49 protein-coding genes and 3 tRNA genes (1 of these 52 cut by a window edge) are annotated in these 57,205 nt (G+C 67.4%); 27 read left to right on the plus strand and 25 right to left on the minus strand.

Annotated features, from left to right (window positions below; all coding sequences use genetic code 11):
• Positions 1-118 precede the first annotated feature (118 nt).
• The 5 genes from PA01_01120 to wbaP all read right to left on the minus strand — a co-directional run bounded on the left by PA01_01120 (position 119) and on the right by wbaP (position 4,363).
• Positions 119-1,522: an MBL fold metallo-hydrolase gene (locus PA01_01120; GenBank protein KON80440.1), complete on the minus strand. Its 1,404-nt coding sequence runs from the start codon at positions 1,520-1,522 to the stop codon at positions 119-121.
• A gap of 233 nt (positions 1,523-1,755) precedes the next feature.
• Positions 1,756-2,184, minus strand: a complete 429-nt coding sequence (locus PA01_01125) for a hypothetical protein (GenBank protein KON80441.1) — start codon at positions 2,182-2,184, stop codon at positions 1,756-1,758.
• Positions 2,184-2,429, minus strand: coding sequence for a DUF6364 family protein (locus tag PA01_01130; protein KON80442.1), 246 nt, complete (start codon positions 2,427-2,429; stop codon positions 2,184-2,186). Before PA01_01130 ends, PA01_01125 begins: the two co-directional genes overlap by 1 nt.
• 29 nt (positions 2,430-2,458) lie before the next feature.
• Positions 2,459-2,659 carry a hypothetical protein gene (locus tag PA01_01135; protein KON80443.1) on the minus strand — a complete coding sequence of 67 codons (201 nt, stop codon included), beginning with the start codon at positions 2,657-2,659 and terminating at the stop codon, positions 2,459-2,461.
• Positions 2,660-2,731: 72 nt separating this feature from the next.
• Positions 2,732-4,363: an undecaprenyl-phosphate galactose phosphotransferase WbaP gene (gene wbaP / locus PA01_01140; protein KON82215.2), complete on the minus strand. Its 1,632-nt coding sequence runs from the start codon at positions 4,361-4,363 to the stop codon at positions 2,732-2,734.
• A 329-nt stretch (positions 4,364-4,692) separates the two neighbouring features.
• Here wbaP and PA01_01145 point away from each other — a divergent pair, with 329 nt between their 5' ends.
• Complete coding sequence (locus PA01_01145) at positions 4,693-5,964, plus strand: hypothetical protein (protein KON80444.1); 1,272 nt, start codon at positions 4,693-4,695, stop codon at positions 5,962-5,964.
• Positions 5,965-6,039: 75 nt separating this feature from the next.
• The gene (locus PA01_01150; GenBank protein ID KON80445.1) at positions 6,040-6,594 is read left to right on the plus strand and encodes a hypothetical protein; all 555 of its coding nucleotides are present in this window, start codon (positions 6,040-6,042) and stop codon (positions 6,592-6,594) included.
• Between the two features lie 93 nt (positions 6,595-6,687).
• On the opposite strand, the gene PA01_01155 is transcribed toward PA01_01150, so the two are convergent.
• The 8 genes from PA01_01155 to PA01_01190 form a co-directional block, all read right to left on the minus strand.
• A complete protein-coding gene (locus PA01_01155; GenBank protein KON80446.1) occupies positions 6,688-8,265 on the minus strand; it encodes a J domain-containing protein in 1,578 nt (525 codons plus the stop codon).
• Entirely contained in the window at positions 8,262-10,550 is a 2,289-nt protein-coding gene (locus tag PA01_01160; protein ID KON80447.1) for a polysaccharide biosynthesis tyrosine autokinase, read from the minus strand. The genes PA01_01155 and PA01_01160 overlap by 4 nt, the downstream gene beginning before the upstream one ends.
• 43 nt (positions 10,551-10,593) lie before the next feature.
• Entirely contained in the window at positions 10,594-11,298 is a 705-nt protein-coding gene (locus PA01_01165) for a polysaccharide export protein (GenBank protein KON82216.2), read from the minus strand.
• 191 nt (positions 11,299-11,489) lie between these two features.
• Positions 11,490-12,293: a capsular biosynthesis protein gene (locus PA01_01170; GenBank protein ID KON82217.1), complete on the minus strand. Its 804-nt coding sequence runs from the start codon at positions 12,291-12,293 to the stop codon at positions 11,490-11,492.
• A gap of 67 nt (positions 12,294-12,360) precedes the next feature.
• Positions 12,361-12,445 (minus strand) — tRNA-Leu (locus PA01_01175).
• A gap of 61 nt (positions 12,446-12,506) precedes the next feature.
• Positions 12,507-13,613, minus strand: coding sequence for a carotenoid 1,2-hydratase (locus PA01_01180; protein ID KON80448.1), 1,107 nt, complete (start codon positions 13,611-13,613; stop codon positions 12,507-12,509).
• Positions 13,613-16,129: an ABC transporter permease gene (locus tag PA01_01185; protein ID KON80449.1), complete on the minus strand. Its 2,517-nt coding sequence runs from the start codon at positions 16,127-16,129 to the stop codon at positions 13,613-13,615. The genes PA01_01180 and PA01_01185 overlap by 1 nt, the downstream gene beginning before the upstream one ends.
• Positions 16,130-16,160: 31 nt before the next feature.
• Positions 16,161-16,838 carry an ABC transporter ATP-binding protein gene (locus tag PA01_01190; protein ID KON80450.1) on the minus strand — a complete coding sequence of 226 codons (678 nt, stop codon included), beginning with the start codon at positions 16,836-16,838 and terminating at the stop codon, positions 16,161-16,163.
• A 292-nt stretch (positions 16,839-17,130) separates the two neighbouring features.
• Between PA01_01190 and hpnC the strand changes: the two genes are divergently transcribed.
• The 3 genes from hpnC (at position 17,131) to hpnE (ending at position 20,374) form a co-directional block, all read left to right on the plus strand.
• Positions 17,131-17,964 carry a squalene synthase HpnC gene (gene hpnC / locus PA01_01195; protein KON80451.1) on the plus strand — a complete coding sequence of 278 codons (834 nt, stop codon included), beginning with the start codon at positions 17,131-17,133 and terminating at the stop codon, positions 17,962-17,964.
• Between the two features lie 186 nt (positions 17,965-18,150).
• Positions 18,151-18,984 (plus strand): presqualene diphosphate synthase HpnD, encoded by an 834-nt coding sequence (gene hpnD / locus PA01_01200; protein ID KON80452.1) that lies wholly within the window; start codon positions 18,151-18,153, stop codon positions 18,982-18,984.
• A 34-nt stretch (positions 18,985-19,018) separates the two neighbouring features.
• Entirely contained in the window at positions 19,019-20,374 is a 1,356-nt protein-coding gene (hpnE, locus tag PA01_01205) for a hydroxysqualene dehydroxylase HpnE (protein ID KON80453.1), read from the plus strand.
• A 185-nt stretch (positions 20,375-20,559) separates the two neighbouring features.
• Here hpnE and PA01_01210 read toward each other — a convergent pair whose 3' ends face one another.
• The 3 genes from PA01_01210 to PA01_01220 form a co-directional block, all read right to left on the minus strand.
• Positions 20,560-20,988, minus strand: coding sequence for a hypothetical protein (locus tag PA01_01210; GenBank protein KON80454.1), 429 nt, complete (start codon positions 20,986-20,988; stop codon positions 20,560-20,562).
• A complete protein-coding gene (locus PA01_01215) occupies positions 20,969-21,565 on the minus strand; it encodes a nucleotidyltransferase domain-containing protein (GenBank protein KON80455.2) in 597 nt (198 codons plus the stop codon). The genes PA01_01210 and PA01_01215 overlap by 20 nt, the downstream gene beginning before the upstream one ends.
• Before the next feature lie 330 nt (positions 21,566-21,895).
• On the minus strand, positions 21,896-22,624 hold the full coding sequence (locus PA01_01220; protein ID KON80456.1) for an ABC transporter ATP-binding protein: 729 nt from the start codon (positions 22,622-22,624) through the stop codon (positions 21,896-21,898).
• On the opposite strand from PA01_01220, the gene PA01_01225 reads away from it, so the two are divergent.
• Positions 22,608-23,219 carry an arylesterase gene (locus PA01_01225; protein ID KON80457.1) on the plus strand — a complete coding sequence of 204 codons (612 nt, stop codon included), beginning with the start codon at positions 22,608-22,610 and terminating at the stop codon, positions 23,217-23,219. The two genes, PA01_01220 and PA01_01225, sit on opposite strands and share 17 nt — an antisense overlap.
• Before the next feature lie 43 nt (positions 23,220-23,262).
• Here the strand turns inward: PA01_01225 and selD are convergent, their stop codons facing one another.
• Entirely contained in the window at positions 23,263-24,303 is a 1,041-nt protein-coding gene (gene selD, locus PA01_01230; GenBank protein ID KON80458.1) for a selenide, water dikinase SelD, read from the minus strand.
• A gap of 55 nt (positions 24,304-24,358) precedes the next feature.
• On the opposite strand from selD, the gene mnmH reads away from it, so the two are divergent.
• The gene (mnmH, locus tag PA01_01235; GenBank protein ID KON80459.1) at positions 24,359-25,456 is read left to right on the plus strand and encodes a tRNA 2-selenouridine(34) synthase MnmH; all 1,098 of its coding nucleotides are present in this window, start codon (positions 24,359-24,361) and stop codon (positions 25,454-25,456) included.
• On the opposite strand, the gene PA01_01240 is transcribed toward mnmH, so the two are convergent.
• On the minus strand, positions 25,425-25,991 hold the full coding sequence (locus tag PA01_01240) for a class I SAM-dependent methyltransferase (GenBank protein KON80460.1): 567 nt from the start codon (positions 25,989-25,991) through the stop codon (positions 25,425-25,427). The genes mnmH and PA01_01240 overlap by 32 nt on opposite strands.
• Before the next feature lie 330 nt (positions 25,992-26,321).
• Here PA01_01240 and PA01_01245 point away from each other — a divergent pair, with 330 nt between their 5' ends.
• From PA01_01245 to minE, 8 genes are all read left to right on the plus strand, one after another.
• Positions 26,322-27,974, plus strand: a complete 1,653-nt coding sequence (locus PA01_01245; GenBank protein KON82218.2) for a PAS domain S-box protein — start codon at positions 26,322-26,324, stop codon at positions 27,972-27,974.
• Between the two features lie 234 nt (positions 27,975-28,208).
• Positions 28,209-30,896, plus strand: a complete 2,688-nt coding sequence (locus PA01_01250) for a bifunctional acetate--CoA ligase family protein/GNAT family N-acetyltransferase (protein ID KON80461.1) — start codon at positions 28,209-28,211, stop codon at positions 30,894-30,896.
• 45 nt (positions 30,897-30,941) lie between these two features.
• A complete protein-coding gene (locus tag PA01_01255) occupies positions 30,942-31,790 on the plus strand; it encodes a D-hexose-6-phosphate mutarotase (protein KON80462.1) in 849 nt (282 codons plus the stop codon).
• Positions 31,791-31,911: 121 nt separating this feature from the next.
• The gene (locus PA01_01260; GenBank protein ID KON80463.1) at positions 31,912-34,254 is read left to right on the plus strand and encodes an RNA-binding transcriptional accessory protein; all 2,343 of its coding nucleotides are present in this window, start codon (positions 31,912-31,914) and stop codon (positions 34,252-34,254) included.
• 31 nt (positions 34,255-34,285) lie between these two features.
• Complete coding sequence (locus PA01_01265) at positions 34,286-35,170, plus strand: Hsp33 family molecular chaperone HslO (GenBank protein KON80464.1); 885 nt, start codon at positions 34,286-34,288, stop codon at positions 35,168-35,170.
• A 120-nt stretch (positions 35,171-35,290) separates the two neighbouring features.
• Positions 35,291-36,070, plus strand: coding sequence for a septum site-determining protein MinC (minC, locus tag PA01_01270; protein ID KON80465.1), 780 nt, complete (start codon positions 35,291-35,293; stop codon positions 36,068-36,070).
• Between the two features lie 32 nt (positions 36,071-36,102).
• Positions 36,103-36,918, plus strand: a complete 816-nt coding sequence (minD, locus tag PA01_01275) for a septum site-determining protein MinD (protein ID KON80466.2) — start codon at positions 36,103-36,105, stop codon at positions 36,916-36,918.
• Between the two features lies 1 nt (position 36,919).
• Entirely contained in the window at positions 36,920-37,186 is a 267-nt protein-coding gene (gene minE / locus PA01_01280) for a cell division topological specificity factor MinE (protein ID KON80467.1), read from the plus strand.
• A 21-nt stretch (positions 37,187-37,207) separates the two neighbouring features.
• Here minE and PA01_01285 read toward each other — a convergent pair whose 3' ends face one another.
• The gene (locus tag PA01_01285) at positions 37,208-38,998 is read right to left on the minus strand and encodes a methyl-accepting chemotaxis protein (GenBank protein KON80468.1); all 1,791 of its coding nucleotides are present in this window, start codon (positions 38,996-38,998) and stop codon (positions 37,208-37,210) included.
• Between the two features lie 208 nt (positions 38,999-39,206).
• Here PA01_01285 and lysS point away from each other — a divergent pair, with 208 nt between their 5' ends.
• The 6 genes from lysS to PA01_01310 all read left to right on the plus strand — a co-directional run bounded on the left by lysS (position 39,207) and on the right by PA01_01310 (position 47,112).
• Positions 39,207-40,715 carry a lysine--tRNA ligase gene (gene lysS, locus PA01_01290; protein KON80469.1) on the plus strand — a complete coding sequence of 503 codons (1,509 nt, stop codon included), beginning with the start codon at positions 39,207-39,209 and terminating at the stop codon, positions 40,713-40,715.
• Positions 40,716-40,807: 92 nt separating this feature from the next.
• Complete coding sequence (mnmC, locus tag PA01_01295) at positions 40,808-42,712, plus strand: bifunctional tRNA (5-methylaminomethyl-2-thiouridine)(34)-methyltransferase MnmD/FAD-dependent 5-carboxymethylaminomethyl-2-thiouridine(34) oxidoreductase MnmC (protein ID KON82219.1); 1,905 nt, start codon at positions 40,808-40,810, stop codon at positions 42,710-42,712.
• A 210-nt stretch (positions 42,713-42,922) separates the two neighbouring features.
• The gene (locus PA01_18420) at positions 42,923-43,189 is read left to right on the plus strand and encodes a hypothetical protein (protein ID KAI5913003.1); all 267 of its coding nucleotides are present in this window, start codon (positions 42,923-42,925) and stop codon (positions 43,187-43,189) included.
• 28 nt (positions 43,190-43,217) lie between these two features.
• On the plus strand, positions 43,218-45,659 hold the full coding sequence (locus tag PA01_18425; protein KON82220.2) for a PAS domain-containing protein: 2,442 nt from the start codon (positions 43,218-43,220) through the stop codon (positions 45,657-45,659).
• Positions 45,656-46,303, plus strand: coding sequence for a response regulator transcription factor (locus tag PA01_01305; protein KON80470.1), 648 nt, complete (start codon positions 45,656-45,658; stop codon positions 46,301-46,303). The genes PA01_18425 and PA01_01305 overlap by 4 nt, the downstream gene beginning before the upstream one ends.
• Positions 46,304-46,557: 254 nt before the next feature.
• Positions 46,558-47,112 carry a phasin family protein gene (locus PA01_01310; GenBank protein KON80471.1) on the plus strand — a complete coding sequence of 185 codons (555 nt, stop codon included), beginning with the start codon at positions 46,558-46,560 and terminating at the stop codon, positions 47,110-47,112.
• Positions 47,113-47,315: 203 nt separating this feature from the next.
• On the opposite strand, the gene gltX is transcribed toward PA01_01310, so the two are convergent.
• The 6 genes from gltX to PA01_01340 all read right to left on the minus strand — a co-directional run bounded on the left by gltX (position 47,316) and on the right by PA01_01340 (position 51,537).
• Positions 47,316-48,713 carry a glutamate--tRNA ligase gene (gene gltX / locus PA01_01315; GenBank protein KON80472.1) on the minus strand — a complete coding sequence of 466 codons (1,398 nt, stop codon included), beginning with the start codon at positions 48,711-48,713 and terminating at the stop codon, positions 47,316-47,318.
• Between the two features lie 137 nt (positions 48,714-48,850).
• Positions 48,851-48,925, minus strand: a tRNA-Val gene (locus PA01_01320).
• Between the two features lie 29 nt (positions 48,926-48,954).
• Positions 48,955-49,029 (minus strand) — tRNA-Val (locus PA01_01325).
• Between the two features lie 97 nt (positions 49,030-49,126).
• Positions 49,127-49,597, minus strand: coding sequence for a hemerythrin domain-containing protein (locus PA01_01330; protein KON80473.1), 471 nt, complete (start codon positions 49,595-49,597; stop codon positions 49,127-49,129).
• Positions 49,598-49,774: 177 nt separating this feature from the next.
• The gene (locus tag PA01_01335) at positions 49,775-50,248 is read right to left on the minus strand and encodes a DUF2269 domain-containing protein (protein KON80474.1); all 474 of its coding nucleotides are present in this window, start codon (positions 50,246-50,248) and stop codon (positions 49,775-49,777) included.
• Positions 50,230-51,537 carry an SDR family oxidoreductase gene (locus PA01_01340; GenBank protein ID KON80475.1) on the minus strand — a complete coding sequence of 436 codons (1,308 nt, stop codon included), beginning with the start codon at positions 51,535-51,537 and terminating at the stop codon, positions 50,230-50,232. The genes PA01_01335 and PA01_01340 overlap by 19 nt, the downstream gene beginning before the upstream one ends.
• Before the next feature lie 94 nt (positions 51,538-51,631).
• Between PA01_01340 and PA01_01345 the strand changes: the two genes are divergently transcribed.
• The 6 genes from PA01_01345 to PA01_01370 all read left to right on the plus strand — a co-directional run.
• Positions 51,632-52,111, plus strand: a complete 480-nt coding sequence (locus PA01_01345) for a hypothetical protein (protein KON80476.1) — start codon at positions 51,632-51,634, stop codon at positions 52,109-52,111.
• A gap of 98 nt (positions 52,112-52,209) precedes the next feature.
• Entirely contained in the window at positions 52,210-52,713 is a 504-nt protein-coding gene (locus tag PA01_01350) for a CinA family protein (protein KON82221.1), read from the plus strand.
• A 70-nt stretch (positions 52,714-52,783) separates the two neighbouring features.
• Positions 52,784-54,013 carry a phosphoglycerate dehydrogenase gene (gene serA, locus PA01_01355; protein KON80477.1) on the plus strand — a complete coding sequence of 410 codons (1,230 nt, stop codon included), beginning with the start codon at positions 52,784-52,786 and terminating at the stop codon, positions 54,011-54,013.
• An 86-nt stretch (positions 54,014-54,099) separates the two neighbouring features.
• The gene (locus PA01_01360) at positions 54,100-54,660 is read left to right on the plus strand and encodes an NAD(P)H-dependent oxidoreductase (GenBank protein ID KON80478.1); all 561 of its coding nucleotides are present in this window, start codon (positions 54,100-54,102) and stop codon (positions 54,658-54,660) included.
• Between the two features lie 148 nt (positions 54,661-54,808).
• Positions 54,809-55,645, plus strand: coding sequence for an SDR family oxidoreductase (locus PA01_01365; GenBank protein ID KON80479.1), 837 nt, complete (start codon positions 54,809-54,811; stop codon positions 55,643-55,645).
• Positions 55,646-55,648: 3 nt separating this feature from the next.
• Positions 55,649-57,205, plus strand: partial view of a glycoside hydrolase family 15 protein gene (locus PA01_01370; GenBank protein KON80480.1) — the 5' portion only. 264 nt of this gene lie beyond the right edge of the window; only the first 1,557 of its 1,821 coding nucleotides appear in the window; its start codon is at positions 55,649-55,651; the stop codon falls past the right edge of the window.

A 57,205-nucleotide genomic window follows, 5' to 3' on the forward strand; every position in this document is an offset into this window, starting at 1 on the left:
GATCAGCACGAACTTGCTGACCAGCGTGCCCACACGCAGGGCGAGGTTCAACACGCGCCGGAGAGTGGGCACGCCTGCCGATGGGCGGGAGGTCGGTGGAGACACTGCCATGTTCTTGTCAGCCTTCCCCCGCGCCCGGCACGAGCACCTTGCCGGTGCCGTCCTCTTCCAGCTTGCGCTTCAGCACCGCCTTGGCGTCGTCGTCGCCATGCACGATGCGAATCTCCGCCGGCATCCGCGGAATGCCGGCGACAAACCGCAGCAGATCCGCCTGCCCCGCATGGGCGGAATAGCCGCCCACCTGGTGGATCTGCGCGCGGATCGTGTGGCGTTCGCCGTCGAGCATCACCCAGCCGCCGCGCGGACCAAAGGTGACGATGTCGCGGCCCGGGGTGCCGGCGGCCTGGTAGCCGACGAAGAGCACGTCGTTGCGCGCGTCGCCGAGCATGGCCTTGAGGTAGTTCACGACGCGGCCGCCGGCGCACATGCCCGAGCCGGCGATGACGACGGCCGGGCGGCCGGTACGGGTGAGGTAATCGACCGCTTTCAGGTGGTCTGCGTGACGGTCGAGCACGAGCAGCTGGTCGAACGACAGCGGGTGGCGGCCCTCGCGGACGCGGGCGATCGCCTCTTCGTCCCAGTACGGCTTGAGCTTGGCGTAAAGGCGGGTGAATTCGGCCGCGAGCGGCGAATCGACGACGATGTCGAGCTGCTTCCAGCGCGGGTCGTCGCCGGCTTCCCAGATGATGTCTTCGATTTCGTACAGCAGTTCCTGCGTACGGCCGATGGCGAAGGCCGGGATGAGCACGGTGCCGCCGTCGGCCAGCGCGTGCTCGAGCACGGCTTTGAGGCGGTGGCGGCGGGTGGCGCGATCTTCGTGGTCGCGGTCGCCGTAGGTGGCTTCGAGCACGAGGCGGTCGGCGCGCTCGGGCGGGCGCGGTTCGGGCAGCAAGGGCGAATCAGGCGCGCCGAGGTCGCCGGAAAAGACGATGCGTTCTTCGCCGGCCGCGGTGCGGGCGTCGCACTCGACGTAGGCCGAGCCGAGGATGTGGCCGGCGCGCTGCAGGCGGATCGCAAGCGTGCCGGCTCCATCGTTGAACACGGTGTGCCACTGGCCGAACGGCACCGGCACGACGCGATCGCGGATGCGATCGAGCACGCGCTCGATGAGGCGGGCGTCCCGGGTGAAGCCGATCTTCAGCGCGTCTTCGAGGATATCCGGCAGCATCAGCGCGGAAGGCGGCGAGCACAGGATCGGCCCGTCGAAACCGGCCGCGAGCAGGTGCGGGATGCGGCCGACGTGGTCGATATGGACGTGCGTGACGATGAGCGCGCGCAGGTGCGCGAGGGGAAAGTCGATCGCCAGCGCATCCGCCCCGCTGCGCCCGGCGGCTTCGTCGCCCTGGAAAATGCCGCAGTCGACGAGCACGCCCGCCGTCGCCCCGCCCGGGCCGTGCAGGGCGAGTTCGTGGCAGGAGCCGGTGACGCCGTTGACGGCGCCGTGGTGAGTGAGAGTGAGCATGGGGGCGACGAGAATCGGATTGGTATCGTGTTGTGGGTGCGGCTAACCGCCGTACGCTGCGGCGCGCTGCTTCACGCCGTTGAAGTTCGCGCCGTTCACTTCGATGCCGCTCCGGTTGGGCGTCCCGACAGCGGACGCATATCGGCGAAGGCTTGTGTGACATCGGCCTCGATCGCCTGGACTTCCACGTCGGTCAGGGCGGCGAATTCCGCTTGTACTGATGGCGGGCCGCGTCACAGCGTGCGCCAGTGTTTGGGTTGGGCGCCGGTCACGGTGCTCGGGTTGATCGGTGCATCGAAACTGACAAAGCAGCAGTTGTGCCGCACCGCGAGGCCGAGCAGGTAAGTGTCAGTGATCTGCCGGTGACCGAGCAGGTTTTGCCAGGTGATCTGTGCGCCATCGAGCAGGCTGTAGTCGTCGGCGATGAACTGATGAGCCGGGTGTGCAGTGGCTTGGGCTAGACGGGTTGCCACGGCGCCCAGTGGCAAAGCCTGCGGGTACGCAGGCTGAGCCATGATGCGCAGGCAACCGTTTTGGGTCAGCGGGCACGATGCCCAGCCCTGCTCGATTTCACGTGCGAGCCACTGGCTTGCCCGTGCGTGGTGCACGTGGCTGCCGTCGAGCAGGGCGATGAGGACATTCACGTCCAGCAGCGCACGCATCAGATTCCCTCGGCGTCGCGCAGACGGTCGATGAGCTCGTTGGTCACGATGACGTCACGTGCCGGAAAGGGCTCAAAGCCGGGGACTGCGGGTGTCTGGCCGGCAACGGTTGGCGGGACAGCGGCACCGAGCAGGGTTTGGCGAACGAGCTGGGAGATGACTTTGCCGACACTGGTGTGTTGCCGGCGTGCGATTTCCTTCGCAGCGGCAAGGACGTCGCTTTCGATGTCGATCGTAGTGCGCATGTTGATCTCCGTGGCGTGATGATTAAGCATCATGATGCTAGCGCATCACGCATTACCATGCCTGCCCCCCGATGACGTGGGTCGCCGAAGCGGTACAGGTCGGCGGTGTCGTTGAGCACATCGACGTTGCACCGGACGTCGGGCTGCCATTCGATGAAGGGCATCAGCAGGCCGCTGTGCTGGCGCAGTGCGTCGCGGTAGTTGTCGAAGAGAAGCCGGGTGGATGGCATGGCAGTCGAAAAACGAACGTGCTGGTCGAAAATTTGTCGATTAAATCGTGTCAGGTCGATTTTCTGACGGCATCAACATGCCCCCTCGGACCGCAGCACGACGCGCACGGTGCGGATCAGGATCACCAGGTCCGACCACAGCGACCAGTTGCGGATGTACCAGCGGTCCAGCGCGATGCGCTGGTCGAACGTGGTGGCGCTGCGGCCGCTGATCTGCCACAGGCCGGTGATGCCGGGCCGCACGTTGGCATAGAGTTCGATCGATTCGCCGTATTCGGCCAGTTCGCGCGGCAGCAGCGGGCGCGGGCCGACAAGGCTCATGTCGCCACGGACGACGTTCCACAGCTGCGGCAGCTCGTCGATGCTGGTGCGGCGAATCCACGCGCCGACGCGCGTCACGCGCGGATCGTCGACGAGCTTGAAGTTGTTGGCGCGGTAGCGCTGCCACAGCTCGGGATGCGCGACCTGCCATTTTTCCAGCACGCGGTCGGCGTCCACGACCATGCTGCGGTACTTGAGAAAGCGGAAATCCCGCCCACCCCGCCCCACTCTCGGCTGGGAAAACATCGCCGGGCCGTCGTTTTCGCGCTTGATGAAAATCGGGATCGCGATCAGCAGCGGCGCGAGCAGGATCATCAGCAGCGAGGCGCCGACGATGTCGAAGACGCGCTTGACGGCGCGTGTGCCGCGGCGGTTGAGGTTGTTGCGCGCGCGCAGCAGCAGCACTTCGTGGCTGAAGAAATGCGACAACTCCATGCCGTACAGCGGCAGGCCGGCGAGCGGCGGGATCAGGAACACGTCGTCGCGCACAAGCGTGAGGCGCTGGATGAGCCGCTTGAGCAGCTCGTCCTGGCGGCCGAGCGCGATCACGACCTGGTAGGCGCCGGGCGCTTTCAGGAAGTTTTCCACCGCGGCGTCGAGGTGGATGACCGGCAGGACCGCCCCATGCACTGGACAATTCCGCTGCTGGCAGTCCGGGAGCGAAGGGCTGACGACTGCAACGGGACGCATGCCCATCAGCCGTTCGCTCTCGAACGCGGCGACGACTTCACCGGCCTGCTCGCACGAGCCGATGATCAGGTACGGCCGCTGAAACGCGGGGCGCGCGAGCATCCAGCGCTTGACGAGGTAGCGGAACAGCGGCACGAGGACGAGGATCATCGCCCACGACGTGACGAGCCACAGGCGCGAAAACTGCCATTTGCCGAGGAACACCAGCATCGCGTCGAGCACGAAGCCGGCGAGCAGCACCTGCAGCATCTGCCGCACTTCGTCCGACCATGGCCGGCGCCGCGTGTAGTGCCCGAGCGCGCCCCAGAACCACATGACGAGGCCGGCCGCGATCGCCGAGAAAACGACGAGACGCGTCGGGCCGCTCTGCGACCACCACAGCGTGAAGCTGTCGATCAACGAGGCGTCGCCGTATGCCCACGGGGCCGCACGCCCGAGCAAAAAACCGCAGAACAGCGCGACGAGGTCGGAAGCGACGAGCAGGAGCTTTTCGAGCATGTCCTGGCGGCGCGCCGAGAACGGCAACAACGCGTGCCGCAGGGCCTCAACCGGCGAAGACGCGATGCTGGGGGAAGCGACGTGGAAACGCGCTTTGCCTGACTTCGCGCGGCGCTCGACCTTCGCGACGACGTGCGGACAAGGGACCGCGACAGCAGCGAATGGTGCGGAATCCGGGGTCTTGATTTCGTGCATGGGGCGCGATGTTATCAACATACATATGTCGTGCAAGCAAATATTTCACACCACGCCGATAAGGTTTTTACGGTATCAACCGCCGAAGCTTTGATACCGCGAAGGAAGTATCGGATTGTACAGGGAAAATTGACATATTTTGTTACGGTTGAGTGATAGGCGGGTGCTGGAACGGAAGCGTTGATGACACGTAAATGAGCGCCAGACGGGTTATGCTGAACGCATGAACTTGCGGCAGGCGGTGCGCGGCGGGGGATCGATCGGCAGGCGGCGTAGGGTCGGTATGCCCGACACGACTGCCCGACACGTGCCGGGTATACTGCGCCCCCATGCAAAAACGCCCCTACTCCTCCACGAGTTTCCTCACTGTCGTCAGATGGCTCGCTTTCGCGCTGTTCGCGGCCCTTGCGGCGTGGCGAATCGTCACGCTGAACCTCGCTGACCACTACGTCGACGTCGGCGAAACATGGGCCGCGGCGGAACTGCGCGGCGTGGAACAGCCGGTCGCGCTGACGCGCGAGGCGCGCGAGCTGTTCGATGCCGACCCGCAGCAGGCGGTGTCGCTGCTGCAGCGGGCCGTGCGTGCGGATCCGACTTATGGCTTGTCGTACGCGTTGCTCGGGGCGCTGTGGGAGAAGGCCGGTGACGCGCGGCGGGCGAGGAGCGCAATCGACGCGGCGGCGGCTTTTGCGCCGGCGAAAGTGGAGGTGCGGCTGATCGCGGCCGGGTTCGAGCTCGGGCGCAACGATCTCGCCGCGGCGCTGCGGCATACGAGCGTCGTACTGACGCGCCGGAGCAGCCTGCGCGCTTCGATGTTTCCGGAGCTGCTGCGCATCGCCGATGAACCGGCGAACCGCGCGGCGTTCTCTGGGCTGCTTACAGAGCCCGTCGCGTGGTGGCCGGCGTTCGTCGGATTCGCGGCGAACAAGGGCGAGCGGCTCGAAACGGTGATGGCGCTGTATGCGCTGTCGGAAGCGAGCGCGGCGAATGCGCTGCAGGGCCACGGCTTGGCAGCGGTGCTGCGACGCTTGCAGCGCGAAGGACTGTGGCTCGACGCGCGGCTCGCGTGGCTGAATGCGCTGCCGGTCGAGCAGCTCGAAGGAATGGGCAATGTGTTCAACGGTGGCTTCGAACAGCCGCTGTCGGGCGTCGGCTTCGACTGGGTGAGCGCGAAAGCGGGCCACGTGCTGGTCGAGCCGCTGCCGACTTCCGGCGCGACCGGCGCGGCCGCGCTGAACGTCGTGTTTCGCGGCCCGCGCGTGCGCTACCGCCACCTCAGCCAGCAGCTGATGCTCGAACCCGGAAGTTACGCACTGCGCGGCCGCGTGCGCCCCGACGGGCTGGAAGCGGAACCGGGACTGGCGTGGGCGGTTTCGTGCGTTGGCACGCCTGGCGCGCGCGAGCGGCAGATCGCACTCAGCGAGCATTTTTCCGGCCGCTCGGCGTGGCGCAGGTTCGAGACGACGTTCACCGTCCCCGCGGCGGACTGCGCGGCACAGGTGCTGCGGCTGCAGCTCGGCGGGCGCGTCGCGCTGGATTTCGACGCCAGCGGGCCGATCTGGTTTGATGACATCGTGATCGAACGGCTTGACGCTCGCTGACTCGCCGTGTACCTTTCGTCCCAAAGTTTTGTTACATCAAGATTTGTTACATCGTATTCACCACGAGGCCGAAAAATGAAGAAGATCACCGGAGTTGCCGCCGCAATCGCCCTGATCGGCACGATGGGCACTGCCCATGCCGCCGAGCCGCTGCAAGTTGCAGCGCTGACGAACGTCGACGGGAAAGTGCTGATTCACAAGGGCAAGGATTACACCGTTGCGAAGGCTGGTTCGGCGCTCGTCGAAGGCGACCGCATCATCACGCTGAAAGGTTCGAAAGCCGACGTCGCGTTCACCGAAGGTTGCGTGACCAGTCTCAAGGAAAACGCGGTGCTCGCGATCGGCGGCGTGGATGTCTGCGCAACCGGTCCGCTGTCGGCGAACCCCGAACCGGTTAAATATGCCGCAGCGATCGGCGCTCCGGTGAGCGCAGGCGCGACGGGTCTGTCGGGCGCTGGCTTGGCAGGTCTGAGTACCGGCATGGGAGCGCTCGTCGGCGGCGGCGCCGTTCTGGTAGGGGCCACGGCCGGCAGCCGCGCCGACAGGGGCAACAACGGCGTGGGCCACAGCAAGGGTCGCGGCGAGGGCCACGACGGCAGGCACGACGGCGATCCGATCAGCGGGCAATGAGCCCAAGCGGCCGCGCGCCGCACCTGACGAATTTCCGAAAGGCTCCGCGCAATGCGGGGCCTTTTTGTTTTTCGGCCCGCGCTGCGAAGCCGGTCAGTCGGAAGGTTTGTGGAACAGGCCGCTGATCAGCACGTCCTGGCCGCGCCGGATGAGCTCCATGCGAAGCGATCCGGCGAACACTTCCTCGCCGACGCCGTCCCGGCGCCGAATGCGCACGAGGTAGCCGCCTTCGCCGCGCGCCGAAGCGCTGTCCGGCGACCAGCGCATGTCGAGGAGTTCGATGCGCCGCGCCTGGGTCGAGCCGAACAGCTCCTCGTAGTCCTTGCGGATCTGCGCGCGGCGGCCGGTTCCGGAGCGCGCGTCGTCGGAAAACAGCATCATGAAGCGGTCGATGTCGCCGAGCTGATACGACGACGAGAACCGGTCGAGCACGCGCGCAGCGTCCGCTGCCGTCAGGCCGGCAGGAACGGGCGCTTCGACCGGCGGGGGTGACGGGAATTGCGTTGCCGGCTGGGTGAGCGCGTGCGTCGGCGGCGGTGCGACAGGCGCTGCGGCGACTTGAAGCGGTTCGTCGACGACGACCGACGCGCGCTCGTCGGGAATGGCGGGAACGGCGGGAACGGCGGGAACGGCGGGAACGGCGGGAACAACCGGAACGACGGGAATGGCCGGAACGGGCTCGGGCGCTTCGGGCTCGGGCACTTGGACGACGTGTTCGCGAACCGGAGCGAGGGCTGCGACGGGCGGTGTTTTTACCGCTGTCCGATCCGTGGCTGGGCTTGCAGCCGCCGCGGCGGTGTGAGTGGCAGCGAGCGGCACTGGCGACGCCCCAGGCCTAACGCTCGCCGAGGCGGCGTCTGCGACTTTCGCCGGCACGGTTTCCGCGACCTTTGCCGGCCCCGCTTCGGCCGCCTTGGCTGGCGCCGCTGCAAGGGGGGCCCGCGAAGCCGCGGCGGCGAGTTCGGCAGGGGCGACGGCGGGAGCGACGGCGACCGGAGCTTTCGGCGAGGACCGTGACGGGCCGATCGTGCCGGTCGGGGCGCGATTGAGATAGACCGCGAGGACGGCGACGAAGCCGACGAGCGCGACGCTGCCGAGCACGTACTGCGGGAAATTCCGCCGCACCGTCAGCGGCAGTCGTTCGGTCAGCGTCGGCGCGGCGTCGGCGGCGCGCTTGCGTTCGGTCTGCGAGACGATCCGGATCGACACCGACATTTTCGGGCGGGCCTGCATCCGCTCCACGTCGTACGCCGCGCGGCGCCGATCGTCGCGCAGCACGTGGTGCGCGAGGTTGATTCGCGCGGAGAGTTTTTCGCGGTCGCTGTCGGCCCATCCCTGACGGTCCGGATGGAAAATGCCCATCATGACGCGGTAATGCTCGCGGACCTGCTCGGCGGTCGCGTCGCGGTTCAGCCCGAGCACGCGGTAATGGTCCGCCTCGTATGCCAGCAGCACGTGCTCGACGAAGAACAGCGCCGCCCGCCGGTGCTCGTCGAGCCCGTGCTGCCTGCCGTCGCGCACCGCTTCGGCTGCCGAGCGCATGACGACGATCGTGTCCACCGGCAGCGCTGCGCCGCCGCGCACCAGCTCGCCAAAGCGCGTCGGCTCGGCGAACACTGCCAGCGCCAGCGCCGCCGCGCCTCCCCTGCCCGCCTCCCCGGCCGCGCTCATGCCGCGGAACGACTGCCTTCGGCTTCGCCGCCGTACTGGTAGTAGGAGTTGTAGTAATAGCCTTGCGCACCGCTGCGGGACGCGATCTTCGTCAGCACGCCGCCGATGACGTGCGTGCGCGTGCTGCGCAGACGCTTGAGCGCGCCGGCGAGGAAGTCCTTGCGCGTGCCGCCCGCCTCGACGACGACGACGGTCGCGTCGGTGATGCTGCCGAGCAGCGGCGCATCGGCCAGACCGAGCACCGGCGGGCCGTCGACGATGACGCAGTCGAAACGGTCCTTGGCGACGTCGAGCAGCGCGACCATCTTGGCGCTGCCGAGGAGCTCCGCCGGGTTTGGCGGCAGCGGCCCGGACGTGATGACGAAGAGCTTGTTGTACGGCGTCGGCTGCGTGATGTCGACCGGCCTGGAGTCGCCGGCGAGGTAGTTCGTCAGCCCCGCCGTGTTGGCCAGGCCGAGCTTGCGGTGCATCGACGCCTTGCGCAGGTCGGCGTCCACCAGCAGCACTTTGAGGCCCAGCTGCGACAGGTTGATCGCGAGCGCCAGCGCGGTCGTGCTCTTGCCTTCGCCCATCGACGCGCTGGTGACCATCAGGACTTTCGGTATCCCGTCCTGCGTCGAGAACTGCATCGCGGTGCGCAGCGAACGATACGCTTCGGAGAAGCCCGAACGCGAGTCGTCGAGCTGTTCGAGCACCAGCTCGCGCGCCGCGTCGCCGGCGCGCTTGATCAGCGGCACCATGCCGAGCACCGGCAGGCCGAGCAGGCGTTCCATGCTCTCGCCGTCCTTGATCGTGTCGTCGAGGTGTTCGAACAGCAAAGCCAGGCCGATGCCGCCGAACAGCCCGAGCAGCGCCGCGATCAGCGCGTTGAGCAGCGTCTTCGGCTTGAACGGCTGGAGCGGGACTTCGGCCTTGTCGACGACCGACACGTTGTTCACGCCGACGCCGCCGGCGACGCCGACTTCCTTGTAGCGCTGCAGCAGGCCGTCGTACAACTGGCGGTTGGTGTCGACTTCGCGCTTGAGGATGTTGTACTGGATGCTGCGGTCCTGCACGCCGAGCACAGTGCGCTTGCTCTCGTCCATCTTCACCTGCAGCATCGCCTCCTGCGAGCGCGCCGCCTGGTAGGCGCTGCGGATGCCGCTGCGCACGTGGGCGAGCTCTTCGGCGATCTTGGCCTGCATCTCGTCGATCTGGCTTTGCAGCTGGACCATTTTCGGATAGCCGGGCTTGTAGATCTTGAGGTTTTCCTGGTACTCGGTTTCGAGCTTGGCTTTGTGGCCTTTGAATTCCTGGATGACCTTGTTTTCGAGCACCTGCGGGATGCCTTCGACGCTGCCGCTTTCGAGCTGCTGGTACAGCGCTTCGGCGCGGATGCGCTCCTGCTGCGCTTTGGCCAGCGCGGTCGTGAATTCCTGCATCACCTGGGTGTCGACGCTCGCTTCCTGCTCGCCGCCGCGGACGATCTGTTCCTCGCGTGCGAACGCGACGAGCTCCTTCTCGGTTTCGCCGAGCTTCACCTTGAGCTGCTGCAGCCGCTCTTCGAGGAACACTTTGGCGAACGACGACGCGTCCATGCGCCGCTCGAGGTTCACGTTGATGAACGCTTCCGAGATCGCGTTGACGATGCGGCTCGCGAGCACCGGGTCGGGGCTATCGAAATGAATCTTGACGAGGCGCGAATTGCGCACCGGCTCGATCGTCAGGTCTTCCAGGAACGCTTTCGTCAGCTTGAGCTTGCGGATCTGCTCGGCATCGCCTTCAACGAGTTCTTCTTCCCCGCCGGTGAGAAAGGCCTTGAGGCTTGCGAGCGGCGACGCTTCGGGCTCGGCGAACAGCGGGTGGTCGCCGAGGTTGAGCTGGTCGATGACGCGCTGCGCGAGCGTGCGGCTTTTCAGCAGCTCGTACTGCGTCTCGTAAAAATCCTTGGTGTCGCCCTGCATTTCGTTCGGCGTGACGCCCTGGTACTCGAGCACCTTGGCTTCCTGGCGCTCGATCTGCAGCGTGAGGCTCGCGCGGTAGATCGGGGTCATCAGGAAAGTCGCGGTCAGCACCGAAACCATGACGATGGCGAAGAACGTGATCACCGTCCATTTGCGCTTGACGATGGTGTCCCAGATCGCGCGCAGATCGATCGTGTCGTCGTCGTCTTCCTCGACGTGTGACCGCCATTCGGTGGGATGCGCGAGCGGGGTGCTTTCGCGGCGCTCGACGAGCGCGTTGCGGCGCGGGACTTCCTGATGGCGCTCGTCGCCGGCGTCCGGCTTTTCTGTGTTATCGATCATTTCCGGGGATTTTCTGCGAGTTTTTCGAAAAGCGTGCGGAAGGCTAGCGGACGGTGCCGAAGCCGATGAAGCCGCGCAGCGTGTCGGTCACGCCCTTGACCATCGAACGGGTCGTCGAGCTGCCGACGACGACGACGTCGTTGCCCTGGATCAGCGGGTCATCGACTTTGCCGGCGCGCACCGCTTCGAGGTCGAACACCAGCTGCTCCTTGTTGCCGTCGGCGAGCGTGCGAAAGATGCTGACCTGGTTGACGTCGGCGATCTGGCTGACGCCGGCGGCGAGCGCGATCGCCTGCAACAGCGACGTGCGCCCCGACAGCGGGAAGATGCCGGGCTTGGTCACTTCGCCTTCGACAGTGACGCGCTGGCTGACGAACTCCTTGATGAAGATCGTGACCTGCGGGTCCTGCAGGCAGCATTCGGTGAGGCGTCGCGCGATCTCCTCTTCGACGACGCGGGCGCTCAGCCCCGCCGCCTGGACCTGTCCGATCAGCGGCAGCCCGATCAGGCCGCGCGCGTTGACGCGCACCGTGCGCGACAGGTCCTCGACCTGGAAGACGGTGATTTCGAGCAGGTCGTACGGCCCGATGTAGTAGTCGTCGAACAGCGGACCGGGATCGTCGAGCGCAGTGCCGGCCGACGGCAGGACCGACGCGATGGGCGCCGGTGCGGACGTCGCCTGGGCATGAACGGGGGACGACGAAATCATTGCGCAGGACAACATCACGCCTGCAAGGTAAACACGCATTTACAACCACTCCCCGGACGACGGAGCCGAGACTCTAGGGCAAGAGTCTTGCGCCGGCGCGGAAAAATCTGACGTTTTCGACAAGGCAAGCTATTAACCCGGCAGCCAAATACCGTTCGGGCTGAGCCTGTCGAAGCCTTGGCAGCGCCCTTCGACAAGCTCAGGGCGATCGGATGTATTTGATTGCCCCCTTAAAAATGCCGCCGAAACAGCCGGTTGAAGAAGCCGGGACGCGCGCTCGCCGAAGAACGGCGAGTCTGCGGCAACGGCGGCAGTTTCTCGGGCGAAAGGTCGCGGAGTATACCCGCGGGCCTGACCTCGACCAAATTATATGCTTCCTGGGTACCCACCCGGCGTTCGGCCGCTGCCCGGCCTTCGGCAAGCAGCGGCGGGCGGCGGCGCGCACTGTGGGCGTCGGTCGCGAGCACATGCACGAGGCCTTCGTCGAGCATGCGTTCGCCCCAGTATTTCGCGTCCTTGCCGAAACGCCCGGTGAGGCTGCCGGAAGTGACCTGCATCCACGCCCCCGAGCGGACGAGTTCGCCGAACAGCGGGTAGTGGCTTTCGATCCACGTCAGCCGCTCCGGGTGCGTCACGACGGGGACGTAGCCGGACGCGAGGAGGTTGAAGACGAATTCCTCGAAGCGCGGCGGCGCGACGTGGTGCGGCGGCTCGAGAAGAAAATACCGGCTGTCGCCGAGCCGCGGCACGCTGCCCGCATTGAGCCGCGACAGCAGCTCCGGCGTGACGTGCGCGTCCGCGCCGCAGGTCAGCCGCAACGGGATCGCGGCCGCGTCGATCTCCCGCTGCAGCGTCTGAATCGCCGCGGCGATGCCGGCGCTATCGTTGTCGAACATGCCCGGATAGATGTGCGGCGTGCAGGCGACGATGGTGATGCCGTCGGCCGCGGCGATGCGCGCCATGTCGAGCGCAGTCGCCAGATCAGGCGCCCCGTCGTCGATGCCCGGGAGCATGTGGCAATGCAGATCGATCATGCCGCGCGCGAGCCGAAAAGGACGCGGGGAACGACGCGGAAAAAAACGCGGATCGGGAAAAACCGGGTGGTGCGAGGGAAGAGACTCGAACTCTCACGCCTTGCGGCGCTGGAACCTAAATCCAGTGCGTCTACCAATTCCGCCACCCTCGCCCACGGGCATTCGAACGACGCCCGGAGCGCGGATTATACATAGAAGGGGGGATACGCAACGTTACATTCTCAGCCGCTCGCCATAGCCGGTCATCTCCAGGTAGCCGCGACCGATCTCGCGGCCGTCTTCGACGAGGTGCACCGCACCTTCCCAGTAAACGGCGCCGGTCGTGCCGCGGCTGTCGAGCTCCTGGTCGTCCATCAGCGGGTGCAGTGCCAGGCGGCGGCCGTCGATATCGAGCTGCCATTCGACCGGGTATTCGGTGCCGGTGCGCGGCGAGCGCCAGCGCCGCCCGGGGAGGAACGTGACCTGCGCCGGAGCGAGCGCGCGCGCGGGGCCGTCGCCGCGGCGCAGCGTGCCGGCGGTCCACGTCGCTTCACCGGTCGCGGTGCGCATGCGAAACGCCATCAGCGCCCCGCCGTCGGAGAGGTTGATGCCGATCCAGTCCCAGCCGCGCGCTTTTTCCGGCAGGTACGCGCTCGACCATTCGTGGTCGAGCCACGCGCGGCCGGTGACGCGGTGCGTTTTATCGCGCACGCGCAGGCTGCCGCTGACGCCGAGCTGCGGACGGCTGTAGTAATAACTCGCATGCCGCGGGTCGGGCGCTTTCTGGCTGAAGCCGTCCTCGCCGTTCGGCAGCGGCGGACCGGCGGGGTCGAAACGCAGGTCGTACGCGAAGCGGTCGGCGTCGACGGTCGCGCGGTAATGGTCCTGCGACCATTCGAGCGTCCAGTCGCCGATCCACGCGCGAGTGTGCCCGGTGGTGGCGCCGGCAAGCGGGTCAAGCGCGCGTTCGCCGCGTTCGGCGTGCAGCAGCCGGCCTTCGGCGGGATCGGCGATCGCGGCGTGCGCGAGGATCAGCTGGCGCGGCGCGAAGCGGCTCGGGTTGCCTTCGCCGATGCGCGTGCGCACGCGAAAGAACGTGACCTGGAAGCCGCGTTCGACACCGTCCTCGTCGGTGACCCAGCCGGTCACGTACCACCACTCGGTGCGGTAATCGGGGTGCGCGCCATGGTCGGCGGGAAACTGCAGCGGGCGGCCGGCGACGACCGGCGGGTAGCCCGGCGGATCGCGCTCGTGAGTGCTCCCGCTCCCGGTTTGCGTTTGGGGCGCCGCCGACACGCCCGACGCGAGCCACAGCAGCGCCGCGGCAACATATGCATGCATCAGAAGTCCTCCCGCACCGCGAGCACCGCTGCCTGGCGCATCGCCTGATACCCCGACACGCGCGCCGCGACCGCGGCGAGCAGCACCAGCGCGACGGCGAACGCGGCGAGCGCCGCCAGCGGCAGCCTGAGATCCATGCTCCAGTGAAAGCTCTGGCGATTGACGACTTCGACGAGCACCAGCGCGACCGCCCCGCCCGCCGCCAAGCCGACCGCGACGCCGACCGCCGCGCCGAGTGCGCCTTCGAGCGCGAGCAGCCGGCCGATGTCGCGCCGCGTCAGTCCCAAGTGACGCAGCATGCCGAATTCCTTGCGCCGCGCGGTCGCGAGCGCAGCAAAGCTCGTGCTGACGCCAAAGAGACCGATCAGGATCGCGACCGCTTCCATCAAGTACGTGACGAGGAACGTGCGGTCGAAAACCGCGAGCGACGTCGCGCGGATGGCGCCCGGCGCGACGAGCTCGAAGTTCTGCCCGTCGAACTGCGTCTGCAGCGCCGCAGCGACCGCGTCGGCCTGCACGCTCGGGGCGACGCGGATCGCGACATTGTTCGAGCGCGAATCGCCGGTCAGCGCCCGGTAGTCGGCGAGCTCGACGAGCACGGCGCCGTGCTGCCGCGCGTAGTCGCGCCACACGCCGGCAACGCGGAAGCGATGCATCTCGCCGCCGAGCGGCAGCGCCAGCGAGTCGCCGACGCCGACGCGGAAAAGATCCGCCATCGCTTCGGACACCCACGCGGGCGGCAGGCCGTCGGCTCCGCGGACGCTCGCGGCATCCCCTTCGACGAGCGGCACCGGCGCGCCGTCGGCGACCGGGCGGGCGATCAGCGTCACCGGGAACTGCGCTTCGTCGAGCCGCAGCGTGTCGTAACGCACCGGCTGCACCGACGACACGCCGGGCGTCGCGGCGATCCGGGCGATGAGCTCGGGCGTCAGGAACGCACTTGCGCCCGACGAGGACGCGCGCAGGTAAAGGTCCGCGGGCAACACGTCCGAGAGCCAGTCGTCGACCGAGCTGCGAAACGAACTCACCATGATCGCCATCGCCGCGGCGAGCGCGACGCTCGCGACGACGCCCGCGCCGGCGACCATGACCTGCCCGGGTGCCGCGGCGAGCCGGGCGTGCGCGAGGCGCAGCAGGACGGAGCGCGCGCCGACGCCGTCGACGCCGCGCATCGCGAGCCGCACGACGGCCGGCAGGATCAGCACCGAACCGGCGAGGAGCAGCGCGATCGCCGCGTAGCCGAACACCGGGATGCCGCCGAGCGGCGGCAGCAGGCACAGCAGCAGCGCGAGCCCGAGCGGCGCGAGCGCGGCCAGTCCGCGCGAACGCGTTCGCCACACTTCGACGTCGTCGCCGGCGCGCAAGGCCCGCGACGGCGCGACGCGGCTCGCTTCGCGTGCCGGCAGCCACGCGCCCCCGACCCCCGCGGCGACGCCGAGCACGAGATAAGCCGCGGTCGCGAGCGGTTCGAAGCGCAGGCCGGGTTCGACGCCTTCGAAATAGCCGGCGCCGAGGTCCGCACCGACGATCGAGAACGCGAGCGCGCTCAGCGCGTAGCCGAGCATGACGCCGACGAGCCCGCCGACGAGCCCGAGCACCGCGCCTTCGGCGAGCAGGCCGCGCAGCAGCGTGCGGCGGTCGAGGCCGAGCGCGCGCAGGAACGCGAGCTCCTGGCGGCGGCGCACGACCGACAGCAGCTGCGTCGAGAACACGAGGAAGCCGCCGGTGAGCAGCGCGATCGCGGCGAGCATCGTGAGGTTCACGCGGTATGCGCGCGACAGGCCGGCAACCTGCGACATCGCGGCTTCGGGGGCGAGCAGCTCGACGCCGGCCGGCAGCAGCGGACGCAGCCGCTCGATCGCCGCGGCGCGGTCGACGCCTTGCGCGAGGCGCAAGTCGATGCGCGTGACGCGACCGAGCTGGTCGAACAGCTGTTGCGCGGCGGCAATGTCCATGACCGCGAGGCGCTGCCCGCGGCCGGCACCGGGGACGGTGCCGAGGATGCGCAGAGGTTCTTCGCGCGGACCGGCGAGCACCGCGAGCGTGCCGCCCGTACCGAGTCCGAGCGCAGCCTGCGCAGCCGGGCTGAGGAACACCGCGTCCGCAGCGAAGATGCCGAATTCGCCGCCCGCCTCGGCGTCCGGCACCGGCATCAGCGCGGGCTGGACGCGCCGCACGCGCAGCGCGTCGACGCCGAACACGCGCAAAGTGTCGTCGCGCTGCGGCAGCGACGCTTCGACTTCGAGGATCGGGCTCGCGTCGGCCACTTCGGGGCGCTGCGCGAGCAGGACGTAGAGCGCGTCGTCGAAGCCGGTGCGCGGGCCCATGACCTGCAGATCCGCTTCACCGGCGATGAGGCGCATGCCGCGGCCGAATTCGTCGAGCGCCGCGCCGTGGATCAGCTGCACCGCGAGGCCGAGCGCGACGCCGAGCGCGATCGCGAGCAAGGACAGCGCCGTCGCGAGCCGCCGCCGCGCGAGGCTCGCGAGGAACACGTGGCGCAGCCCGGCGTTCATTGGCGCTTCCCGGAGCGGGCCGACGAAGCGCTCACGCGGCGACCGCCTCCTCGGCGAGGCCCGTCGCGGTCAGCCGCAGCACGCGGTCGGTGCGCGCGGCGGCGGCGCGGGAATGCGTGACGAGAAGTCCGATCGCGCCGGCGCTGCGCAGGCTGCCGAGCAGCAGTTCGAGCACGTCGGCGGCGCGCTCGGCGTCGAGGTTGCCGGTCGGCTCGTCGGCGAGCACCAGCGTCGGCCGATGCACCAGCGCGCGGGCGATCGCGACACGCTGCATCTCGCCGCCGGACAAATGCCGTGGCCAGTCGTCGGCACGCTCGGCGAGCCCGACCTGGGCGAGCATCGCGACCGCTCGCTCGCGCGCTTCCGCGGCGGCGCAGTCGAGCAGCCACAGCGGCAGCGCGACGTTCTGCGCGAGCGTCAGGTGCGGCAGCAGGTGAAACGCCTGGAACACGAAACCGTAGCTGCGACGCCGCAGCCGCGCGAACGCGTCGTCGTCGAGCGCGACGAGCTCGGTGCCGTCGAGCCGGATGCTGCCTGCATCGACCGCTTCGAGCCCGGCGATGCAGTTCAGGAGCGTCGACTTGCCGACGCCGGATTCCCCCATGATCGCGACGCATTCGCCCGGCGCGAGCCGCAGCGACACGTGCGAGAAAAGCGCCCGCCCGGTTTGCCCGTTGAAGCGTTTCGCCAGCCCGTCGAGTTCCAGCATCGGTTCAGCGTCTCCTCGGTGCGAAAAATGCCGCCCACGCGGCTCGCATGCAGCCTCGAACAATAATCCGAACGGCGGTGCTTGTCGCCCTGCTGCGACGCTCGGTTCAACCTATTAACCGGCAGGCAAATACCGTTCGGGCTGAGCTCTTCGACAAGCTCAGGACAGGTTGTGTCGAAGGGCTTTCGATGCGACAACTGCGGTTTCAAGGTTCAACACGCAACGCGGGAGTGAGTCGACGCCGAACACCGGAAGGCGCCGCGCCGATCGCGTATACTCCCGGCGCCCCGCCATGCCCGTCGATCACTACGAGAACTTTCCTGTCGCGTCGCTGCTGCTTCCGGCCCGTTTGCGCGAGCCGGTGGAAGCCATTTACGCGTTCGCGCGCAGCGCCGACGACATCGCCGACGAAGGCGACGCACCGGGGGTCGTGCGGCTCGCGCGGCTCAACGACTACCGCCTCGAACTCGACGCGATCGGACGCGGCGCGCCGGCTCGCGATGCCGGGCTCGCGCAGATGTTCGAACGCCTCGGCCGCAACATCCGCGCCCACGCGCTGCCGCTGCCGCTGTTCCGCGACCTCCTCGACGCGTTCAGCCAGGACGTCGGCAAGACACGCTACGCCGATTTCGCTGAGCTCGCCGACTATTGCCGCCGCTCGGCGAACCCGGTCGGGCGCCTGCTGCTGCATCTGTACGGCGCGGCAACGCCGGACAACCTGCGGCTGTCGGACAGGATCTGCACGAGCCTGCAGCTGATCAACTTCTGGCAGGACGTCGCGGTCGACTGGGCGAAGCGCCGCATCTACGTGCCGCAGGACGAGCTCGCGCGCTTCGGCGTCGGCGAAGCGGACATCGACGCCGGGCGCTGCGACGAGCGCTGGCGCGCGCTGATGACGTTCGAAGTGCAGCGGGCGCGCGCGACGATGCTCGAAGGCGCGCCGCTCGCGCGCCGCCTGCCGGGGCGCATCGGCTGGGAGCTGCGCCTGATGGTCGCCGGCGGCCTGCGCATCCTCGAACTGATCGAAGCGGCGGACTACGACGTGTTCCGCCGCCGCCCGACGCTCGGCCGCTCCGACTGGCCGCGCCTCGCGTGGCGCGCGCTGCGATATGAAGGAATCGGATGACCCCTCACGAGTACTGCCAGGACCGGGCCGCAAGCGTGGCTTCGCGGCTATCTGCCGCCACCGATCACCACGACTGGACACCCATCGCCCCATGACCCCTCACGAGTACTGCCAGGACCGGGCCGCGCGCATGGATTCGCGGCTATTCGCTGCCAGCAATCGACAAGACTGGACAGGCATCGCCCCATGACCCCTCACGAGTACTGCCAGGACCGCGCCGCGAAGAGCGGTTCCAGCTTCTATTACAGCTTCCTGTTCCTGCCGCCCGAGCGGCGGCAGGCGATCATCGCGCTGTATGCGTTCTGCCGCGAGGTCGACGACGTCGTCGATGAGTGCAACGACGTGCAGGTCGCGCAGAACAAGCTCGACTGGTGGCGCCAGGAGATCGCCCGCGTATATGCCGGCAACCCGAGCCATCCGGTCGGGCTCGCGCTGAAGGACGTGCTGGGCCGCTTCAACCTGCCGCGCGAGCAGATGTTCGAAGTCATCGACGGCATGGAGATGGACCTGCGCCAGACGCGCTACCTCGATTTCAAGGGGCTGCAGCTGTACTGCTACCGCGCGGCGAGCGTCGTCGGCCTGCTCGCGGCCGAGATCTTCGGCTACCAGGACCGCCAGACGCTGAAGTACGCGCACGACCTGGGCATCGCGCTGCAGCTCACGAACATCATCCGCGACGTCGGCGAGGACGCGCGGCGCGGGCGGATCTACCTGCCGATCGAGGACCTGCAGCGCTTCAAAGTGCCGGCGAGCCAGATCCTCGAAGGCCGCAGCGGCGACAACTTCCGCGCGCTGATGGAGTTCCAGGCCGAACGCGCGCGCACGTTCTACCACCAGGCGTTCGAGCACCTGCCGGCGGTCGATCGCAAGGCGCAGCGGCCGGGCCTCGTGATGGCGGCGATCTATCGCACGCTGCTCGACGAGATCGCGCGCGACGGCTTCCAGGTGCTCGACCGGCGCACGTCGCTGACGCCGGTGAGAAAGCTGTGGATCGCCGGGTCGACGTGGGTGCGGGCATGACGCGCGGCGCGGCCGAACCGGCAACGGGCGCAGCGTGACGCAACCGGTCGCGATCATCGGCGCCGGCTACGCGGGCCTCGCGTGCGCCGTCGAGCTCGCACGGCGGCACGTGCCGGTGACGGTGTTCGAGCGTTCGCACACGCTGGGCGGGCGCGCGCGGGTCGTCGCGAAAGACGGCTGGCGCATCGATAACGGCCAGCACATCCTGATCGGTGCGTACACCGAACTGACGCGCCTGCTGCGCCTGACCGGCGGCTCGCCGAAGCTGCTCGAACATCTGCCGCTGACGCTGCACACGCCCGGGCACCTGCACCTGCAGGCGGCCCGGCTGCCGGCGCCGCTCCATCTGGCGGTCGGGCTGCTGCGCGCGAGCGGGCTCGGCTGGGCGGACCGGCTCGCGATGCTGCGGCTGATGCGCGTCCTCAAAAAACAGCGTTTCCGCGTCGCCGCGCAGCTGACGGTCGAGCGACTGCTGCGCGACACGCGCCAGCCCGAGCGGCTGACGCGCCTGGTGTGGGAACCGCTGTGCGTCGCGGCGCTGAACACGCCGATTGCCGAAGCGTCGGCGCAGGTCTTCGCGAGCGTGCTGCGCGACAGCCTCGCCGCGGGCGCTTCGGCGAGCGAACTGCTGATCCCGCGCGTCGACCTGTCGGAGCTTTTCCCGGTGCCGGCGGCGCGCTATCTCGCAGTGCGGCGCGGCAAGCTGCGTACCGGCACCGCCGTCGAGGCGATCCGGCCGGTCGCCGGCGGATTCCGTCTCGACGGGGATCCGGCCGACCAGCGCTACGCGCACGTCGTCGTCGCCGCCGCGCCACATCATGCCGGCGCGTTGCTCGCCCCGCTCGACGGCTGCGACCGCCTCGCGGCGACGATCGATGCGCTGCCGAGCGAACCGATCACGACCGTGTACCTCGCGCTCGGCGAGCCGCTGCGACTCGCGCACGCGATGATCGGCCTCGCCGACGGCCCCGCGCAATGGGCGTTCGACCGCGGCCGGCTCGGCGGCCCGGCCGGCCTGATCGCGTGCGTGATCAGCACGCACGGTGAACACGAAGCGCTGTCGCGCGAAGCGCTCACGCTCGCAGTGCATGCGCAGCTCGAACGCCAGCTGCAACGCCGTCTGCCGGCAGCCGAATGGTCGCAAGTCATCACCGAGAAACGCGCGACGTTCGCCTGTCGCCCCGGCCTCACCCGCCCCGGCCCGCAAACGCCGATCGCCGGCCTGTGGCTCGCCGGCGACTATCTCGACGCGGACTATCCCGCGACGCTCGAATCGGCAGTGCGCTCCGGCGTCGCGACCGCGGCGCGCGTGCTGCAGGCGCTCGAGCCGCCGGCCTCGGTCCCCAAGCGAACCGCTATTGACGGGGCATCCCCACGCCGTTCGGGCTGAGCCCTTCGGCCTCGCTCAGGACCGGCCTGTCGAAGCCTTGGCAGCCAAGCACCGTTCGGGCTGAGCCTGTCGAAGCCCTGGCAGCGCCCTTCGACGAGCTCAGGGCGAACGGTCGCTCCAGCGTACGTCAGGATCGTCGCAGCGGAGCCGATCAGATCGGAAACAATGGCGCCATGTTGGTCGCCTCAACCTGGGATCGGCCCGAGTGCCTCGACCGCAGCCTGCAGTTCCTGCGTCACCGCGAGGAGGTCGCTTACGAGCTTCGGATCCACGTCGAAACTGCCTTCGTACTCGGCAAGATTACGTTTGCCATGGCAGAGATCAAGGACGCGCCATTTGGCGGGCGCAAAGCCGATGGAGTGCGGCAGCGTCTGGAAGACCAGGTAGCGATTCTCGGACCGGTAGCCGTGCCAGCGCAGCGCCGCGAGCGCCAGAGCATGCGCGGCGTTGTATGCGAGATCGAAAGCGCTCTCGAGGCCCAGCGTCGGCGTGCGCGCATCGAGCAGCTTGCGCTTCGCGGATCGGACGAGGCCGTCGAATTCGGCTTGGTTCGGCGGCTCGATCTTGAGCCCGCCTTTGCTCACCTTGGCGAGGTTATCCAGCGGGGAGCTCATGCTCGCCTCCTATCAGAAAAATTTTCGGTTGCGCGAGCACCCGTAGAACGAAGTTGTTTCCCGCGCGGATCTTCTCGGTGAGTTCGGCCCGCGTGTAGAGCGTCGGGTTCACCTTGCGCCCGAGCGTCTGCTCGGCCGTCGCCAGGCCTTCGAAAAGATCGGTGTAGCCGAGCTTGTTGGCAACCACCATCAGATCGATGTCGCTCGCAGCGGTATCGGTGCCTTTGGCGACCGACCCGAACACGAAGGCGAGCGCGATGCACTCGGCGACCGGCGCGAGCGCCGCGCGCAGCACATCGGCGAGCCCGACCGTCTTCAGCACGATCCCACGCAGTTCGGCAAAAACCGGGGACGCGGCATTGGCCTGGTAGTGCTTCTGGTTGCCGACGGCGGTGACGGTCACGAGATCGGCCCCCGCCAACTTCTCCAGCTCACGCTGCAGGGCGCCACGTCCGGTCGCGGTGAGGCGCAGGAGTTCGTTAACGTAGAACGAGCGGTCGGGCTGGCCGAACAGCAAGCCGAGCAAACGTTGCTGCAGGCCCGAGAAGAGCGCATCCGCGACGGAAGTATTTATCATCCCCATAGAAGGGATTGTAATCCCCATAAAGGGGATTTTGTGGACAGGTATTGCAGTACGATGGCCCTGATCGGGACGTCGACATGGCGAAGTACGTGCTGCAGGCGCTGGAGCCCCCGACCTCGGTCCCTGAAGCGAACCGCTATTGACCGGGCAAGCACCCACCGTTCGGGCTGAGCCCTTCGGCCTCGCTCAGGACAGGCCTGTCGAAGCCCCGGCAGCCAAATACCGTTCGGGCTGAGCCTGTCGAAGCCCCGGCAGCGCCCTTCGACGAGTTCAGGGCGAACGGGTGTGACGAGTTCCGGACGAACGGTTGTACTGATTGGCGCGTTAATGGGTTCCCGCGCCGAGCCCGATCGCGGGCTCGCTCAGCGCGCCGTTGTGCATCCGCAAGATCCGCCCGCAGCGGCGCGCCAGCGATTCGTCATGGGTCACGAGGATCAGCGTCGTGCCCGCTTCGCGGTTCAGCGAAAAGATCAGCTCGATGATCGCCTCGCCGGTCGCGGCGTCGAGGTTGCCGGTCGGCTCGTCGGCGAGCAGCAGCCGCGGGCTCGGGGCGAACGCGCGGGCGAGCGCGACGCGCTGCTGCTCGCCGCCGGAAAGATGTTTCGGGTAATGGCGCATGCGCGCCGCCAGGCCGACCCGCGCGAGCCACTGGCGCGCGATGGCGTCGGCATCGTCGGCGCCGGCGAGCTCGAGCGGCAGCATGACGTTTTCAAGCGCGGTCAGCGCCGGCAGCAGCTGGAACGACTGGAACACGAAGCCGACCGACTCGCCGCGCAACGCCGCGCGCGCATCCTCGTCGAGCGAGAAAATGTCGGTGCCCTGGAGACGCACGGTGCCGGCGCTGGGAACATCGAGCCCGGCGAGCAATCCGAGCAGCGTGGATTTGCCGGAGCCGGACGCGCCGACGATCGCGACCGACTCGGCGGCGCCCACGCTGAACGAAACATCCTGCAGAATGCGCAGGACTCCCGCGCCGTCGCCGAGCGGGACGCTTTTGCACAGGCCGGCGACTTCGATCACCGGAACGGAGAACTCCATGCTGCTGCGATCCATCGTGATCTTCTTCTTCGCAATAATGGTTTCAGGCGCTGCGCAGGCGGCAACGATACTGGTGTGGGGCGACAGCCTGTCGGCCGGCTACGGCCTGCGCCCGAAGCAGGACTGGCCCACCCTGCTGCAGACGCGCCTCGAACGCGAAGGGTTCCGCCACACGGTGATCAACGGCAGCGTCAGCGGCCAGACGTCCTCGGGCGGGCGCTCGCGCCTGCCCGCTGCGCTCGAGCGCCACGAACCGGACCTGCTGATCCTCGAACTCGGCGCGAACGACGGCCTGCGCGGCCTGCCGCCGCGCCTGCTGGCCGAGAACCTCGCGGCGATGATCGAGGCCGCGCGCGCCCACGGCACCCGCGTGCTGCTGATCGGCATGCAGATGCCGCCGAATTACGGCCCCCCTTACAGGCAGCGCTTCGAGCAGACTTTCGCCGACGTCGCGCGCGAGCACAACGTGCCGCTGGTGCCGTTCCTGCTCGACGGCTTTGCCGAGCGGCACGAGATGTTCCAGCCCGACGGCATCCACCCGACTGCCGAAGCGCAGCAGCTCATCGTCGACACCGTCTGGAAGCAGCTCGCGCCGATGCTGGAGGGATAGCCGGGGGGCGCGAGCGGCGCCCACGTCGCGCCGCCGATCGCCGTCAAACGATCCGCAGCAGCGGTTCGCCCGCTTCCATGCGGCCGATGACGCGGCCGTCGCTGCCCTGCTCCGCGCGGATCGCCGCGAGCACTTCGTCCACGGCTTCTGGTGCACACGCGATCAGCAGCCCGCCGCTCGTCTGCGGATCGGTGACGAGCTTGCGCTGCCACTCCGGCGCTTCGGGCGCGAAGCGGATCGCGTCGCCGTAGCTCGCCCAGTTGCGCGTCGAAGCGCCAGTCGCGACGCCATCGCGCACGAGGCGCAGCGCCGCGTCGATCGTCGGCAGCTCGCCGAACGCGACGTTCGCCGCGAGCGCCGAACCGCGGCAGATTTCGAGCAGGTGCCCGGCCAGGCCGAAGCCGGTGACATCGGTCACCGCATGCACGCCGTCCATGCCGGCCAAGTGCATCCCGACGCGGTTCAGGAGCGTCGTCCAGTGCACCATCGCGGCATAGTCGGCCTCTTCGAGCAGGCCTTTCTTGAGCCCGGCCGACAGGATGCCGATGCCGAGCGGCTTGGTCAGGATCAGCACGTCGCCGGCTCGGGCGCCGGCGTTGGTCTTGACCTGCGCGGGGTCGACGACGCCGAGGCCGACGAGCCCGTAGATCGGCTCGAGGACGTCGATCGAATGCCCGCCGGCGATCGGGATGCCGGCGTCGCGGCACACCGATGCGCCGCCTTCGAGAATGCGGCCGATGACTTCGGGCGGCAGTTTGTCGATCGGCATGCCGACGATCGCGAGCGCCATGATCGGCCGTCCGCCCATCGCATAGACGTCGGACAGCGCGTTGGTCGCGGCGATGCGGCCGAAATCGTACGGGTCGTCGACGATCGGCGTGAAGAAGTCGGTCGTCGCGACGATCGCCTGGCGGTCGTTGAGGCGATACACCGCGGCGTCGTCGGCAGTCTCGGTGCCGACCAGCAGCTCCGGCGGGACGAGGCCCGCCGGCGCATGCGCGAGCAGCTTCGACAGCACGGCCGGAGCGATTTTGCAGCCACATCCGCCGCCGTGGGAGAATTGCGTGAGTTTGATCTGATCCATGGATTCCAGGGGGAGAAACGGTTGCCCGGCGCACACCGGCGCACCGCGACAACGCATGAAAAAAGGCATTGCGACCGTAGCACAGCTGTCCGCCTTTGACGAGATCATCGACGCCCGCAGCCCGGCCGAATTCGACGAAGACCGCCTTCCCGGCGCGATCAGCTGCCCGGTGCTCGACAACGCGCAGCGGGTTGTCGTCGGCACGATCTACAAGCAGCAGTCGGCGTTCGAGGCGCGGCGCGTCGGCGCGGCGATGGTCGCCGAGAACATCGCGCATCACCTGAGGACGCGCTTTCACGACAAGCCGAAGAACTGGCGGCCGCTGGTGTATTGCTGGCGCGGCGGCCAGCGCAGTGGCGCGTTCGTCACCTGGCTGCGGCTGATCGGCTGGGACGCGTGCCAGCTCGAAGGCGGCTACAAGACGTGGCGCCGCATGGTCGTCGCGGAACTCGAAGCGCTGCCGGCGCGCTTCGACCTGCGCGTCGTGTGCGGCGCGACCGGCAGCGCCAAAACACGCGTCCTCGACGCGCTGGCAAAACTCGGCGCGCAGGTGCTCGATCTCGAGCATCTCGCCGCGCACAAGGGCTCGGTGCTCGGCGCGCTGCCGGACCGCCCGCAGCCGACGCAGAAATCGTTCGAAACCGAACTGTTCCGCAGCTTGCGCGAGCTCGACCCGGCGCGGCCGGTGTTCGTCGAAGCCGAAAGCCGCAAGATCGGCCGCATCCAGGTGCCCGAGGCGCTGATCCGGCAGATGCGCGCGAGCCCGTGCGTCGCGATCGAAGCGAGCCGCGCCGCGCGTCTCGAGTTTCTCGTGCGCGACTACGCGTATCTTGGCGACGACATCGCCGACCTGCAGCAGAAAATCGACTTCCTCAAAGGCCTGCAGAGCAACGAGACGCTCGAACGCTGGAAAGCGCTCGCCGCGGCGCACGACCTGCCGACGCTGTTCGCCGAGTTCATCGAGCTGCACTACGATCCGCTGTACCGCCGCTCGCAGAACAGGAATTTCACCCGTTTTCCGACCGCGCCGGTCTTCGCCAGCGACGACCTGTCGTCGGCCGGCATCGACGCGCTGGCACGGCGGATACTCGCCGCCGCGGCGGCAGAGCAGCCCGAAGCGCCTACGCGGGTGGCCGATCCGGCAACACCGTGATGCCTTGCCCTTTGACGGCGCACACGCGCTGCACGACCGCCGGCCGCGGCCGGGCGACTTCGCCCTGCTCGAACGCGACGATCGTGTAATCGCCGGCGAGGCGTTCGATGAGTTCGCCGGGACGCAGCAGGAATTCCGGGTTGCCGGGCCTGCCGAAGCGCTCGTTGCCGAGCATAAAGGTTTCGTAGATCAGCACGCCGTCGGCGGCGAGGCCGTCGAGCAGCAGTCCGAGGCGCGGCCGGTAGAGATAATTGGTGACGACGATCGCGTCGAAGCACGCGGGCCCGTACGGCCAGTCGCCGCTTTCGAGGTCTGCCTGGGCAACGCTGACGCGCGGCTCGCCGGCGAACGTCGCCAGCGCCGCCGCGTCGCGGTCGACTGCCTCGACCTCCCAGCCGTGGCGGGCCAGCCAGCGCGCATGCCGGCCGCGGCCGCACGCGAAGTCGAGCACGCGCCCGCCGGCGGGGATCAGCGTCGCGAAACGCGCGACCCACGCCGAAGGATCGGCAACGGCTGAATCGGAGGAAGAGCTCATCGGTTTCCTTTCTGTCGGTTTCGGGGCGCGGGCGGCATTGATTCTAGCCGGCACCCCGAGGCATGACGAGGCCTCTTCGGCGACGCGGCCGGTAGCGCGTTCAGAACCCGTTTCGGGCAGTCGACTCGGCCGCCCGTCCGGTTTATGCGTAACAATTCAGGGCAATAGCGCGCCCCGCCCCCGCCGCGGCAGGTAAGATCCGCCGACGAGCGCGGGCCATCCGTAGTTTCGATCCCGACTCACTCCGACGAAAACACTGTGAAAACGTCTCATGAGTCTTTTCCGTCGCGGGCGCGCGGACGTGCCCGGGCGGCACTCGCGGCGGCGCTGATGACTCCCTACCCGCTGCTGGCGCACCCGCCGCTGTTCGCCTCGCCGCTGCCACTGGCGGCGCCGCTCGCCGCCCTGGCGCTGGTGCTTGTCGCGCTGTTCGCCTGGCATGTTTTGCGGCGCCGACCGGCCCCCGCCGAAGGGCGCCGCGTCGCCGGTTTCGATTCCGCCGAACTCGTCGAACTGCTCGACCTGTCGTCGGACTGGCAATGGAAGACCGATGCGCAGCACCGCTATGTCCATATCACCGCCGGCCTGCAGGAGCACTCGCGAATCGACCCGCTCGAATTTCTCGGCCACACGCCTTGGGAACTCGACTGCGGGGACGCGCCCGCACAAAGCGGCGAGGCATGGCGCGAGAGCCTTGCGCAGCACGCGCCGCTGCATCTGACGCTATGCCGTCGCGACAGCACCGGGAAACGCCGCTATCTCGAACTGATCGGATGCGCCGTCCACCGCGACGGAAACTTCGCCGGCTACGACGGCATCGGGCGGGACATCACCGATCGGGTCGAGTCCGAGCAGTCGTTGCGCGAGAACCAGGTGCGCTATCGCGAGCTGATCGAGTCGGTCAACGAGATCATCTTCCGCACCGATGAAAACGGCCGGCTGACGTTCCTGAACCGTGGCTGGGAAACGATCACCGGTTACACGGTGAAGGAGAGCCTCGGCACTGCGCTGGCCGATCACTTCCATCCGGACGACCGCGTCGCCGCCGAGCACCAGATATCGCTGGTCCACCGGCTGGAGCTTCCGGCGTGGACCGCCCAGTTGCGGCTGCTGACGCGAAACGGCGAGATACGCTGGGTCGAGGCGAACGCGCATCGCGTCGACCACGGCAACGAAGACGACCCGGCGCTGCTCGGGCTGGCGGGAACGCTGTTCGACATCTCGGCACGCAAGATCGCCGAGATGACGCTGCGCAATCTCAACCGCGAACTCGAAACCCGGGTGCGCGCCCGCACCGCCGAGCTGGAAGCGGCGAACCGCGAGCTCGAGGCGTTTTCGTATTCGGTGTCCCACGACCTGCGCGCACCGCTGCGCGCGATCGACGGCTTCGCCCGCATCCTCGACGAAGAACTCGGCGATCGCGTCGAGCCGAACGCACGGGAGCATATCGTGCGCATCCGCAACGCCGGCATGCGCATGTCCCACCTCATCGACGACCTGATCAAGCTCGCGCAGCTGGCGCGCCATTCGCTGCACAAGGAAACTTTCGATCTGTCGGAACTCGCGATCCAGATCATCGACGAGCTGCGCCGGAACGAGCCGGAGCGGCGCGTCGAGGTGGAAATAACGCGGGACCTGGTCGTCAGAGCCGACCGCGGACTGATGCAGCTCGTGCTGCAGAACCTGCTCGGCAACGCGTGGAAGTTTTCGTCGCGCAATGCCGTCGCGCACATCTCCCTGACGGCGAGGCGCGATCTCGGCCAGCGGGTGTTCTGCGTCACCGACGACGGCGTCGGCTTCGACATGACGTTCGCGAACAACCTGTTCCGCGCCTTTCACCGCCTGCACTCCGGCATCGATTTTCCGGGCTCCGGGATAGGCCTCGCGACGACCTACCGCATCATCGAACGCCACGGCGGGCAGATCTGGGCGAAATCGAAGCCCGGCGAGGGTGCGAGCTTCTATTTCACGCTCGGCGGATGAAGGTCCGGGCCACCGGGCGTGCTGCGCTGGATTGCGGAAACTCCCGATCGGAATGCCTTGCCAGTTATGTCACAATGGCTCATGGTGCACTGCAGTAAGCTTGCACTCGGCGCAGATTCGACCAGACTGTAACGACTGCAATTCCGGTACTCATCGAAGCATGGCCGACGACGGCTCCCGAGGCTTCGCGACCCATGGCCAGCGGTTACGGACCCTGCATTCAGGCGATAAAAAATGAAAGAGAAGCACTACCTCACTCCCCTGCTCGAACCCAAATCGGTCGGCGTGATCGGCGCGAGCCAGCGTGAAGCGTCGCTCGGCAACGTCGTGATCCGCAACATGCAGAACGCGGGTTTTCGCGGCCGGCTGTTCGCCGTCAACCCGAAGCACGAATCGGTGCTGGGAGTGCCGTGCTACAAATCCGTCGAGGACGTGCCGCACCGGCTCGACCTCGTCGTCATCGCAGTACCTGCCAACCAGGTGCTGTCGGTCGTCGAGAGCTGCGGGCGCGCCGGCGTCAAGGCAGTCATCATCATGTCGACGGGATTTTCCGAAACGGGCGCGCGCGGCGCGCTGCTCGAACGCCACGTCGTCGAAGCCGCGCGTCGCTACCGCATCCGGCTGCTCGGCCCGAACTGCCTCGGCATCATGCGTCCGGTGCTGGGCCTGAACGCGACCTTCGCGCACGTCAGCGCGATCAAGGGCACGATCGGGCTGATCTCGCAGTCCGGGGCGCTGTGCACGTCGATCCTCGACTGGGCCGAACCGAACAACATCGGCTTCTCGGCAGTCGTCTCGCTCGGCTCGTCGAGCGACATCGACTTCGGCGAAGTGCTCGAATACATGATCTCGGACCCGCGCACCGAGAGCATCATCATGTATGTCGAAGGCATCCGCGATGCGCGCCGCTTCATGAGCGCGCTGCGCGGCGCCGCGCGCGTCAAGCCGGTGCTGCTGATCAAGGTCGGGCGCCACCCGGACGTGTCGCGCGCGATCCGCTCGCATTCGGGCTCGATGAGCGGCAACGACGCGGTCTTCGACGCTGCGCTGCGCCGCGCCGGCGTCATCCGCCTGTACAACATGGGGCAGCTGTTCGCCGCGGCGAACGCGCTGTTCTCGCACTTTCGCCCGCGCGGCAACCGCCTCGCGATCGTCACGAATGGCGGCGGGCCCGGCGTCATGGCAGCCGACCGCGCGGCCGACCTCGGCATCCCGCTTTCCGAGTTCGCCGACGGCACGATGGAAAAGCTCAACGCCGCGCTGCCGGCCGGATGGTCGCACGGCAACCCGGTGGACGTCCTCGGCGACGCCGACGTCGAGCGCTATCGCAAGGCCGTTCAGGCGGTGCTCGAAGGGCCCAACGTCGACGGCGTGCTGGTGATGCTGACGCCGCAGGCGAACACCGATCCGACCGCGGTCGCCGAAGCGGTCGTCGAGCTCGAGAAGACTGCCGACAAGCCGGTCGTAACATGCTGGATGGGCGAGCAGCTGGTCGGCCCCGGACGCAAGGCTTTCGAAGCGGCCGGCATCCCGACTTTCCGCACCCCGGAGCCGGCGGTCGAGCTGTTCAGCCACCTGTCGGCGTACTACCGCAACCAGAAGCTGCTGATGCAGACGCCGGCGTCGCTGTCGCACCTCAATCCGCCGAGCGTCGAGAGCGCGCGCCTCGTCATCGAGACCGCGCTGGCCGAGCGCCGCAAAGTGCTCAACTCGATGGAATCGAAAGCGCTGCTCGCGGCGTTCCGCATCCCGATCGCGCAGACCGTCGTCGCGCGCTCGGCGACCGAAGCGATGGTGCTCGCCGAGGAGATCGGCCTGCCGGTGGTGATGAAGATCGACTCGCCGTCGATCATCCACAAGGCCGACTCGGGCGGCGTGCGGCTCAATCTCGGCAGCCTCGCGGCAGTGCGCACCGCGTACCAGGAAATCCTCGAGGAAGTGCGCAAGAACAAGCCCGCCGCGACGATCAACGGCGTCGCGATCGAGCCGATGATCCTCAAGCGCAACGGCCGGGAACTCGTCGTCGGCGTCAAGCGCGATGCGGTGTTCGGCCCGGTGATCACTTTCGGTGAAGGCGGCAACCGCGTCGTCGCGAACCGCGACATGGAAATCGCGCTGCCGCCGCTGAACCACTACCTCGTGCGCGACCTGATCAAGTCGTCGCGCGTGTCGATGCTGCTCGGCGAATTCCGCACGATGCCGCCGGTGAAGATGGAGGCGCTCGAGTTCGTGCTGCTGCGCGTCTCCGAGATGGTCTGCGAACTGCCGTGGATCACCGAGCTCGAGATCAATCCGCTGATCGTCGACGAGAACGGCGCAGTCGCCGTCGACGCGCGCGTGACGGTCGAGAACGTCTCGCCGTCGGTCGATCGCTACGCGCACATGGCGATCCATCCGTATCCGTCGCAGCTGATCACGAAGTGGACGAGTGTCGACGGCACCGAAGTCACGATCCGGCCGATCAAGCCGGAAGACGCCGAGCTCGAAGTCGAGTTCGTGCGCACGCTGTCGGCCGAGACGAAGTACTACCGCTTCATGAACACGATGCGCGAGCTGCCGCCGGCGATGGTCGCGCGGCTGACGCAGATCGACTACGACCGCGAGATGGCGTTCCTCGCGACGATCCAGGAAGACGGCAAGGAAGTCGAGATCGGCGTGTGCCGCTACGCGGTGAATCCGGACGGCGAATCGTGCGAATTCGCGATCGTCGTCGCCGACGCGTGGCAGCGCCACGGCCTCGCGCGCAAGCTGATGGGGATCCTCATCGAGACGGCGCGCAACAAGGGCATCATGTACATGAACGGCGTATTCCTCGCGAACAACGAGCGGATGCTGAAGTTCGTGCAGGGGCTCGGCTTCACGCTGTCGAACGATCCGGAAGACAGCACCGTCAAGATCGGCGTGCTGCCATTGCAGGACTGACCCCCGAAACGCTGCACCCCCCGATCGATCCCGGTTTTCCCGCTCATGCCCGCCTCCATCGAAACAAGCACTTTCCACGATCAACCCGCGCTCGTCCTGCGCACGGCGGGCGGCGCGCACGCGGTCGTCTCGCTGTTCGGCGCCCAGGTGCTGTCCTGGACTCCGGCCGGCGGCAGCGAGTGGCTGTACCTCAGTCCGCAGGCACGCCACGACGGCACTACGCCGATTCGCGGGGGCATTCCGTTGTGCTTTCCGCAGTTCGCTGCGCTCGGCAAGCTGCCGAAGCACGGCCTCGTGCGCACCCGGCCGTGGACGGTCGGCGAGCAGCGCAGCGGCGAGGACTTCGCGCTGGTGACACTGACGACGAGCGAAGACGATGCGAGCTACGCGGCGTGGCCGCAGCGCTTCTCGGCCGAGATCACGGTGATCATCGAAGGCGACCGTCTCGGCGTCGAGTTCGAAGTCGGGAACACGGGCCACGCGCCGTTTGCGTTCACCGCGGCGCTGCACACCTACGTGCGCGTGCGTGAAGTCGAGAATGCGCGCCTCGAAGGCCTGCACGGGCACGAATACCGCGACGCCGCCGACCACGACCGGATCAAGCGCGACAGCGGCGATGCGCTCGTCGTCGACGCCGAAACCGACCGCCTCTATCACGACGTGCAGCGCCCGTTGCTGCTGCGGGACGGCGCGCGCAGCCTCGGCATCAACGTCGAAGGCTTTCCGGACGTCGTCGTGTGGAACCCGTGGGAACAGCGCTGCGCGCAACTGCCCGACATGCCGGCGAACGGCTTCCGCCACATGCTGTGCGTCGAAGCCGCGGCTGCGCGCCGCAGGATCGAGCTCGACGCCGGCGAGCAGTGGTACGGGCGGCAAACGCTGATCGCGCTGTAACGGCGGCAAGAGCCGCGGCCACAGGGGATCGGCGCGGCGCTTGCGGCGGTGCGGCCGCTTGTTGCACCATCGCGTCCTTTGCCCGGCGGCCGCTTGCCGCCTTCTCGGCCCCTATTCGCTCATGCTCCCGCCCATCGAACACCGCATCGCCACCGAACTCGCCGCGCAGCCTCGTCAGGTCATCGCCGCGATCGCCCTCCTCGACGAAGGCGCGACCGTGCCTTTCATCGCGCGCTACCGCAAGGAAGTCACCGGCGGGCTCGACGACACGCAGCTGCGCACGCTCGACGAACGCCTCGGCTACCTGCGCGAACTCGAAGAGCGCCGCGCCACCGTGCTGGCGTCGATCGCCGAGCAGGGCAAGCTGAGCGACGCGCTGCACGCGCAGATCGTGAGCGCCGACACCAAGCAGCGCCTCGAGGACCTGTACCTGCCGTACAAGCAGAAGCGCCGCACGAAAGCGCAGATCGCGCGCGAAGCCGGCATCGAACCGCTTGCGCTCGCGCTGCTCGGCGACGCGACGCTGACGCCGGAAAGCGAAGCGCAGCGTCATCTGAACGCCGACGCCGGCTTCGCCGACACGAAAAGCGTGCTCGACGGCGCGCGCCAGATCCTCATCGAGCGCTTCGCCGAAGACGCCGAGCTGCTCGGCACGCTGCGCACGTGGCTGCAGGAACACGGCCAGGTGAGCTCGGGCGTCGTCGAAGGCAAGGAGCACGACGGCGCGAAGTTCCGCGACTGGTTCGACTTTTGCGAGCCGATCGCCGCGCTGCCGTCGCATCGCGCGCTGGCGCTCCTGCGCGGGCGCAACGAAGGGGTGCTGCGCCTCGCGCTGACTGTCGTCCAGCCGGACCCGGCCGCCCCGCACCCGTGCGAAGGGCGCATCGCCGCGCGCTTCGGCATCCGCGACCAGGGGCGGCCGGCCGACAAGTGGCTGCGCGAGACGGTGCGCTGGGCGTGGAACGTGAAGATTTCGCTGCACCTCGAACTCGAGCTGATGAACGCGCTGCGCGAGCGCGCTGAGGAAGAGGCGATCCGCGTCTTCGCGCGCAACCTGAAAGATCTGCTGCTCGCGGCGCCGGCCGGCGCGCGCACGACGATGGGTCTCGATCCGGGCATCCGTACCGGCGTCAAGGTCGCCGTCATCGACGCCACCGGCAAGCTCGTCGACACCGCGACGATTTACCCGTTCGAGCCGCGCCGCGATCGCGACGGCTCGCTCGCGACGCTCGCGGCGCTGGCGAAAAAGCACGCCGTCGAGCTCGTCGCGATCGGCAACGGCACGGCATCGCGCGAGACCGACAAGCTCGTCGCCGACCTGATGGACGCGGCGCCGCAGCTGCGGCTGACGCGCGTCACGGTGTCCGAAGCCGGGGCGTCGGTGTATTCCGCGTCCGAACTCGCGGCGCGCGAGTTCCCGGATCTCGACGTGTCGCTGCGCGGCGCGGTGTCGATCGCGCGGCGCCTGCAGGATCCGCTCGCCGAGCTCGTCAAGATCGACCCGAAGTCGATCGGCGTCGGCCAGTACCAGCACGACGTCAACCAGTCGCGGCTCGCGAAAAGCCTCGACGCGGTCGTCGAGGATTGCGTCAACGCCGTCGGCGTCGATGTGAATACCGCGTCGCCGGCACTGCTCGCGCGGATTTCGGGGCTCAACGCGACGCTCGCCGGCAACATCGTCGAACATCGCAACGCGAACGGCCCGTTCCGCAGTCGCGATGCGCTCAAGAGCGTGCCGCGACTCGGGCCGAAGACGTTCGAGCTCGCGGCCGGCTTCCTGCGCATCCCGAGCGGCGACAACCCGCTCGATGCGTCCGCGGTGCACCCGGAAGCGTACCCGGTCGTCGAGCGCATCCTCGCGCGCGTCGCGAAGAGCGTGCGCGAGCTGATGGGCAACCCGGCGTTCGTCAAGACGCTGCGCCCGGCCGAATTCACCGACGAGCGCTTCGGCGTGCCGACGGTCCAGGACATCCTCGCCGAGCTGGAAAAACCCGGCCGCGACCCGCGCCCGGAATTTCGCACCGCGACGTTCCGCGAAGGGGTCGAGACGCTCAAGGATCTCGCCCCGGGAATGATGCTCGAAGGCACGGTGACGAACGTCACGAACTTCGGCGCGTTCGTCGACATCGGCGTGCACCAGGACGGGCTCGTGCATATCTCGGCGCTCGCCGAGCGCTTCGTCAAGGATCCGCACAGCGTCGTCAAGGCCGGACAGGTCGTCAAAGTCAAGGTGCTGGAGGTCGACCTGGCGCGCAAGCGCATCGCGCTAACGATGCGCATGAGCGACGAACCGCCGGCCACCGCCGGGGCCAGCGACCCCGCGGCGCGCGGCAGGCACGACGGCGGCTCGCGCCCGGAACGGAACGGCGGGCGCGGCCAGGGTCGCGGCGAAGGACGCAACGACGGACGCGGCACTGCCGGCGGCGCAATGGCCGACGCGCTCGCTCGCGCACTGCGCAAGTAGAATGAGAACGCGCAACAACAGGAATCCCTGCATGAACCCGAATCCGAGCTACGTCCGCGGCTTCCTGCTCGACGACCTCGACATCCGCGGCGCGGTGGTGCACCTCGACGACGTCTGGAAAGCGCTGCAGGAAGGGCGCGACTATCCGGCCGAAGTGGCGCGCCTGCTCGGCGAAATGAGCGCCGTGTCCGCGCTGATCACCGCGAACCTGAAGCAGGCCGGCCGGCTGACGTTCCAGATCCAGGGCGAGCGGGCGCTGAAGCTGCTGGTCGTCGACTGCACCGAGACGCTGAACCTGCGCGCGTTCGCCGCCGTCGACGGCGATATCCCGGCGGACGGCGGCCTGAAGGAGCTGATCGGTGACGGCATCCTGCAGCTGACGCTCGACATCCCCGCGCTCGACCAGCCTTACCGCAGCCTCGTGCCGCTCGAAGGCGACAGCATCGCGGCGACGTTCGAACACTACCTGATGCAGTCGGAGCAGCAGCCGGCCGGCATCTGGCTCGCGTGCAACGAGGATGCGGCCACGGCGCTGTTCCTGCAGAAGCTGCCGGGCGCCGACGCGCGCGACGAGGATGGCTGGACGCGCGCCCATCTGCTGGCGCAGACCGTGCAGCCCGACGAGCTGCTGACGCTCGCACCGGAACTCCTGCTCGGGCGGCTGTTCGCCGAAGAGAACGTCCGCCTGTTCGACGCCCGCCCGGTGACCCACGACTGGCCGGCCGACCGCGACAAGGTCATCGGCATGTTGCGCAGCCTCGGCGAAGCGGAAGTCAGGCGGATCCTCGAGGAGCATGGCGAGTTGGTCGTGCGCGACGATCTGTCGAACCACGACTACCGCTTCGAGCCCGCCGAGATCGACGCCCTTTTCGCGTCGCATCCCGAACCGGGCACCCCGCCATCGACGCTGCATTGACGAGGCGTTCTCCGGGCTGCCGGAACGCTTCGCACGGGGCGCGGGCGGCATATTCCGCCAGCCTTGCCCGAATCCCTGCCGCTCAGTAGACTCCCAGCCTTTCAGCGACCCATCTCGCCCATGTCCGCGTCCTCCCCTGCCATCCGCCCGATCGAGTTTCGCAACGCCAGCCTCGGCGCGACCATCGCGGTGCTGCGCGAGGCCGAACCGGCTCGCCTCGCGGACGCGCTGCACATGATGCTCGGCGGAATGCCGGATTTCTTCAGCGGCGATGCCGCCGTGCTCGATTTTGCCGATCTCGCCGACCTGCCCGCGCGCATCGACTGGACCGGGCTGACGAGCCTGCTGCGCCGCTACCGGCTGCAGCCGGTCGGCGTGCGCAACCTTCCGCCGGAGCTTGCCGCGGCAGCGCGCCAGGCAGGGCTGGCGATCCTCGACGGCGCCGAGCTGCGCGACCGCCAGAACGGGCCGGCTGCAGCGGCCCGCCCGGCCCCGGCACCTGCCCCGGCGCCGCAGACTGCCCCGCCGCCTCCCGCCGCGGAGCCCCGTGCGGCGACGCTGTTCGTCGACCGTCCGCTGCGCTCGGGCCAGCAAGTGTATGCGCGCGGCGGCGACCTGGTGCTGTTCGCCGGGATGAGCAACGGCGCCGAAGTCATCGCCGACGGCAGCATCCACTGCTACGGCCCGCTGCGCGGGCGCGCGATCGCCGGCGCGCAGGGCGACCCTGCGGCGCGCATCATCTCGACCAACTTCGGCCCGGAGATCGTCTCGATCGCCGGCATTTTCCGCACTTTCGAACAAGGCATTCCGGAAGCGGTCGCCGGGCGCGCCGCGCTCGTCCGGCTGCTCGCCAGCGAATCCGACTACAAGCTTGGCATCGAACCGCTGCAGCTCGATTGAGCGCGGCTCCATCTTTAAGAAAAGGGTATACCGTGACTCGAGTCGTCGTCGTGACATCAGGCAAAGGTGGCGTGGGCAAGACCACCACCAGCGCGGCATTTTCTTCCGGACTCGCCCTGCGCGGCTTCAAGACCGCGGTGATCGACTTCGACGTCGGCCTGCGCAACCTCGACCTGATCATGGGCTGCGAGCGCCGCGTCGTGTATGACCTCATCAACGTCATCAACGGCGAAGCGAAGCTCAACCAGGCGCTGATCAAGGACAAGCACTGCGACAACCTGTTCGTGCTGCCGGCCTCGCAGACGCGCGACAAGGACGCGCTGACCGAGGAAGGCGTCGAGAAAGTGCTGAAGGAACTCGAGCACATGGGCTTCGACTACGTCGTCTGCGATTCGCCCGCCGGCATCGAGCGCGGCGCGGTGCTGGCATTGACGTTCGCCGACGAAGCGATCATCACGACGAACCCGGAAGTCTCGTCGGTGCGCGACTCGGACCGCATCCTCGGCATCCTGCAGTCGAAGTCGCGCCGCGCCGCCGAAAGCGACGAGCCGATCAAGGAGCACCTGCTCGTCACGCGCTATTCGCCCAAGCGCGTCGACGACGGGGAAATGCTGTCGTACAAGGATGTCCAGGAGCTGCTGCGGGTGCCGCTGATCGGCGTCATCCCCGAATCGGAATCGGTGCTGCAGGCGTCCAACCAGGGCCTGCCGGCGATCCACCTGAAAGGCAGCGACGTCGCCGAAGCCTATTCCGACGTCGTCGCCCGCTTCCTTGGCGACGAACGCCAACTGCGCTTCGTCAATTACGAAAAGCCGGGGCTGATCAAGCGCCTTTTCGGAGGCAAGTGAAATGGCATTCCTTGCGCGCCTCTTCGGCGAGAAGAAGAAGACCGCGGAGATCGCGAAGAACCGGCTGTCGCTGCTGATCGCCCACGAGCGCAGCGACGGTGGGCCGAAAGCGGACTTCCTGCCGGCGCTGCAGCGGGAGCTGATCGAGGTCATCTCGAAGTACGTCTCGGTCAATTCGGACGACATCAAGGTGCATCTCGACAAGCAGAACAACTACGAAGTCCTGGAAGTCAACATCGTCCTTCCCGAGCAGAATCAGGGCCGCTGATCCTCGCCCGGGCGGCGCGGGTCAGGCCGCGAGCAGCGACTCCACCGGCACGCCGACGCGCACGTTGCCCCAGTGACGCCCGCCGATCATGATCGGCATCGCGATGTCGCACAGGATGTCGTCGGTATCGCGCAGGAAAGTCTGCAGCAGCACCGCTTCGGTGTTCCTCGCGGCGCGCAGCTCGGCCGGACGATCGAACTTGCGGCACGTGCGGTTGCCGCCGAGGTCGATGTCCGGCTTGCCGGTCAGCGGGCGCGAGTATTTCAGGTTATGCGCGGCGAGGTAGCTGTCGGTGTTCACCGCGACCGCGAACGCGCAGCCGGGAATCGCCGCGAGGCAATCCTCGAGCAGCTGCTGGCAGCGGCGACCGTACTCGTCGCCCCACGACACTTTGAACTTCTGCGGCCGGGTGTTCGCGACCGGCTGGTAGCGGCGGTCGAAAATGTCGCTGCCCGCCCGCACCATTTCGTCGAGCTGCGCCTGGATGCGGTCGCGGAAGATCCGCGTCTGGTCCATCGCGTGGTCGAACGACCCTTCGCCGATGCGAAACCGCGACACGAGCTCCTGTACCGCTTCGGTGGCCCGCGAAAGCTCGACCGTGCACTGTTCGGATTCGGCCATGTTCGCCGCGACCGTGCCCGACACGTCGTGGATCGTCGTGACGTTTTCATGCACCTGCCCGTTCGTCGCCGACAGCTGTTCCATCGCCGTCGCGATCTGCAGCAGCTGTTCGCCGGTGGTCTCGAATTCGCCGACCATGAACTCGAAATGCTCGGCGGATTTCCCGACGACTTCGCGCGCCTGCAGCACGTCGGCGTTGATGACGACGTTTTCGGCGCGCGTCGTCATGACGCGGCCGATCATGCCGTCGATGTTGTCGGTGATCTCCTCGGTCGCCCGGTTCACGCGTTCGGCGAGCTTTCTGACTTCGTCGGCGACGACGGCGAAGCCGCGCCCCGCCTCGCCGGCTCGCGCGGCTTCGATCGCCGCGTTCAGCGCGAGGAGGTTCGTCTGGTCGGCGATCGCGCGGATCAGCGAAGCGATCTGCCGGACGCTCTCGGAGCGCTCCGACAGGTCATCGACGGTGTGATTGAAATGCAGCACTTTCTCGCTGACGGCGTTGATCTTCCCGGCGATGTCCTGCATCTCGTGCAGCGAAGCGCGCGCGATGTCGAGGTTCTTCGTCGTCGAAGCCGAAATGTTCTGGGCGCTCGCCGAGACGCTCTCGATCGCCGCCGTCGACTCGGTGCTCGCCGCGAACACCACTTCGGTCATCGTCCCCTGCGTGTGCGCGTCCTGGGCCGAACTCTCGACGTGGGCCCTGACCCTGACCGCGTCGCGCGCGATGCTCACGCTGCGGGTGCGGATTTCGCTGACGATATGGCGCATTTTCGCCGCGAACCGGTTGTAGCTCATCGCGAGCTGGCGCAGTTCGTCGTGCGTGGCGAGCGGCAGGTTGCGCGAGAAGTCGCCTTCGCCCTGCGCGATCTCGTTGAGGATCGCGGTGATGACCCGCACCGGGCGCACGATGAGGTGACGCATGTAGAGGATCTGGCCGATATTGACGCACAGCGCGATCGCCGTCAGCGCGATCATCAGGTACAGGCCGCCGTCGAGCGACGCCATGATCTGCTGCGCGGCCCCCTGCCCCACTTCGCCCGCCGCCAGCAGCCCGCGGACCTGGTTCTGCTGATGGAGATAGACGGCGAGGTACAACAGGTCGATGAAGAAGAGCAGGAGAAAGCTGCACAGCTTCTTGGTCAGCGAGTTCCAGAACGTCTTTTCAACCCATTCGTATAATTGCGAAAACATGGGAGTTCCCGTTTGCATGGTCCGATTGCCCTTACGGCATCATGGCCGGCGACTTGAGCCCCCGTCGGCCGTGGCAGCAAATATTTCACTGTGCGCGCGTACCGGCCCGCATCGCCGCGGCGTCCTCCAGGCGCCTTGCGGCCGGCGCCAATTTGCCCGTACCACCTCCACGTGCCACAATCACCGCTTTTATGCCCCTTGCCGATTCATGAGCGACCAGAACAACTCTCCCGCCGCCTCGCAGGACGAAAATCACCTCATTTCCGAGCGGCGCGAAAAGCTGGCCGCATGGCGTGCTGGCGGCCGAGCTTTCCCGAACGATTTCTCGCGCGAGAACATTGCCGGCAAGCTCGATGAAATCTACGGCGAAAAGGATTCGCACGAGCTCGAAGCGACGCCGGTCGAAGTGAAAGTGGCCGGGCGCATCATGCTCAAGCGCGTGATGGGCAAGGCGAGCTTCGTCACGATCCAGGATCTCTCCGGCCAGATCCAGCTGTACGTCACGCGCGACGCGGTCGGCGACGACGTCTATGCCGACTTCAAGCGCTGGGACAGCGGCGACATCGTCGGCGCCGTCGGCACGCTGTTCAAGACGCGCACCGGCGAGCTGTCGGTGAAATGCACTGAAATCCGCCTGCTGACGAAGAGCCTGCGTCCGCTCCCCGACAAGTTCCACGGCCTGACCGACGTCGAGCAGAAATACCGCCAGCGGCACGTCGACCTGATCATGAACGAGCAGACGCGCTTCACCTTCGTCGCGCGCAGCCGCATGGTGCAGTCGATCCGCAACTACATGGTCGGCCACGGCTTCCTCGAAGTCGAGACGCCGATGATGCACCCGATTCCGGGCGGCGCCGCGGCGAAGCCCTTCACGACGCACCACAACGCGCTCGACATGGAGCTGTTCCTGCGCATCGCGCCGGAGCTGTACCTCAAGCGCCTCGTCGTCGGCGGCTTCGAGAAAGTCTTCGAGGTGAACCGCAACTTCCGCAACGAAGGCCTCTCCCCGCGCCACAATCCCGAATTCACGATGATGGAGTTCTACGAGGCTTATGCGAATTACAAGAGCCTGATGAACTTCACCGAAGGGCTGCTGCGCCAGGCGGCGCGCGAAGCGCTCGGCACCGAAGTGTTCGTCTACCAGGGACGCGAGCTCGACCTGTCGAAGCCGTTCGCGCGGCTGACGATCGTCGAGGCGATCCACCAGTACCACCCGGGTTTCTCGATCGCGCAGCTGAACGACGAAGCGTGGCTGCGCGCGAAGCTGACCGACCTCAAGGCGAAGCTGCGCGACGGCGCGGGCTTGGGCACGCTGCAGCTGATGCTGTTCGAGGAGACCACCGAAGCCGAGCTGTGGGAGCCGACGTTCATCATCGACTACCCGGCCGAAGTGTCGCCGCTCGCGCGCCGCAACGACGCGAACCCGGAGATCACCGAACGTTTCGAGCTCTTCATCGTCGGCCGCGAGATCGCCAACGGCTTCTCCGAGCTGAACGACCCGGAAGACCAGGCCGCGCGTTTCCTCGAGCAGGTCAAGGCGAAGGAAGCCGGCGACGAGGAGGCGATGTTCTACGACGCCGACTATATCCGCGCGCTCGAATACGGCCTGCCGCCGACCGGCGGCTGCGGCATCGGCATCGACCGCCTCGTGATGCTCTTGACCGACAGCCCGAGCATCCGCGACGTGATCCTGTTCCCGCAGATGCGCTCGGAGTGAGTCCACCCGATCCCGCGCAACGCAATCCGGGCGCCGCAAGGCGCCTTGTCCCGGGCGCCGCAAGGCGCCTTGTCATTTCCGAGGCCGTGCCCGTGCCCATCGACCCTGCCCGCCTGGCTTTGACCGACGACGGCACGCCCCGCTCCGCGGCGTTCGGCGGCGTCCATCCCCCGTGCGGCGACGAGCTCGAACAGGCGCGCTTCATTTTCATCGCCGGCAACGGTCTGCCCGGGCGCTGGCAGCAGCGCGAGTGCTTCACGATCCTCGAAACCCGCTTCGGTTTCGGGCTGAACTTTCTCGCGACCTGGGGAGCGTGGCGAACCGATCCGGAGCGCTGCGAGCGCCTGCATTTCGTCTCGGTCGAACCCCATCCCTTCACGAGGGAAGACCTTGCGACCTTGCACGCGCTCTGGCCGGAGCTCGCGCCGCTGGCCGCCGAACTGGCGGATAACTGGCCGCCGCTGACGCCCGGCGTGCACCGCCTCGATCTGGATGCCGGGCGCGTCGTGCTGACGCTGCTGCTCGGCGACGCACGCGAACTGCTGCCCCAGCTCGAATGCCGTGCCGACGCGTTCTTTCTCGACGGCTTCTCGCCGGCCTGCAATGCCGAACTGTGGTCGGCGCTGCTCGCCGAACTCGGCCGCCTGGCGGCGCCCGAAGCGACGCTCACGAGCGGGTCGGTGGGCGACGACGTGCACCGAGCACTGGCCGACGCCGGCTTCGACTGTGAAAAAGCACCTGGTTTCGGCGGCAAACACACGATGTGCCGGGCGCGCCACCGCGGCGGCGCGACACGGCCGACAGCGGTTGCCGCAAAGCAGGCGCTGGTGATCGGCGCCGGGCTCGCCGGCAGCAGCATTGCGGAGCGGCTCGCGGCACGCGGCTGGCATATCGACGTCATCGACGCGGCGAGCGGCCCCGGCGAGGGCGCGTCCGGCAACCTGACCGGCGTGCTGCGCCCGCTGCCGAGCCTCGACGACAACCGGCTGGCGCGCATCACGCGAGCCGGCGCGCTGTACGGCCTGCATCATCTGCGCCGGCTGAGCAAAGCCGGCCTGCCGGTGCGATGGGACGCGTGCGGCGTGCTGCATCTGGCGCGCGATCCGGTGCACGAAGGCAAGCAGCGCCGCATCGTCGAAGCCCATCGTCCGCCGTCGGACTACCTGCGTTTCGTCGAACGTGACGAGGCCTCGGCGCTCGCCGGCTGGCCGCTGCCGGCAGGCGGCTGGTGGTTTCCGCAGGGAGCGTGGGTTTCGCCGCCGAGCCTTTGCACGGCGAACCTGATGACCCGTCCCGACCTCATTCGCTGTCACTTCGGACGCGCGATGCAGCGGCTCGAAGCGACGGTCGATGGCTGGACCGCGTTCGACGCCGACGGCAAGGCGATCGCGAGCGCTCCGGTCGCCGTGCTCGCGAACGGGGTCGGCATCCGCGCGGTGCCGCAGGCGGCCGCGCTGCCGGTGCGCAGCGCGCGCGGCCAGGTGACGCATTTCGCCGCCGCGAGCGGCAGTTCGCCGAACGTCGTGGTATGCCGCCTCGGCTATGTCAGCCCGGCGCTCGACGGCGTGCGCAGCGCAGGGGCGACGTTCGGGGTCGACGACGACGAGCCGGCGCTGCGCGACGCGGACCAGCGCGAAAACCTCGCGAAACTCGAGTTCATCCTTCCCGGCTACGCCGCACAGCTCACGCTCGCCGAGCTCGCGGGGCGCGTGGGTTTTCGCCCCGCGTCTCCCGACCGCCTGCCGATGGTCGGTGAAGTTCCCGCCGTCCTGCGCGCCGACCGCGCGACGCCGCTCGGGCAGATTCCCCGCCACCCCGGGCTGTATGCGGTCGCCGGCTTCGGCGCCCGCGGCCTGGTGTGGGCGAGCCTTGCCGCCGAGCTGCTCGCCAGCCGCCTCGCGGGCGAACCGCTGCCGCTCGAGCGCGAGCTCGTCGACGCCCTCGACCCCGCCCGTTATCTACTGCGACCGGTACGCCGCATAACCCCGGAAGGGTAATTTGCATCTATCATGAGTGCAGCTGCTGCCGCGACGGCTACTTGCTTTACGGTATTTGCACCCCCACCCCCCTTGCGTAAGATCGCACCGACTTGAAACTATTCGAAAAACAGCAGGCCGATTACCCGAACTGCCGGCACAGGCAGCCGGGCACACCGGAATCATGATGTTCAGATGAAGGTATGTCCCACGGGATTATCGAGCCGCACGATGACCGACCTGCGCGTCGGACCGATTCGGGTGGAGGAGACAACCGGAGGCCGGATGTGCGCGGCACCGGCTTCCCCGAAATCGGCGTTCATTTCGTTTGTTCATTTCGTTTCCCCGCACCGAAAGCATGAAGCGCGGGCGTTCCCGGGCTTTCGCTGTGATCGAATGCGGCAGCAAAGCGGGATGACCGTTCGAAAACGGCCGGCGTCCGCTGTAACCGACGCAGCGCAACAGTTCGAAAAGTGGGTACTTGATGACCGGGAATGATCGGACGCCGCGCATCGCTCGCGCAAATGTGGACGCCGCCCTCGTTGACACCACCGACCAGATGCTGGGCCTGCTGGACTGCGACGGCACGGTGTTGCGCGCAAACCGAAGTCTCGTTGCGTTCTTCGACGTCGCCGCGGACGAAATCGTCGGAAAACCCCTATGGTCGGCGCCGGGCTGGGAAAAATGGGGCGTCGGCGCGCTGAACATCAAGCGTGCGGTCAGGGAAGCTGCAGCAGGCAAGGCGAGTCACGTGCTCGGGATTCTTGCCGGCGAGTCGAGCGGGGGGCACAGCGCCGAGTTCGATCTCCAGCGCGTTGCCGAAGATTTCGGCCTCGCGCCATCGGTCGCATTGATGGGCCGCTTCGACGCGATCGAGAAACAGCTTTCCAGCGCCCGGGCGCTTCGCCTTTCCCAGCTTTACGGCGCCATCTCCGAGACCAACAAAGCGGTGATGCGCAGCTCGAAGCCCGAAGAGGTGTATCGCGCGGTATGCGATGCATGCGTGCGCCACTGCGGTTTCAAGCTCGCATGGATCGGGCTTCACGACCCGCTGAGCGGGTACATCATCCCGGTCGAGGCGGCGGGCGCGGCCGCCTCCTACGTGGACGACCTCAGGACGGAGGCAGGCCCCGCCAGCATTGAGCGCCATGACCGCATCGAGACGGCAAGGGACGGTCTGGTGCCGTCAATCGTGCCGGACATCGCTGCGGATCCGGATCTCGCGGCGTGGCACGCCGCCGCAGCCGCTCACGGTCTGGCGTGCCTCGTTTCCCTGCCCCTGCAGCGCAACGGCGCACTGTTCGGCCGACTCAACGTCTACGGCGGCACGGCGCATCGTTTCGACGACGAAGCGGTCGCGCTGCTCGAAGAGATGGCGGACAACGTTTCCTTCGCGCTCGACCATTTCGACCGCGAGGCGCTGCGCTGCCACACCGAAGCGGCGTTGCGGGCAAGCGAGGCCCGTCTGCAGGAAGCGCAGGCGGTGGGCCGGATCGGCGACTGGGAACTCGACCGCGAAACCGGCGCGATGACGTGGTCGCCGGAGCTCTTCCATCTCTTCGAACGACCGCTGGAAATGGGCGCGCCGGACTGCGAAGGGGCGCTCGCGTATTACGAGCCGGACACGCGTGAACAAACCCGCGCCCGCTTCCGCCACGCGATGGACACCGGCGAGCGCTGCGAACTCGAACAGACGATCACCCTTCCGTCGGGCGCGGTGCACCACCACGCGACCCAGATCGTCCCGCTGAAGGACGCCGAGGGGCGGGTGTACAAGCTGTTCGGGACCGTCCAGGACATCACCGAGCGCAAGCTCGCCGAACAGCAGCTTCGCCGCAAGACGCTCGAGATCGAGGATCTCTACCAGAACGCGCCGTGCGGCTATCAGTCGGTCGACGCCGATGGCCTGATCATCCGCATCAACGACACTGCGCTGAACTGGCTCGGCTACGAACGCGAAGAGGTTGTCGGCAGGATGAAGATGGTCGACCTCCTGAATCCCGAAAGCCAGCCGCTCTTTCTCGACCAGTTCCTGAGCCTGAAGCAGACCGGCCTCTTCCAGAGCCTGGAACTCGAGCTGATCCGCAGCAACGGATCGAAGCTGCCGGTGCAGGTCGACTCGACCGCGATCCTCGACGCCGACGGCCACTTCGTCGCGACCCGCACGATGCTGTCGGACAATTCGGCGCGCAAGCAGCTCGAGATCGAGCGCGCCGCCCATGAAGCGCGGCTCGCCGAGCTGTCGCGGCACATGGTCGACGTGCAGGAAAACGAACGGCGCAAACTCGCCGGCGAACTCCACGACCGCGCGAGCCCGAACCTGGCTGCGCTGCAGCTGACGCTGTCGAACCTCGCGTGCGCGCTGCCGGCGTCGGTATTGAGCGAGCTGGAGCCGATGCTCGGCGACGCCCAGGCCCTCCTGCTCGACACCGCCGCGGGCATTCGGGAGATCTGCACGAACCTTCGTCCGGCGACGCTCGATTACGCCGGTTTGATCCCGGCGCTGCAGGATTACGCGCAACAATTCGCGCGCCGGACCGGCATTGCGGTACGCCTCGAGCTGGCATCTCTGAAAACCCAGCTTCTGCCGAACGTACAGTCGCTGCTGTTCCGCATCGCCCAGGAAGCGCTCACGAACTGCGCCAAGCATGCCGATGCGGGAACGATTCACCTCCAACTGGCGGAGACCGCCGACGCCCTCATCCTGAAGATTTCCGACGACGGAGTCGGCTTCGACTCCTGCCTGCTGGGCGAAAGCGGTTCCAAGCCCGGCCTCGGACTGATCACGATGAAGGAACGGGCGGAGTTCGCGGGCGGCCGCTTCACCATCACATCCAACCCAGAATCCGGGACAGAAATCACCGTGACTTTCGACCTTCATGCACTGAACACCCTATGGAAAACTCGACAGCATCCTTCGCGGCGCGCGAGCGACCGCCTGTTCCAGGCACAACCGGGGACCTTATGACGATCCGTATCGTACTGGCCGACGACCACCAGATGTTTCGTCACGCGCTGCGCGCGATGCTCGAGAAGGAGCCGGGAATCCGCATCGTCGGCGAAGCGAGCAATGGCGACGAACTGATCGACCTGATCAGCCACCAGCCGGTCGACATCGCCTGTGTCGATATCGGCATGCCGGGGATGAACGGCATCGAGGCGACGCGCCGCCTGCTCGCGATCCGCCCGCACGTGCGCGTGATCGGGCTTTCGGCGTTCTCCGACCGCCAGTTCGTGCTCGACCTGCTCAACGCCGGCGCGACCGGCTACGTGACGAAAGCCGAGGCCGGTGACGAGCTGCTGCGCGCGATCCACACCGTGCAGCAGTCCAAGACCTACCTCTGTCCGGACGTCGCCGCGACGGTCACGAACGCGCTGCTCGACAACGCGCCGAAGGACATCTCCGCGCCCCGCATCACCGCCCGCGAGCGTCAGGTGCTGCAGCTGATCGCCGAAGGTTACACGTCCACCCGCATCGCCGACCGGCTGCACCTGGCGCCCTCGACTGTCGAGGTGCACCGCCGCAACATCATGCGCAAGCTCGATCTGCACAGCGTTGCCGAACTGACGAAGTACGCGATTCGCAGCGGAATCACGACGGTTACAGGCTGATAGGGGATTTTTTGCGCAGCCTACCCGGTTTCCGGTACGTCGAACACGCCAATCACCGTATGGTCCCAAAGTGGGGCTGCAAGTAGCATTCCCGCTGCCCGGAATGATCTTCGTTTTATGCATTTGGATTAAACCAGCTATACTGGCGAGGCCACGTGGAGAAAGAAGGGAGCCGGTCTTCCGAAGCTCTTTACACCGGGCAACGAAGCTCGCTGCGGCGAGATTTGAATAAATACGCTTTCAGGAATTCAAACATGAATACTCTTCCTTCCGTACAGAAACTGACGCAGGCAGCAAACGGCAACATTCAGGCTTTCCAGTCCTTCGCCGGCATTGTCCTGAATGCGTCGGAGCGGCTCGTCGCGCTCAACATCGAGGCGGCCCGCACGCTGTGCAGCACCGCGACCGCGACTGCCGCGCCGCTGACGGCGAGCAATGACATGCGCGAGCAGATCGCAGCGCGCATGGGTACGCAAGGCAAGATGTTCGAACAGGCAGCGGAATATTTCCGCAGCTTCAACGAGCTGTGCGCAAAGACCCAGAGCGAGGTCGCGGAGCTCAATACGCAGCGCCTGAACGAAGTGTCGGAGTCGGTGCATGAGCTGCTCGACAGCGTCGCGAAAACGGGTCCGAGCGGCGCCGCCGACCTCGTCGCCGCGATGAAGACCGCGATGACCAACGCCAGCGCCACGTACGAGAACATGATCAAGACGACTCGCGACGTCACCGAGTCGAACCTCGCGGCCGCCAGCAACGCGCTGCAGCCGATCGTCACCGCGACGACGAAGCAGGCGCGCAAGGTCGCCTGACCGGCAGCCGGAAAGCACAAAGAAATCCTCCGCAAATCCCCGGGGAACCCCCCCGGGTGGAGTGCGAAGTGAACCTTCCCCGCGCAACCGCTCAGGCGGCGCGGGGTTTTTTTTCGTGGCGGCGTGCCGGCCCGGTAATCCGCCGGGAAGCCGGCACTGCCCCGGGGGCGGGGCAAGACAGGATTGTGCGGTCAGGCCGCCGCTCAGACGTAGCGGCCGATGCGCTTCAGCACCCGCTCACGCCCGAGGACTTCGAGCACCGCGTCGATCGCGGGCGTCTGGGCGACACCGAGCGTGGCGACGCGCAGCGGAATCGCGACCTGCGGCATCTTCAGCCCGTGTTCGGCCATCGTGTCCTTGATCGCCTGGTTCAGCGCCGGTTTTTCCCATGCCACGTCGGCAAGACGCGCTTTCAGGCTCGCGAGCGCCACCCTGCCCGCGTCGGTCAGGTGCTGCGCGAGCAGCTCGTCCGAGGGGTGGACTTCGACGCAGTAAAGTTCGGCCGCATCCGCGAGCTCGTTCAGGTTCGCGACTCGCTCCTTGTACAGCGCGACGACCGATTCGAGGCGCGGGCCGGCTTCCGGGTCGACGCCGCGGCGCGCGAGCCGGTTGGCGACGTCCGCCGCGAGGCGCGCGTCGTCGGCGTGCTTGATGTAGTGCGCGTTGAGCCAATTGAGCTTTTCGGTGTTGAACTGCGCCGCCGACGGCGTGATGTGGTCGAGATCGAACCACGCGACGAACTGCTCGCGCGGGAAGATCTCGTCGTCCCCATGGCTCCAGCCAAGGCGCGCGAGATAGTTGATGACCGCTTCAGGCAGGTAGCCGTCATCAAAATACTGCATCACGCTGACCGCGCCATGGCGCTTCGACAGCTTCGTGCCGTCGTCGCCGAGGATCATCGACAGGTGCGCGTACAGCGGCACCTCCGCGCCGAGCGCGCGCAGGATGTTGATCTGGCGCGGCGTGTTGTTGACATGGTCGTCGCCGCGGATCACGTGCGTGATGCCCATGTCGCGGTCATCGACGACGACGCAGAAATTGTAGGTCGGGGTGCCGTCGGCGCGCGCGATGACGAGGTCGTCGAGTTCCGCGTTCGCGATCTCGATGCGCCCTTTGACGAGGTCGTCCCACGCGACGACGCCTTCACCCGGATTGCGGAAGCGCACGACCGGCTCGACGCCGGCGGGCGGCGCCGCCAGCACTTTGCCCGGCTCGGGCCGCCAGCGCCCGTCATAACGCGGTTTTTCGCCGCGCGCGCGCTGCTCTTCGCGCATCTGGTCGAGTTCCTCGGTGGACGCATAGCAGTGGTACGCGCTGCCTGCGGCGAGCATCTCGGCGATCACCGCCTTGTAGCGCTCCATGCGCTGCATCTGGTAGAAGGGCCCTTCGTCGGCGTCGAGCCCGAGCCAACTCATGCCGTCGAGGATCGCCTGCACCGCGGCGGGCGTCGAGCGCGCGACGTCGGTATCCTCGATACGCAGGATGAAAGTTCCGCCATGCCGGCGGGCGAATGCCCATGAGAACAGAGCGGTACGCGCCCCGCCGATATGGAGGTAGCCGGTCGGGCTCGGGGCGAAACGGGTGCGAACGTTGGAAGCCATGGGGATAGGGGCGCGGAGCCGGGTCGAAAGTCCTGGATTCTACGCCTTCGCCCGGACGTCCCCTGTCGTGACCGGGACTGCGGCGGGCGAGGCATAAAAACAAAAACCCCGAAGCCGGGCAGCTTCAGGGTCGTGTCTGGTGGGCGGTACTGGGATCGAACCAGTGACCCCTGCCGTGTGAAGGCAGTGCTCTACCGCTGAGCTAACCGCCCCGGGGCTGCGGTGTGTCTTCGCCTGAAACTGGTGGGCGGTACTGGGATCGAACCAGTGACCCCTGCCGTGTGAAGGCAGTGCTCTACCGCTGAGCTAACCGCCCGTCGGCGAAGAGCGCGAATTGTAGAAGGAGCCCCCTGCCGCGTCAAGGCGACAATCGCGGCAAATCGGGGCGCTTGTCAGGCCGCCCCCGACTGCGGTTATGCCGCTTTCGACAGCGCCGGGCGGCGTGCCTCCATTTTCTCCGCGATCGGCCGCAGATCGCACTTCTCCGCGACGAGCTTCGGAAACAGCTCCTCTTCTTCCTCTTTCACGTGGTGCTTGACGTACTCGCCGAGCACCGTGACTTTGGCGTCGAACAGTTCGTCGTCGGGGCCCATCGACTCGATCTGCGCAATCAACTCCTTCGCGGTGGCATGCTCGACTTTTGCCTCGTCGAGCAGATCGCCGAACTTCTCGGGGTCGATTTCCCGCACTGCGGGGTAGAACAGCTCTTCCTCGAGCGTCGCGTGAACGGTCAGTTCATTACAGACGGTGCGGGCGATTTCGGCCTTCTCCTCGCTCGTCTTCGCTTTCTCGAAGTCGCCGAAGAGCTTGTTGACCTTGCGGTGATCCTCGAGCAGGGCGCCGAGGGCGTCCTTGAGGCCGGTGGGCAGACTCGACTTGTTCATCGTGTTCTCCTCGATTGGATGATGCAGCGGCGCGGAAGACCGCGGGGCGATCGACCCGGAAGGTCGTCGCCGGAAATCCGGACCGGCCGGTGCGCGACTGGCTCGGGAACGGTCCGCAGGCCGATGGAGCAAGGACCGCTCCCGCTGCGGCGCAAGGCGGCGAGCGTGCGGTCAACGTCATATCGGCTTGGTAACCATCAAGTAAAAGATACCGACGAATGCAAGAAATGCCGGCACGCCGAGCGCAAACCACACGCGGAACAGTCGCCAGTAGCGCGGGGGGAGCAGCGGACGGGCGTTCTCCGCCGCTTCGGCGGCGACATCGCGCAGGCGGATCTGGATCACGACGACGGGCAGCCAGCACGCGACCGCGACGACATACAGCACCACCGACCACGCAATCCAGCGGCTGTCGAGCGGCACGTCGGCCAACGCGGTCAGCCAGAATCCGGTCAGCGGCTGCAGCACGACGGTGGTGGCGGTGAACAGCCAGTCGCCGACGACGACGCTGCGCGTGACCGACGCGGCAACGAGCGGATCGCGCTCGAGGCTCGCGCGCAGCAGGTAGAACGCGCTGCCGATGCCGGTGCCGAACAGCACCGTCGATGACAGCACGTGCAGCCACTTGACGATCAGGTATTGGTATTCCATCGCTGCGATTCCAGTTCGTACAGCAGCCAGATCGCCGCGAGCATCGGCAGGTTCTTCGACACCGGACCATACGGGTGCAGCCAGAATTCGGGGAGCTTCCAGCTGATGATCGCGGTGTAGGCGAGAATCAGCCCTGCCTGCACGACGAGCACCGCCGCGCGACGACGCCCGGCAAGCATCAGCACGCCGAGCGCGAGGTCGAGCAGCGCGGCGCCATACAGTGCCGCCGGACGCAGCGCTTCCGGCACGCCGGCCCGGGCGAGCAGCGCGTGGCTGTCGGCGACCGGGAAGACGCCGAGCGAGACGATGCCGGTCAGGATCCAGACGAACGCGAGGCTCGCGCGCAGCACCGGCAGCAGCCATTGCAGCTGCACGCCGAGGCGCGCCGCGCCGGCCTCCGGACGCGGGATGAAGTCGTCGACTCCGCGCGGCTCGCGGCCGAGCAGGCGACGCATCATTGACGGATCAGCCGTGTTGCCACGGCGCAGCATCGCGAGCGTCTCGACGTCGAGCAGCGCGCCGGGCAGCATCGAAGCGGCTTTTGCTGCGCTGTCGGTCAGCACATCGGGCACCGGAATGAAACGGGGCGGACGCGCGATGCCGAGCGCCTTGCGCAGCGCCGCGAGAAACTCGCGCAACGTCAGCGCTTGCGGGCCGACTGCGGCGATGCGCGGGTTTTCGGGCAGCTCGCCGTCGACGAGGCGCACGACGAGTTCGACGAGATCGTCGATATGCACCGGCTGCACCCGCTGCTCGCCGCGCCCGGGGAGCGGGATCAGCGGCAGCGACGCGAGCACGCCGAAAAGCCGCGCGCTCGTGCCGCCGGCTCCATACACCAGCGAAGGCTGCACGATCGCGGCCGCAACGGGCAGGCCGAGCAGCACTTCGTCGGCGGCGCGCTTGCTCAGGTGGTAGCCGCTTTGCGCGTGCTCGTCCGCACCGAGCGCGGAAATCTGGATCACCCGCTTCACGTCGGCGCTCGCGCACGCCCCGAACAGCGCTGCCGGCGCCTGCCGATGCAGCAGGTCGAACGTCTGCCCCCCGCTTTCCCGCAGAATGCCGACCGCGTTGATGACGACGTCGATGCCGTCGAGCATCGGCAGCCAGTCGGCGCTGCGCGTCGCGCGCATGAAATCGACCGCCGCATAGGCGTACGCCGCCCCGCTCGAGCGGGCCCGGGCGCGTGCCGGGTCGCGCACGGCAAGCGTCAGGCGGTGGCCTGCGCCGGCGAGCCGGGTGGCGAAATGGCTGCCGAGAAAGCCGGTTCCCCCGGTGATCAGAATGTTCATCGCACTTTCTCCTGCACGCGGGCGCCGCGCTTGCATGGGCCTGGCGCAAAGGCCGCTCTCCCCTCTTCCACCCTCCAGACTGACGGAGCGACTCATGACCGACTGGCTGCGCGTGCTGCGCCGCGCCATTGTTTCCGGAAGCGGTGCCGGGATCCTCTCGCTGGTCGCGCTTGCGTGCGGCGGCCAGCGCGATTGTTGCAGCGTGTTCGCGCCGGTCAATGCGGTCAGCCACTGGATCTGGCGCGGCGTCGCGCTGCGCCAGCAGAAGCCTTCCCTGCGATATACGCTCCCGGGCGTCGGCATCCACCATGCGATGTCGATCCTGTGGGCGCTGCTGTTCGAGGAACGCATGGCGCGCGCCGAATCGCGCGGCGCAGGGCGCACGATCGCCACCGCGCTCGGCGTGTCGGCCGCAGCATGCTTCGTCGATCTGCGTCTGACCCCGGAACGGCTGACGCCCGGCTTCGAGCGCCGCCTCAGTCCCGAATCGCTGACCGTGGTCTATCTCGCGTTCGCGTTGGGCCTCGCGTTGCCGTCCCTCGGCGAAATGCTGCGGAGCGAACGGCGTCGATAACCTGCCTTCCGGGTCGCCCGGCGAGGCACCGCAATTGCTGGACCGGCGTACGACGGCGTTCCGGGCGGAACTGGGCGACAACGGGAAACACGATGACGATGGAACCGATTGAAGACGTTGCAGAATTCATGAAGCAGAACGGACTCGTGCTGGTGACGGCCGAATCCTGCACCGCCGGGCTGATCGCGGCGCGGCTTGCGGACATTCCGGGCGCGGGCGCGCTGCTCGACTGCGCTTACGTGGTGTATTCGTGCGAAGCGAAGGAGCAGTGCCTCGGCGTGAAGCGGGAGACGATCGAACGCTTCAACCTGACGAGCGAAGAAGTCGCGCGCGAGATGGCGGCAGGAGCGCTGAAAAAAAGCGCGGCGAATCTCGCGATCGCGAACACCGGCGTCGCCGAAGCGGTCGACGATGAAACTCCGGCCGGGACGCAGTGCTTCGCGTGGGCGTTTCGCACCGGCAAAAACGACGACGGCGATCCGGCGATCTTCAGCGAAACGCATCGTTTTTCCGGCGGTCGCAACGAAGTCCGGGATGCCGGCGCACACTATGCGCTGATGCGTGTCCCGTATTATTTCGCCCGCCTGCGCGAATCGTCCTGAGCCCCGCCGTCGGGCCTTCGGGCGCGAGGCGGGCCGGACGAGCATTCACCGGACGGCGGGAGGCCCGAACATGCAAAATTCACCGCTGCACCACACCGATTTCAGGTTCGTGCTGCTCGAAGGCATTCACGCGACCGCGATCGAGACGCTCGCCACGAGCGGCTATTCGCGCGTCGATGCGCGGCCCGGCGCGCTGACCGGCGACGACCTCATCCATGCGATCGCCGACGCGGATTTCGTCGGCATCCGCTCGCGCACGCGGCTCACCGAGGAAGTGCTGACGCACGCCCCGAAACTGCTCGCCATCGGCTGCTTTTGCATCGGCACGAACCAGGTCGACCTCGACGCCGCGGCGCTGCTCGGCATCCCGGTGTTCAACGCGCCGTTCTCGAATACGCGCAGCGTCGCCGAGCTCGTGCTCGCCGAGATCGTCATGCTGATGCGCGGCATTCCGGAGAAAAACGCGCTGCTGCACCGCGGCGGATGGATGAAAAGCGCAAGCAATTCGTGGGAGATCCGCGGCAAGACGCTCGGCATTGTCGGCTACGGTCATATCGGCACGCAGGTCGGCGTGCTCGCCGAGCACTTCGGCATGAAAGTCGTGTACCACGACATCGAGGCCAAGCTGTCGCTCGGCAACGCGCATCAGCTGGGGTCGCTCGAAGCGCTGCTGGCAGTGTCGGACGTAGTCAGCCTGCACGTGCCTGAAACGCCGGCGACGCGCGACATGATCGACGCGACTCGCCTCGCCGCGATGAAGCCCGGCAGCTTCCTCATCAACGCGTCGCGCGGCACGGTCGTCGATATCGATGCGCTCGCCGATGCGCTCGCCGGGGGCCATCTGCTCGGCGCCGCGATCGACGTGTTCCCTGCCGAACCGAAGTCCAACGACGAAGCTTTCGTCTCCCCGCTGCTGCGCTTCGACAACGTCATCCTGACGCCGCACATCGGCGGCTCGACGGCCGAAGCGCAGGCGAACATCGGCCGCGAAGTCGCCGCCAAGCTCGCGCGCTATGCGAACAACGGATCGACGGTTTCGGCAGTGAATTTCCCCGAAGTGTCGCTGCCCGCGCACGAAGGCCAGTGCCGCGTCCTGCATATCCACCACAACGTCCCGGGCATGCTCGCGCGCATCAACGACCGGATTTCGAAAGCCGGGCTGAACATCGTCGCGCAGTACCTGCAGACGACCCAGCACGTCGGCTACGTCGTCATCGACGTCGAGGCCGAAGCGCGCCAGGTGGCGTTCGACGAACTCAACGCGATCGACGGGACGATACGCTGCCGCCTGATCTGCTGAGTTTCCGGCTTCTATCGGCCCGGTGCCGAGCCGAACTTTACCGCTCGCAACTTGCTCTACCGGCGAACAACAGGAGGAATACCGACATGATCAGGATTGCAGTGATTATTGGCAGCACCCGTCCCGGGCGCATTGGCGAGGCGGTCGCGAAATGGGTATTCGACATCGCTTCGAGACGGACCGATGCCCGGTTCGAGCTCGTGGATCTGAAGGACGCCAATTTGCCGCTGCTCGACGAGCCGGTACCGCCATCGAGGGGACAGTACAGCCAGCCCCACACGAAGGCGTGGGCGGCGAAAATCGATTCCTTCGATGGCTTCGTCTTCGTCACTCCCGAGTACAACCACGGCACGTCAGCTGCCCTGAAGAACGCCATCGACTACCTGTACAAGGAATGGAACAACAAGGTCGCCGCTTTCGTCAGCTACGGCAGCGCCGGTGGCGCCCGGGCGGTCGAGCACCTGCGGCTGGTCATGGCCGAAGTCCAGGTCGCCACAGTCCGTAACCAGGTGATGTTCTCGCTCTTCACTGACTTCGAAAACTTCAGCACTTTCAAGCCTGCTGCGCATCACGAGAAGTCTGTTAACGCGATGCTGGACCAGCTGGTGGCCTGGACTGGGGCGTTGCAGCCGTTGCGCGGCAAATAGCGGACTTGCCGGACGCGTTACGGAAGAAGCCTTGGGTCCGGGACCCGCGTTTTGCCGCGAACCGCCGCCCCAGCGCCATCAGCCGCTTTCAGTACAAGCGCTATCGCCACCGCGAGTCCTGCTAGCTGATTACTGAATTGCCCACGCCATGCCGAGACCTGCCGAACTCACGCACGCGCCCGATCTCGGGCTTGCCGGCCAAGTCGCCATCGTCACCGGCGCGAACTCCGGGATCGGGCGCGCATGCGCGCTTGCGCTCGGCCAGGCGGGGGCGACAGTGGTGGTCAATCACCTGCCGCGCAGCGCCAGCGCGGCAGCCGACGTGGTGACCGCGATCGAGCGCGACGGCGGCCGGGCCATGGCCTTCGCCGCCGACGTCAGCCGCGAATCAGACGTGCAGGCGATGTTCGCCGAAGCGGTCCAGCGCTTCGGCACGGTGCACATCCTGGTGAACAACGCCGGCGTGCAGCGCGGCGCGCCCTTTCAGGAGATGAGCCTCGAGCAGTGGCAGCAGGTCATCGACGTCAACCTCACCGGCCAGTTCCTGTGCGCGCGCGAGGCGGTGCGCGAGTTCCTGCGCCGAGGCATGCAGCCCGAGCGCTCCTGCGCGCTGGGCAAGATCATCTGCATCAGCTCGGTACACCAGCTCATCCCCTGGGCCTTCGAGGCCAACTACGCCGCCGCCAAAGGCGGCGTGATGCTGCTCATGCAGTCGCTCGCGCAAGAGCTCTCCTGCCAGCGCATCCGCGTCAATGCGGTGGCGCCCGGCGCCATCCGCACGCCGATCAACCGCTCGGTATGGGAGAACGACGACGCGCACGGCGAGCTCCTGAAGCTCATCCCCTACGGCCGCATCGGCGAACCCGAGGACATCGCCGAGGCGGTGCTGTGGCTCGCGTCCGACCTTTCCGACTACGTCGTCGGCACCACGCTCTTCGTCGATGGCGGCATGAGCCTTTATCCCTCGTTTCGCGGCAACGGCTGAGCCATGAGCAAGCCCATCGAAGACTACGGTTTCATCGGCAACACCTTTACCGGCGCGCTGGTCGCGCGAGACGGCTCGATCGACTGGCTTTGCCTGCCCCGCTTCGACAGCGACGCCTGCTTCGCCGCCGTGCTCGGCGACGAGGACAACGGCTCGTGGCAGATCGCGCCGGCCGCGCCGGTGCGGAAGGTCACCCGCCGCTACCGCCCCAACACTGCGATTCTCGAGACCACCTTCGAAACCGACGAAGGCCGGGTCACGCTGATCGACTTCATGCCCTTCACCGACGACGAGCACTACATCGATCTCGTGCGGCTGGTCCGTGGCGACGAAGGTCAGGTGCGCATGCGCCTGCGGCTGACTTTGCGCTTCGACTACGGCCGCACCATCCCGTGGGTGCGCCGTCACGACTATGGCATCAGCGCCGTAGCCGGCCCTTCTGCCCTGCAGCTGCGCACGCCGGTCGCGCTCAGCGGGGAGGATATGCATACCGTCGCCGAGTTCAGTGTCTGCGCGGGCGCCACGATCCCCTTCACGCTGGCCTACCATCCCTCGCACTGGGCGCCGCGCTCCGCCCCGGACGATGCGCGCCTCGAAGAGACGGCTCGGCGCTGGCGCGAGTGGACGGGACGCTGCGCGTATCCCGACCGCAAGGACAGCCCGTGGTACGAGGCGGTGACCCGCTCGCTGATCACGCTCAAGGCGCTCACTTTCACTCCCACCGGCGGCACCGTCGCCGCGCTGACGACCTCGCTTCCCGAACAGTTGGGGGGCGTGCGCAACTGGGACTACCGCTTCTGCTGGATCCGCGACGCCACCCTGACGCTCTACGCGCTGCTCACCTCGGGCTATCGCGACGAGGCTCTCGCCTGGCGAGAATGGCTGCTGCGGGCCGTGGCGGGCGATCCGAAGCAGCTGCAGATCATGTACGGTCTCGCCGGGGAGCGGCGCCTGACCGAGTTGGAGCTGCCCTGGCTGCCGGGCTACGAGGAGAGCCTCCCGGTGCGCGTGGGCAACCGCGCCTACGCTCAGCGCCAGCTCGACGTTCCCGGCGAGCTGATGGATACCGCGCACGTTGCGCGCAAGTTCCAGCTCGCGCCGAGCGAGCACGCGTGGCGCCTGCAAAAGACCATTCTGCGCCAGCTGGAGGAGGACTGGGACCAGCCCGACGAGGGGATCTGGGAGGTGCGCGGAGGCAAGCGCCACTTCACGCATTCGCGGCTGATGTGCTGGGTGGCGTTCGACCGCGGCGTCAAGGCGGTGGAAGGATTCGGGCTCGAAGGGCCGATCGGGCGCTGGCGTGCGATACGCGAACAGATTCACGACGATATCTGCCGCCACGGCTGGAACGAGGCCAAGCGCAGCTTCGTGCAGTACTACGGCGGCGGCGCGCTCGATGCCTCGTTGCTGCTGATGGCCCAGGTCGGGTTCCTGCCCGCCGCGGATCCTCGTTTCGCAAGCACGGTCGAGGCGATCGAGCGGGAATTGCGGGTGGATGGGCTGGTGCTGCGCTACCGCCCGGAGGAGACGCCGGATGGGCTGGAGGGCGATGAGGGGGCG

This window comes from Azoarcus sp. PA01, assembly GCA_001274695.2.
Lineage (GTDB): Bacteria > Pseudomonadota > Gammaproteobacteria > Burkholderiales > Rhodocyclaceae > Aromatoleum.

Excerpts from the sequence above, each read along its gene's own strand:
- PA01_01345 (KON80476.1), top strand. The coding sequence starts at position 51,632 with ATGACCGACTGGCTGCGCGTGCTGCGCCGCGCCATTGTTTCCGGAAGC.
- PA01_01365 (KON80479.1), top strand. The coding sequence starts at position 54,809 with ATGCCGAGACCTGCCGAACTCACGCACGCGCCCGATCTCGGGCTTGCC.
- PA01_01330 (KON80473.1), bottom strand. The coding sequence starts at position 49,597 with ATGAACAAGTCGAGTCTGCCCACCGGCCTCAAGGACGCCCTCGGCGCC.
- PA01_01240 (KON80460.1), bottom strand. The coding sequence starts at position 25,991 with ATGAGCTCTTCCTCCGATTCAGCCGTTGCCGATCCTTCGGCGTGGGTC.
- wbaP (KON82215.2), bottom strand. The coding sequence starts at position 4,363 with ATGCACGAAATCAAGACCCCGGATTCCGCACCATTCGCTGCTGTCGCG.
- PA01_01185 (KON80449.1), bottom strand. The coding sequence starts at position 16,129 with ATGAACGCCGGGCTGCGCCACGTGTTCCTCGCGAGCCTCGCGCGGCGG.
- PA01_01210 (KON80454.1), bottom strand. The coding sequence starts at position 20,988 with ATGAGCTCCCCGCTGGATAACCTCGCCAAGGTGAGCAAAGGCGGGCTC.
- PA01_01145 (KON80444.1), top strand. The coding sequence starts at position 4,693 with ATGCAAAAACGCCCCTACTCCTCCACGAGTTTCCTCACTGTCGTCAGA.
- PA01_01165 (KON82216.2), bottom strand. The coding sequence starts at position 11,298 with ATGCGTGTTTACCTTGCAGGCGTGATGTTGTCCTGCGCAATGATTTCG.
- PA01_01155 (KON80446.1), bottom strand. The coding sequence starts at position 8,265 with ATGAGCGCGGCCGGGGAGGCGGGCAGGGGAGGCGCGGCGGCGCTGGCG.
- PA01_01170 (KON82217.1), bottom strand. The coding sequence starts at position 12,293 with ATGATCGATCTGCATTGCCACATGCTCCCGGGCATCGACGACGGGGCG.
- PA01_01215 (KON80455.2), bottom strand. The coding sequence starts at position 21,565 with ATGATAAATACTTCCGTCGCGGATGCGCTCTTCTCGGGCCTGCAGCAA.
- PA01_01335 (KON80474.1), bottom strand. The coding sequence starts at position 50,248 with ATGGAATACCAATACCTGATCGTCAAGTGGCTGCACGTGCTGTCATCG.
- selD (KON80458.1), bottom strand. The coding sequence starts at position 24,303 with ATGGATCAGATCAAACTCACGCAATTCTCCCACGGCGGCGGATGTGGC.
- PA01_01260 (KON80463.1), top strand. The coding sequence starts at position 31,912 with ATGCTCCCGCCCATCGAACACCGCATCGCCACCGAACTCGCCGCGCAG.
- PA01_01255 (KON80462.1), top strand. The coding sequence starts at position 30,942 with ATGCCCGCCTCCATCGAAACAAGCACTTTCCACGATCAACCCGCGCTC.
- PA01_01120 (KON80440.1), bottom strand. The coding sequence starts at position 1,522 with ATGCTCACTCTCACTCACCACGGCGCCGTCAACGGCGTCACCGGCTCC.
- PA01_01310 (KON80471.1), top strand. The coding sequence starts at position 46,558 with ATGAATACTCTTCCTTCCGTACAGAAACTGACGCAGGCAGCAAACGGC.
- hpnC (KON80451.1), top strand. The coding sequence starts at position 17,131 with ATGCCCGTCGATCACTACGAGAACTTTCCTGTCGCGTCGCTGCTGCTT.
- PA01_01220 (KON80456.1), bottom strand. The coding sequence starts at position 22,624 with ATGGATCGCAGCAGCATGGAGTTCTCCGTTCCGGTGATCGAAGTCGCC.
- PA01_01245 (KON82218.2), top strand. The coding sequence starts at position 26,322 with ATGACTCCCTACCCGCTGCTGGCGCACCCGCCGCTGTTCGCCTCGCCG.
- PA01_01130 (KON80442.1), bottom strand. The coding sequence starts at position 2,429 with ATGCGCACTACGATCGACATCGAAAGCGACGTCCTTGCCGCTGCGAAG.
- PA01_01190 (KON80450.1), bottom strand. The coding sequence starts at position 16,838 with ATGCTGGAACTCGACGGGCTGGCGAAACGCTTCAACGGGCAAACCGGG.
- minC (KON80465.1), top strand. The coding sequence starts at position 35,291 with ATGTCCGCGTCCTCCCCTGCCATCCGCCCGATCGAGTTTCGCAACGCC.
- PA01_01150 (KON80445.1), top strand. The coding sequence starts at position 6,040 with ATGAAGAAGATCACCGGAGTTGCCGCCGCAATCGCCCTGATCGGCACG.
- hpnD (KON80452.1), top strand. The coding sequence starts at position 18,151 with ATGACCCCTCACGAGTACTGCCAGGACCGCGCCGCGAAGAGCGGTTCC.
- PA01_01350 (KON82221.1), top strand. The coding sequence starts at position 52,210 with ATGGAACCGATTGAAGACGTTGCAGAATTCATGAAGCAGAACGGACTC.
- PA01_01135 (KON80443.1), bottom strand. The coding sequence starts at position 2,659 with ATGCCATCCACCCGGCTTCTCTTCGACAACTACCGCGACGCACTGCGC.
- PA01_01340 (KON80475.1), bottom strand. The coding sequence starts at position 51,537 with ATGAACATTCTGATCACCGGGGGAACCGGCTTTCTCGGCAGCCATTTC.
- PA01_01160 (KON80447.1), bottom strand. The coding sequence starts at position 10,550 with ATGATCGATAACACAGAAAAGCCGGACGCCGGCGACGAGCGCCATCAG.
- PA01_01180 (KON80448.1), bottom strand. The coding sequence starts at position 13,613 with ATGCATGCATATGTTGCCGCGGCGCTGCTGTGGCTCGCGTCGGGCGTG.
- PA01_18420 (KAI5913003.1), top strand. The coding sequence starts at position 42,923 with ATGACCGACCTGCGCGTCGGACCGATTCGGGTGGAGGAGACAACCGGA.
- PA01_01285 (KON80468.1), bottom strand. The coding sequence starts at position 38,998 with ATGTTTTCGCAATTATACGAATGGGTTGAAAAGACGTTCTGGAACTCG.
- lysS (KON80469.1), top strand. The coding sequence starts at position 39,207 with ATGAGCGACCAGAACAACTCTCCCGCCGCCTCGCAGGACGAAAATCAC.
- serA (KON80477.1), top strand. The coding sequence starts at position 52,784 with ATGCAAAATTCACCGCTGCACCACACCGATTTCAGGTTCGTGCTGCTC.
- PA01_01265 (KON80464.1), top strand. The coding sequence starts at position 34,286 with ATGAACCCGAATCCGAGCTACGTCCGCGGCTTCCTGCTCGACGACCTC.
- PA01_01360 (KON80478.1), top strand. The coding sequence starts at position 54,100 with ATGATCAGGATTGCAGTGATTATTGGCAGCACCCGTCCCGGGCGCATT.
- PA01_01225 (KON80457.1), top strand. The coding sequence starts at position 22,608 with ATGCTGCTGCGATCCATCGTGATCTTCTTCTTCGCAATAATGGTTTCA.
- PA01_01250 (KON80461.1), top strand. The coding sequence starts at position 28,209 with ATGAAAGAGAAGCACTACCTCACTCCCCTGCTCGAACCCAAATCGGTC.
- PA01_01125 (KON80441.1), bottom strand. The coding sequence starts at position 2,184 with ATGCGTGCGCTGCTGGACGTGAATGTCCTCATCGCCCTGCTCGACGGC.
- gltX (KON80472.1), bottom strand. The coding sequence starts at position 48,713 with ATGGCTTCCAACGTTCGCACCCGTTTCGCCCCGAGCCCGACCGGCTAC.
- mnmH (KON80459.1), top strand. The coding sequence starts at position 24,359 with ATGAAAAAAGGCATTGCGACCGTAGCACAGCTGTCCGCCTTTGACGAG.
- PA01_01305 (KON80470.1), top strand. The coding sequence starts at position 45,656 with ATGACGATCCGTATCGTACTGGCCGACGACCACCAGATGTTTCGTCAC.
- minE (KON80467.1), top strand. The coding sequence starts at position 36,920 with ATGGCATTCCTTGCGCGCCTCTTCGGCGAGAAGAAGAAGACCGCGGAG.